The organism is Streptomyces sp. 7R007 (assembly GCF_054850255.1).
The window spans coordinates 112,540-167,450 of the sequence record NZ_JBTWMV010000004.1 but is presented as its reverse complement, the minus strand read 5'-3'; the positions used below and the strand labels follow the sequence as shown (position 1 = coordinate 167,450).

Sequence of the window (54,911 nt, the reverse complement as noted above, 5' to 3'; positions counted from 1 at the left end):
AGCTGGAGGAGGACACCCCGAAGCGGGTGGAACTCGACGGCACGCCCGTCTCGGTCGTGCAGACCGAGGGCGAGGTCTTCGCGATCCACGACATCTGCTCGCACGCGAACGTCTCGCTCTCCGAGGGCGAGGTGGAGGACTGCCAGATCGAGTGCTGGCTGCACGGCTCCAGCTTCGACCTGCGCACCGGCAAGCCGTCCGGCCTCCCCGCGACGCGCCCCGTCCCCGTATACCCCGTAAAGATCGAAGGGGACGACGTGCTCGTCTCCGTCACCCAGGAGTCCTGAGGCTACCCATGGCAACGCTTGAAATCCGAGACCTGCGCGTCACCGTCGAGGCCGACAACGCCACGAAGGAGATCCTCAAGGGCGTCGACCTGACCGTGAAGCAGGGCGAGACGCACGCCATCATGGGCCCCAACGGCTCCGGCAAGTCGACCCTCGCCTACTCCCTCGCGGGCCACCCCAAGTACACGATCACCGGCGGCACGGTCACCCTCGACGGCGAGGACGTCCTGGAGATGTCCGTCGACGAGCGCGCCCGCGCCGGCCTGTTCCTGGCGATGCAGTACCCGGTCGAGGTCCCCGGCGTCTCGGTCTCCAACTTCCTGCGCACCTCGGCCACCGCCATCCGCGGCGAGGCCCCCAAGCTGCGCACCTGGGTGAAGGAGGTCAAGGAGGCCATGGAGCGCCTCCACATGGACCCCTCCTTCGCCGAGCGCAACGTCAACGAGGGCTTCTCCGGCGGTGAGAAGAAGCGCCACGAGATCCTCCAGCTCGAACTGCTCAAGCCGAAGATCGCCATCCTCGACGAGACCGACTCCGGGCTCGACGTCGACGCCCTGCGCGTCGTCTCCGAGGGCGTCAACCGCGTCCGCGAGTCCGGCGAGGTCGGCACCCTGCTGATCACGCACTACACGCGCATCCTGCGCTACATCAAGCCCGACCACGTCCACGTCTTCGCGGGCGGCCGCATCGTGGAGTCCGGCGGCGCCGAGCTCGCCGACAAGCTGGAGAACGAGGGCTACGAGGCTTACACGAAGGGCGGCGCATCCGAGTGACACAGTTGCCGGGCCTCCTCGACACCGAGGCGATCCGCAAGGACTTCCCGATCCTGGACCGCCTGGTCCATGACGACCGGAAGCTCGTCTACCTGGACAACGCGGCGACCTCGCAGAAGCCGCGCCAGGTGCTGGACGCCCTCGGCGAGTACTACGAGCGCTACAACGCCAACGTCCACCGCGGTGTGCATGTGCTCGCCGAGGAGGCCACGGCGCTGTACGAGGGCGCGCGTGACAAGGTCGCCGAGTTCGTCAACGCGCCCTCGCGCGACGAGGTGATCTTCACCAAGAACGCCTCCGAGTCGCTCAACCTCGTGGCCAACATGCTCGGCTGGGCCGACGAGCCCTACCGGGTGGACGCCGAGACCGAGATCGTCATCACGGAGATGGAGCACCACTCCAACATCGTGCCGTGGCAGCTGCTCGCGCAGCGCACGGGCGCGAAGCTGAAGTGGTTCGGGCTGACCGACGACGGCCGCCTCGACCTGTCCGACATCGACGAGGTCATCACCGAGAAGACGAAGATCGTCTCCTTCGTGCTGGTCTCCAACATCCTGGGCACGGTCAACCCGGTCGAGACGATCATCCGGCGCGCCCAGGAGGTCGGCGCCCTCGTCTGCATCGACGCCTCCCAGGCCGCCCCGCACATGCCGCTGGACGTGCAGGCCCTCCAGGCCGACTTCGTGGCCTTCACCGGCCACAAGATGTGCGGCCCGACCGGCATCGGCGTCCTGTGGGGCCGCCAGGAGCTGCTGGAGGACCTGCCGCCGTTCCTGGGCGGCGGCGAGATGATCGAGACCGTGTCGATGCACTCGTCGACGTACGCGCCGGCGCCGCACAAGTTCGAGGCGGGCACCCCGCCGATCGCGCAGGCCGTCGGTCTGGGCGCGGCGATCGACTACCTCAACTCGATCGGCATGGACAAGATCCTCGCCCACGAGCACGCGCTGACCGACTACGCGGTCCGGCGGCTGGCGGAGGTCCCCGACCTGAAGATCATCGGCCCGACGACGGCCGAGGACCGGGGCGCGGCGATCTCCTTCACGCTCGGCGACATCCACCCCCACGACGTGGGCCAGGTCCTCGACGAGCAGGGCATCGCGGTCCGGGTCGGCCACCACTGCGCCCGCCCCGTCTGCCTGCGCTACGGAATTCCTGCGACCACGCGAGCGTCGTTCTATCTGTACTCCACGCCGGCGGAGATCGACGCGTTGGTCGACGGCCTGGAGCACGTTCGGAACTTCTTCGGCTGAAGGGCGTGAGCTGAGACCGTGAAGCTGGACTCGATGTACCAGGAAGTCATCCTGGACCACTACAAGAACCCGCACGGGCGTGGTCTCCGGGACGGCGACGCCGAGGTACACCACGTGAACCCGACGTGCGGCGACGAGATCACCCTCCGCGTGAAGTACGACGGCACGACGATCGAGGACGTGTCGTACGAGGGCCAGGGCTGCTCGATCAGCCAGGCCAGCGCCTCCGTCCTCAACGAGCTGCTGGTCGGCAAGGATCTGTCGGAAGCGCAGAAGGTCCAGGAGACCTTCCTGGAGCTGATGCAGTCCAAGGGCCGGATCGAGCCGGACGACGCGATGGAGGAGGTGCTGGAGGACGCGGTCGCGTTCGCCGGTGTCTCCAAGTACCCGGCGCGGGTGAAGTGCGCCCTCCTGAGCTGGATGGCGTGGAAGGACGCGACGGCCCAGGCACTGGGTGGCGCCGACGCCGAAAGGAAGACGGCATGACCGACACCGTGGAGATGAAGCCGGCCTCGGAGGAGGAGCTCCGCGAGGCCCTGATGGACGTCGTCGACCCCGAGCTGGGCATCGACGTCGTCAACCTCGGCCTGATCTACGGCATCCACATCGACGACTCGAACGTGGCGACCGTGGACATGACCCTGACCTCGGCGGCCTGCCCGCTCACGGACGTCATCGAGGACCAGGCCAAGTCCGCCACCGACGGCCTGGTCAGCGAGCTGCGCATCAACTGGGTGTGGATGCCGCCGTGGGGCCCCGACAAGATCACGGACGACGGCCGCGAACAGCTGCGCGCACTGGGCTTCAACGTCTGACGGACCGCGTACGGAAGCGGCGGCACCCCGAGGAGTGCCGCCGCTTCGTGCTGTCAGGCCGGCCCGTCGACCAGACGGAACGCCGAGTCCTGGCGGTAGAGGTCGCTGTTCTGGTACGGGTCCAGCTTCAGCTGGAAGTTCTGGTGGCGGAGGTAGCGGCCGGGGTAGTTGACCGACTCCAGCATGATCGCGCCCGGGACGGAGGAGGCGCGGGGGCAGAACGTGGCGTCCTGTCCGAAGAGGGCCGAGCCGTCGTTCCGTTCGTCGCGCAGCAGGAAGTCGCGGTGGCGCAGGTACGTCCCGTCATGGGTCGCGAAGGAGTAACACGAGGCGTCGGCCAGGCCCTTGACCAGCTTGAAGGTGGAGTCCTCGCGCGCCTGCGAGCCGCCGACCGGGTCGAGCTTGACGTAGTCGCCGCTGACGTGCCAGTAGCGGTCCGGGTAGTTCACCGAGCGCACCGACTTCCAAGTGGTCGCCGGCCGGGACGAACCCGGCTTGGCGGACGAGGACTTGGCGGGGGTCGCGGCCGGTGCGGAGGCCGAGCCCTGGGGGTGGGGTTCGGTCGGCGTGGGGTGGGCGGAGGGCTTCGCCGCTTGGCTCCGGTGCGCGGCCGCCGTGGTCCGGGACGGCGTGGCGAACGAGATCAGCCCCGGCACGGTCGCCTCCGGCGAGGCCGGCGGCGCACTCGACGACCTGTCAACCGGCCTGTCGTTCACGGCGATCGTCGTCACGCAGGCGACGACGGTGGCCACGGCGAGGAACCCCGCCAGCCAGAGCCGCCGTGTACCCGGTGCCCGGGAGGAGTCCGGCGACCAGCCGTTCTCCCACGGTTGGTCCGCAGAGGGCCGGGACTTGTTATCTGGCATGCGCTGTTCGTTCCTTCAGCGGCGCAGCACGGCGACCCACGGCCGCGGCGGCGATGACCCGGGTGTGTGAACGGTGGAACACTAGTGGAGTCCGTGGCGGTGGAGCAGCCGTTTCAGCGAGCGGTTTCCATATCGTGTTCTCAGCGCGGGCCCAGCCGCGTCTCATGTGCTCCCGGCAGCGTGGCGCCGTGGCCACTACTGCACCGACCTCCGTACGACCCCTGTTCGTCCTGGGCTGCCCCCGCTCCGGCACCACCCTGCTGCAGCTGATGCTGCACGCCCACCCGCGCATCGCCCTGCCGCCCGAGACCCGCTTCGTGCTGCCCGCCTACGAGAGACGGCTGAGCTTCGGCGACCTCAGGGACGCCGGCAACCGGGCCCGGCTGGCCCGGTGGATCACCGGCCGCAAGGAGACCCGCTTCCACGAACTGGGGCTGGACGCCGGCCGGGTCGCCGAGCGGATCGCGGACGGCCCGCCGACGCTGGGCTCGGCGCTGGGGATCACGCTCAAGTCGTACGCCGACAGCCACGGCAAGGTGCGCTGGGGCGACAAACGGCCGGCGTACGCCCTGCATGTCGAGGAGATCCTGCGGCTGTTCCCCACCGCGCAGTTCGTGCACCTTGTCCGCGACGGCCGGGACTGCGTCGCCTCGCTGCTCGGCATGCCCTGGTGGCACCGCGGCTTCCACGAGGCCGTCGCCACCTGGGCGCAGGTCATGGACGTCACCCGCCGCTACGCCCGCGCACTCGGCTCCGGCACCTGGCACGAACTGCGCTACGAGGACCTCCTCGCCGACCCTGAGCCGCGCCTGCGCGAGCTGTGCGCCTACCTCGGCGAGGAGTACGCCGCCGAGATGACCGAGCCGTACCGCCTGGCCCCCGCCGCGGTGCCCGCCCGCAAGACCTGGCACCGCCGCACCCACGGCGCGCTGGACGCCTCCCGGGCGGGCAGCTGGCAGCAGCGGCTGACGCCGGATCAGATACGGCTGTGCGAGGCGGTGTTGGGGGACCGGCTGGCCGGCCACGGCTACGAGCTCTCCGGCGCCGTCCGCCCCGACCCCGCCGAACTCCTGCGCTACCGCCGCGTGTCGGCCCTGCGCCGCGCCGCCCACACCAAGCGCCGGCTGGCGGACCGGTGGACACGGGTGCGCGAGCCGGGGCCGGTGGCGGCGCACCCGGTCGTCGCCGCGGCGGCCGGGGCGTGATCCCGCGCGGTCGTGCACGGGGTTGTGTACGGTCGTACACACCATGCGTACACTCGTACACATGGGATACCTCTTGCTCGGCGCGGCCATCGCCGCCGAGGTGGGCGCCACGACCGCCATGAAGTACAGCGACGGCTTCAGCAGGCTGGTGCCCTCGCTGCTGACCGTGCTCGGCTACGTCGTCTCCTTCGTGCTGCTCGCCCAGACGCTGAAGAGCGTCCAGGTCGGCACGGCCTACGCCATCTGGTCCGGCGTCGGCACCGCGGCCATCGCCACCATCGGCATGCTCTTCCTCGGTGAGGGGATGACGGTCGCCAAGGCCGCGGGGATGGCGCTGATCATCATCGGTGTGGTCGTGCTCAATCTGGGGGGCGCGCACTGATGCCCCGGCGCTACGACCCCGACCGGCGCCAACGGATCATCGACGCGGCGATCCGGGTGGTGGCGCGCAACGGCCTGGCCGGGCTCAGCCACCGCTCGGTCGCCGCCGAGGCCGATGTGCCGCTCGGCTCGACGACGTACCACTTCACGACCCTCGACGAGCTGATGGTCGCCGCGCTGCGGCAGGCCAGCGAGGGTTTCGCCAAGGTGCTCGCCTCCCGGGGCCGCTTGGCCGGTCCGTGCCCGGACCTCGCCGCCGAACTCGCCGGCTGCATCGGCGAGTGGCTCGCGGGCGACCCGACGGGCGTGGAGCTGGAGTACGAGCTCTACCTGGCCGCCCTGCGCCGACCCGCCCTGCGGCCCGTGGCGGCCGAGTGGGCCGACGACGTCGCCGCGCTGATCGCCCGGCACACCGACCCGGTGACGGCACGGGCGCTGGTCGCGCTGCTGGACGGGATCTGTCTTCAGGTGCTGCTGACCGGGGTGCCGTACGACGAGGAGTACGCGCGGGAGATGCTGGCGCGGGTGCTGGCCGGTGCCGCCACGGCGCACGGCGGGTGACGGCTACGACGCCAGGCGGGTGACGGCGTCGAGGGCCGCCTCGACGCTCGCCGTGATGTCCGTGACCGGGTACTGCACGTCCCGCACCACCCGCTCCCGGTCCACGACGAGGGTCAGCCGCTTGAGCCGGCTCGTGCCCGCCGCGCGGAACGTCGGCAGGCGCAGCGCGGCGATCAGCGACAGGCCGGCGTCGGACAGGAGGCGGAAGCCGAGCCGCTCCTTGTCCGCGAACGCCCGCTGCTCGTCCGGGCGTTGGGTGGAGACGCCGTGCACCGTGGCGCCCGCCGCGGTGAAGCCGGCCAGGCGGTCGCGGTAGGTGCAGGACTCCAGGGTGCAGCCCGGCGTGCCGGGGATCTCCGACCAGCCCGGGGGGTACGCCTCGGCGCGGGCGTAGGCCCCGGGGAAGCAGTACAGCACGGTGTACGGCGTGTCCGGGGCGACGGGGTCACGCAACTCCCCGCTCTGGTCCACGAGTTGCAGCTCCGGGACCCGCGTGCCGAGCAGGTCGTGCACGCGCCGGGCCTCCGCGGACGCCTCCGGCGCCGTGGCCGTCGTGCCCCCGTCGCCCAGCACCCAGGCGTCGCCCCAGTCCTGGAGGGCGACCAGGACGGGCAGCAGGGCGCGGCCACGGGGGGTGAGCCGGTACTCGTACCGCGTCGGGCGCTCCTGGTACGGCACCCGGGTGACCACGTCGGCCTCCACGAGCAGGCGCAGGCGTTCGGTCAACACCTTGCGGGACACGCCGAGTTCGCGTTGCAGGTCGTCGAAGCGGTGCACTCCGCGGGCGGTGTCGCGCACGATCAGCAGGGTCCACCAGTCGCCGACGACGTCCAGGGCCTGTGCGATGGCGCAGGAGGAGTCCTCCAGGCTGGTGCGTCGGGCCATCGCCGTCTCCTTTCCCGCCGTGCTCGCCGCCGGTCCCGTTGACCCGAGGCTGTCATGCGTCCATAGTAAGTTCCCAAAAGGAACTCACAGGGTGCCGGGCGGATCCGGTCCAGGGTTGGGGGGAGACGCATGCGGGCGCTGCGGGAGGTGCCGCGGACGGTCTGGCTGCTGGCGTGCGGCACGTTCGTGAACATGGTCGTGAGCGTGAGCTTCGCCTACACCTTCCTCTACCTGACCGGGCCCCGCGGGCTGGCCACCGGCGCGGCGGGGCTGCTCAGCGGGATCGCGGGGGTCGGGCTGGTCGCCGGGAACTTCACGGGGGGCTGGTTCGGGGACCGGTTCGGGCACCGGCGGGTGCTGCTGGCGGCGGCCGGGGTGTCCGGGCTGGTGCTGGCGGCCGTCCCGGTGCTGCCGACGGGGGCGCTGTTCGTCGCGCTGCCCCTGTCGCAGTACGCCTCGGGGGTGCAGCGGGCCGCCAACTCCGCGCTGGTCGCGGTGATCGTCCCCGAGGGGGCGCGGCGGCAGGCGTTCGCGGTGATGCGGTCGGCGTCCAACGGGGGGTTCACGGTGGGGCCGGTGCTCGGGGCGTTCGTGGCCACGCGGTTCTCCTACGACTGGCTGTACGTGGCGGAGGGGCTGGGCAGCGTCGGGCTGGTGTGCTGGACGGCCCGGGTGGTGCCGGCGCGGGGTGCGGCGCGGCGGAGCGCTGGGCGGGGGGACGGCGGGGCGCGGCGGGTGTGGCCGGAGCTGCGGGCCCGGCCGGGGGTGCTCGTGCTGCTGCCGGCGATCGTCGTCATCGACGTCGTCTACCGGCAGCAGTACTCCACCTTCCCGGTGTTCCTCGCGGACCACGGGATGGACGCGCGGGTGTACGGGGCGCTGCTCGCGGTCAACGGCGGTGTGCTGCTGTGCCTGGAGCTGCCGCTGGCCGTGCTGCTGCGGCGGCGCTCGCCGCTGCGGATGGTGGGGGCCGGGCTGGTGCTGGTCGCGGCGGGCTACGGGGTGCTGCTCCTCGGGGCGGGGATCGGGGCGGCGGTGGTGATGATGGCGCTGCTGACCGTGGGGGAGGCGCTGTACAAGACGACGGCCACGGCGTACGTCGCCGACCAGGCGCCAAAGGGGGCGCAGGGGCGGTTCCAGTCGCTGTACGCCGGGGCTTCGATCAGCGGGATGGTCCTGGCGGCGCCGCTGGGCGGGGCCGTGTACGAGGCCGCGCCGGCGGTGTTGTGGCCGTTGTGCGTGGGGCTGGGGCTGGCGGCCGGGGGTGCGGTGCTGGGCGTCTCCCGCCCCCGCGGCCACTCCCGGTCCCCGGCGCCGGCCGCGAAGGGGCCCTGCCCGCAAACGCCGGACGGGCGGGAGAACGGGAGGCCCACCGGGGAGGTGGTCGCGTGAGACGACGCCGTCCTTCCCAGCCCGTCCCGCTCGCCACCTGAGACACCGCCCCCGCTGGTTAGCCTCCGCAGGCCCTGGATGGTTAGGTTGCCCTCATGAGCGACACGACTGCACCCAGCACCACCGGGGCGGTGGCCGCCGGCCTCGCCACGATCGCCTCCGACGGGACCGTTCTCGACACGTGGTTCCCCGCGCCCGAGCTGGCCGCCGAGCCCGGGCCGTCCGGCACCGAGCGGCTGTCGGCCGAGCGGGCCGTGGAACTGCTCGGCGAGGGCGCCGTGCAGGCGGTCGGGCCGGACGCGCGCCGGGTCGTCGAGGTGGTCGCGGTCCGTACGGTCATCGCGTCGCTGGACGAGAAGCCGATCGACGCGCACGACGTGTACCTGCGCCTCCACCTGCTCTCGCACCGGCTGGTCCGGCCGCACGGCCAGAGCCTCGACGGCATGTTCGGCTTCCTCGCCAACGTCGCCTGGACCTCCCTCGGCCCCGTCGCCGTCGACGACGTCGAGAAGGTGCGGCTCAACGCGCGCGCCGAGGGCCTGCACCTCCAGGTGACGTCCATCGACAAGTTCCCGCGCATGACGGACTACGTGGCGCCCAAGGGCGTGCGGATCGCCGACGCCGACCGGGTGCGGCTGGGCGCGCACCTCGCCGAGGGCACGACCGTCATGCACGAGGGCTTCGTCAACTTCAACGCCGGCACGCTCGGCACGTCGATGGTCGAGGGCCGCATCTCGGCGGGGGTCGTGGTCGGCGACGGTTCCGACATCGGCGGCGGCGCCTCCACCATGGGCACGCTGTCCGGCGGCGGCAACGTCATCATCTCCATCGGCGAGCGCTGCCTCATCGGCGCCGAGGCCGGCGTCGGCATCGCCCTGGGCGACGAGTGCGTGGTCGAGGCGGGGCTGTACATCACGGCCGGCACCCGCGTCACCATGCCCGACGGCCAGATCGTCAAGGCCCGCGAGCTGTCCGGCGCCTCCAACATCCTCTTCCGCCGCAACTCGGTCACCGGCACGGTGGAGGCCCGCCCGAACAACGCGGTCTGGGGCGGCCTGAACGAGATCCTGCACAGCCACAACTGACGGCTCCCACCGGGTCCTTGCGGCGCCGGGCGCCCTTCCGCCGAGCGACGGGAGGGCGCCTCGTCGCGTCTCGTCCGTCATGGCTGGGGCAGCGTCGCGGCGAAGCGCGCCAGGGCCGCGAAGTCGCCCTGCCGCAGGCCCAGTCGTGGGCTCACCTGGTGCAGGAGCGCCGGGGCGGGGTGGTGGGCGGTCACGTACTCCTCGTCCGCCGCGGTCTGTTCGTCGTCCACCCACGCGAACGGGCGCCCCCGCGCGTACGCCACGATCGCCTCCGTCTTCCAGTGCACCCCGTCGGGGCGGACCGCGAACAGGCCGGCGCCGAAGTCGACGTACGGCAGCTCGGGCAGGCCGACGACGGGGGCGATCCAGCGGTTGGCGGCGTCCATCCACGTGGTCGCCCAGCACAGTTCGTAGTCGAGGGCGAGCAGGGCCGGGCCGTGGGACGGGTTGAGCCAGACGCGCAGGGGGCGGGTCACGCCGACAACGTACGGCAAGCGGCGGGGCGGCGCCGGTCAGGCGGTGGTCGTGAGGGCCTCGTACGCCGCCAGCAGGCCCGTCACTGTTTCGGGGGCGGCGGGCAGCAGGGGGGCGCGGACCGGGCCCGCGGGCAGGCCCAGTGCGTTGAGGAGGGCCTTGACCGTGACCGTGCCGGGCAGGCCGGCGCACATCACCAGCTCGACGAGGCGGGTGGCGCGCTGCTGGCGGCGGGCCGCCTCCGCCGTGTCCCCCGCGTCGAACGCGTCCAGGACGGCGCGGAGCGGGGTGGGGACGACGTTCGCGACCGTGCTGACGTAGCCCGCGCCGCCGACCGCGTAGAGGGCGAGGTTGTGCTCGTCGCAGCCGGCGTAGTACGCCAACTCCGTCTGGGCGAGCACCTTCTGGGCGGCCAGGAAGTCGTAGGAGCAGTCCTTGACCGCGACGATGCGCGGGTGCTCGGCGAGGCGGATCATGGTGTCGGGCTCGATGCGGGTGCCGGTGCGACCGGGGATGTCGTAGAGCGCGACCGGCAGTCCGGACGCGTCCGCGATCTCACGGAAGTGCGCCTCCAGCGCCTCCTGCGGCGGCTTGCTGTAGTACGGGCTGACCACCAACAGGCCGTCCGCGCCCGCCTTTTCGGCCTCCTGGGCGAGTTCGACGGTGTGCCGGGTGTCGAAGGTGCCCACGCCCGCGACGATCGACGCCCGCGCACCCACCGCCTCCCGCACCGCCGTGACGAGCGCCGCCTTCTCGGCGTCCGTCGTGGTCGGCGACTCACCCGTCGTGCCGCTCAGCACCAGTCCGTCGCACCCTCGCGACACCAGATGGTCGGCGAGCCGCTGAGCGCCGTCGAGATCGAGCGCGCCCTCCTCGGTGAAGGGGGTGACCATCGCGCACAGGGCCTTGCCGAAGGGGGCGGCGGTGGATGCGGAGGCGGTGGCTGTCGTCATGGGAGTAGTCTCGGCGGAACGATCGTGTAGCTCCACTTAATTTCTCTACGAGGTATCCGTAAGGGATGCTGAAGAGTTATCTCCCTGGCCCTGTGTCCAAAACGGTCCTTCATGGGTCACCATGGTCAAGACGGTCACCGGCAACGGTCATGGGAGGCGTCATGAAACTCGGCAGGGCACTGGCCACGGGGGTCGCGGAGGAGCGGCCGCAGACGCAGACGGACGACCTGGAACTTCCCGAAGACGTCTTTGAGGAGTCTGAGGAGATCGCGGAAGCGGCCGTCCCCGAAGAGGTCCCGGCGACGCGATGAGACTGCGGCTTCCGGAGGAACGCCCGACGGAGCCGCCGACCGGATACAAGATCGCCCACCCGGTGCTGTCCCAGGACGGCACCCGGGCCGGGTTCACCGGTGTGTCGCTGGGCGGCGCGCTGCCGTACGGAGTGGTGGCCGACGCGTCCTGCGTCTACGGCCTGCGCCACCGCGTACCGCACCGCCGCTGCGACTGCGGCTTCCACTGCGTGCACGACCGCGCGGCGGCCGAGGCGCTGCTGTGCACGGCCGAGCACCGGACGGCCCTCCTGCTCGAGGTCTCCGTGCTCGGGCGTTACATCCGCTTCGAGCGCGGCTTCCGCTGTGCCCGCCAGCGGGTGCGCACCGCCACCGCCGGCCCCTGCGCCTGCGGCGCGGTCGCCGCCGCGCTGGCCGACGCCGGCTGGGGCCGGCCCGGCTGGCGTGCGCTGGCGCCCTCGTGCGCGGGCTGTGTGCGCGGGCGTACGTCGGTGTCGCTCACCGCCTTCGCCCGGCTGGCCGGGGACGGCCTGAGGGTGCTGGCGGCCACCGGTCCCGGCCTGCCCGGGGAGCTCCCGCAGGGCGAGCTGGGCGTGCCCGAACTCACCGCCGAGGCAGCCCTGTTGCAGGCCCGCCTCGACTGGTTCCAGACCCAGCTGGCCCGGCTGGGCGAGCGCGGGCAGGGGTAGTCGGAGCCGGTCAGGGTACCCGGCTGGTCGTCAAGGAGGACGAGAGGAGGCGGACACCGTGACCGGGACCACGCGGAGCCGGCCCGTGGCCGACGAGCACCACTCGGTGGGCGAGCTGGTCGGCCAGGCCACCGAACAGCTCTCCCGACTCGTACGACAGGAAGTGGCCCTCGCCAAGGAGGAGCTCGCCGCCAAGGGCCGGCGTGCCGGCCGCGGCGGCGGACTGCTCGGCGCGGCGGGAGCGTTCGCCTACGCCGGTCTGCTCGCCCTGGCCGGCACGGCGATCGCCGCCCTCTCGCTGACGCTGTCCGTCTGGGCCGCGGCGCTGATCGTGACGGCGGTGCTGTTCGTGATCGCCGGGGTGCTGGGCGCCGCCGGCCGGTCCCAGCTGCGCCGGGCCACACCCCCCACGCCCGAGGAGGCCCTCGGCAGCGTACGGGCCGACGTCGAGGAGATCAGGGAAAGGGCACACCGATGACGGAGAAGTCGGCGGGGCGCACCGGCGTCAAGGGCCCCGAGGAGCTGCGGCGCCAGATCGAACGGACGCGCAGCGAACTCGGGGACACGGTCGAGGAGTTGGCAGGAAAGATGGATGTGAAGGGCCGCGCGCGGGCCCGGGCGGCGGATCTGCGGGACAAGGCGGGCGCGATGACCGTGCAGCTGCGCAGCACCGCGGCGCAGGCGGGCCACACGGTGCAGGAACGGGCCGCACACGCCGGTCACACGGTGCAGGAGCGGGCCGCGAAGGCCGGCCACACGGTGCAGGAGCGGGCCACGAAGGCCGGGCACACCGCCCAGAGCCGGGCGCTGGGGACGGGGCACGCCCTCGAACGCAGGGCGGAACACGGCATGCCCTGGCCCGCCCGCCCGGTCGTCCAGGCGGCGGTACGGCATCCCCGCCCGGCACTGGTCATCGGCGCGACGCTGGCGGCGGTGGTCGTGGTGGCGTGGAGGTATCCCAAGAGGTAAGGGCTGCGGAAGGCCCGAAGGCAAGGGCCGCTCTGTAGGGCGGCTGTAGGGCAGCGAGACGCCGGACCAGCCGGAGTGACCGGTGGTCCGGCGTCTTGGTGCGGTTCCGGCGTCCTGGTGCGGTCAGGGTGCGCTCAGGCGCTCCCCGCCGGTCCCGCCCGGTCCGCCGCCCGCCTGCCCAGGGCCGCCCGCCACTTCGGCGGCCACTTCCGCGTGTCCCGGGGCTCCACGTACGGCTCGTCCCCCGGCCCGAGCCCCTCGCAGGTGACCGCCCGCTCGCGCACCAGCTCCGCGTCGAACTCCAGCCCCAGCAGAATCGCCAGGTTGGACAGCCACAGCCACACCAGGAACACGATCGCGCCCGACAGCGTCCCGTACGTCTTGTTGTACGACCCGAAGTTGGCCGCGTACACCGCGAACCCCCCGGACGCCGCCAGCCAGATCAGCGTGGCCAGGAAGCTGCCGGGGCTGATCCAACGGAACCCGCGGCCACGGACGTTGGGCGCCGCCCAGTACAGCAGCCCGATCATCACCATCACCAGGAGCAGCAGCACCGGCCACTTCGCCACGCCCCACACCGTGATCGCCACGTGCCCCAGCCCGATGGCGGTGCCCGCCCGTTCGGCGAGCGGCCCGGTGAACACGACGATGACCGCGCTCGCCGCCAGCAGCACCATCAGCGCCACCGTCAGCGCCAGCCTCAGCGGCGTCAGCTTCCACACCGGCCGCCCCTCCGGCAGGTCGTACACCGCGTTGGACGTGCGGATGAAGGCGGCCACGTACCCGGACGCCGACCACAGCGCGGCCAGCAGTCCCACCACGGCCAGCACGCTCCCCGTACCGCCGGTGTCGCTCAGCTGCGTCACGGCGTCCCGCAGGATGTCGCGGGCGGGCCCGGGCGTCAGGTCGCCGATGTTGTCGAGGATCTTGTCCGTGGCGCGTCGCCCCACCACGCCCAGCAGCGACACCAGCACCAGCAGCGCGGGAAACAGCGACAGCACGCCGTAGTACGTCAACGCCGCCGCGCGGTCGGCGAGTTCGTCGTCCAGCAGTTCCTTCGCCGTCCGCCGTATCACCGCCCGCCAGGATCGCGCGGGCAATCGGGTGGGACTCGCCTTCTCCTCCATGACCAGCGGGTCTCCCGAACGGACCGCGCGAATCGCGAACTTGACCTGAATCTTGGTTGAGGTTGAAGGCTGGTCGTACGGACACCGGCCCAAGTCGCCGGTGGACGACGACAGATGATCACCGACGAGCAGACGATCACGGGAGACACGTATGACCCGCCGAACGCCCGCCCACCCCGACCTGACCCGTCCCGACGCCGCCGCCCCCTTCTTCAGCACCTGGCGCGTCGGCACCCCCGAACGGCAGCGGCAGACCGTCGAGGCGATCGCGCGCACCTGGGAGCGCCGACCCTGGCCCGCCCCCGGTCTGCTCGGCTACCACGTCTACACCGGCCACGACGGCTCCACCCTGCTCCACCACTCGCAGTGGACGAGCGAGCAGGCCTACGAAGCCTTCGTGAAGACGCACCGGCAGGAGCGGGTCGACGAGATCGACACCGCCGTGCCCGGCATCGAGCGGCTCGGCCTCGGTCGGTACCGGCGCCACCGCAGCCGGCAGCGGGCCGCCGGGGACGGGCGCGTCCCGGGCCTGATCGTGGTCGTGCGGATCGACTTCGAGCCGGACGCCGCCGACCGCCGTACCGCCTGGGCCGACGAGGTGCTGGCCGCCCTCGACACCGACCCGGAGGCCCGGCCCGGCCTGATCTCCGCCCACTTCCACCTGAGCACCGACGGCACCCACGTCCTCAACTACGCCGAATGGGAGAGCGCCCGCTCCTACGACGACGTCCTGGCCGCCCCCGGAGAGGGGATCGGCACGCCCACCAAGCGGTGGGAGCGGGTGCGCACGTACCCCGGCGTGAAGGGCTTCGCGCCGAGCCGGTACGAGCACGCGCTCGGTCTGGTGCCGGACTGAGGAAGCCTCCCGGACCGAATACTCGAATCGTCTGGACAAAAAAAGTTTTCGGTGAGACGGTGGACGCATGCTGGACGTGACCGTGATCGAGGACCCCGAGGCCGCCGCCGTCTCCCTGGACCCCATCCGGGCCAGGCTGCTCGCCGAGCTGGCCGCCGGACCCGCCTCGGCGGCGATGCTCGCCGGCCAGGTGGGGCTGCCGCGGCAGAAGGTGAACTACCACCTCAAGGCACTGGAGCGGCACGGCCTGGTCGAGCTGGCCGGCGAGCGCCGCAAGGGCAACGTCACCGAGCGGCTGATGCGGGCGACGGCGGCGTCGTACGTCATCTCGCCGCTCGCGCTGGCCTCCGTGCAGCCGGACCCGGACCGCTTCCGCGACCAGCTGTCGGCCCGCTGGCTCCTCGCCCTCGGCGCCCGCCTGGTGCGTGACGTCGGCTCGCTGATCACCGGCGCGGCCAAGGCCCGCAAGGGACTGGCCACGTACGCGCTGGACGGCGAGGTCCGCTTCGCCTCGGCCGCCGAACGGGCCGCGTTCGTCCAGGAGTTGACGGCCGGAGTCAGCGCGCTGATCCGCAAGTACGACGCCCCGGACGCCGAGGGCGGCCGTGACCACCGGATCGTCGTGGCCGTCCACCCCACGCTGAAGCAGACCGAGTCGACACAGACCGAGTCGACACAGAGCCAGTTGACGCAGACCGAGTCGGAGTAGTCAGGAGCCCGCCATGTCCAAGGAATTCGAGATCGCCCGCCAGTTCGAGGTCGACGCCACCCCGGAGCAGGTGTGGGAGGCGATCACCACCGGAACCGGCGGATATCTGTGGCCGATGGAGCCGCCGGAGCCCAGGGCCGGCGGCAAGGGGCCCTTCGGGTCCACGGTCACCGCCTGGGACCCGCCGCACCGCTACACCAACCGCGTCGAGGACGTCGAGGGCATCTCCCAACAGACCCTCAACCAGCTCGACTACACGATCGAGCCCCGCGACGAGGGGCGGCGCGCCTGGGTGCGCTACGTGCACAGCGGCATCTTCGTCGACGACTGGGACAACCAGTACGACGGCGCCGCCAAGCACACCGACTTCTATCTGCACACCCTGCGCGAGTACCTGGTCCACTTCGCGCCCCGCCCGGCCGCCTTCGCCACCTTCGACGGCCCCGAGGCGTCGAAGGCCGCCGACGCCCTCGCCGTCGTCGGACGGGCGCTCGGGGTCGGCGAGGACGTGGCCGCCGGCACGCGGCTGACGGTCACCGGGCCCGACGCGTTCGAGGCCGTGGTCGACTACCGCGACCCGTACTTCATCGGGCTGCGCACCGACCGGGGCCTCACCCGTGTCTTCGGGCGCAACCACTGGGGGCACCCGGTCGGCATCTCCCTGCACGACTTCGCGCCGGACGCCGACATCAAGGAGTGCGAGAGCGCCTGGCAGGGCTGGCTGAACGGCGTGTTCAACCAGCCCTGACCCGGCGGGCGTTACGGGTGGAAGCGCAGCACCTGCGGGTCGTGGTCGCTGATCTGGTCGCTGAACTCCGAGTTGATGTGCACGCTGTCGTAATCGACGTCGCAGCCGCGCCGGATCGCCGGGCTGATCAGGATCTGGTCCAGGACCTGCTCGTTGCCCTGGTAGTCGTAGGTGTAACGCTCGTTCCTGGGCAGCGACTTGATCGCCGACCACAGCTCGCCGTCGCCCTCAAGGATCTTCGCGGTGCCGGAGAACTCGAAGTCGTTCATGTCGCCGAGGGCGACGACGTCCGCGTTCTTCTGCACGTCGAGGATGTCCTTGACGAAGGCGTTGACCGCCGTCGCCTGGGCGTGCCGCTGCGTCTCCGAGCTGCGCGTCGGGGGCTGGTACTGCGAGGTCAGCCCCTGGTCGCCGCCCTTGGAGACCAGGTGGTTGGCGATCACGAAGACCGTGCGGCCCCGGAAGACGAACTCGCCGACCAGCGGCTTGCGGCTGGAGTTCCAGGCCGCGTTGGCCGGGTCGATGCGGCCGGGGGAGACCGTCAGGGCCGCCTTGCCGTGCTCCCTGGTGACGCCGACCGCGGTGGTGGAGTCGCCGCCCGCGCGGTCGGTGAAGGAGACCCGCTCCGGGTTGAACAGGAACACCTGGCGGATGTTGCCGCCCGGCTCGCCGCCGTCCTGGTCGTTGACCGGGTTGATCGAGCGCCAGTCGTAGCGGGGACCGCCCGCGGCGACGATCGCGTCGATCAGCTTGTTCACCGTGACGTCTGCGTCGACGACCCCGTCGTCCGTGGCGCCGTCGTTGTCCTGGATCTCCTCCAGGGACACGATGTCGGGCGACTGCAGGTTGTTCACGATCGCGGAGGCGTGCGCGGCGAAGGTGCCGTCGGACGGGTCGAGGTTCTCGACGTTGTACGTCGCGACCGCCAGCTCGCCGTTCCTCTGCTTCTGGGTCGTCTCGCGCTGCAGACCGCCGCTCTGGAGCGTGCCCAGCCGGTTGGCGACGAGGGTGTAGCCGCCGTACTGGTTGTAGTCCATCGGGCCGGTGGTGGTGCCGGTGAGGGAGTCGCCGACGTTCGCCACCGGGAAGTCGGCGGTCGCGCCCAGCGACTGGATCTGCAGCCGGCCGGTGTTCTGTGCGTCGTAGGAGCCGTAGACCGAGCCGCCGCGGCGGCTGGCGTGCTCGTGCGGCTTCACCGTGACCCACAGCTCGTAGTACGGGTCGGAGGCCGTCACCACGCGGACGTCGGCGACCTGGACGTTCATGCCCTCCAGGGACTCGTAGTAGTCCAGGGCGTACGTCGACGGCTGGAGCGTCAGGCCGTTGACCGAGCCGCCGGCGGCGGTGTCGCCGGCCGGGGTGTAGGCGTCCGGCACCGACTTCGCGTCGATCACGACCGGGGCCGGGACCGCGTTGCCGGTGGAGACGGTGGTGATCGTCGGCTTGCTGATCTCGGTCAGCGACTGGTTGCCGGTCGAGGCGCCGCCGGGCACGTACTCCGAGACCGTGCCGGAGACGGTCACCGAGTCGCCGACGGCCACCTTCGGGGTGGAGCTGGTGAAGACGAAGACGCCTTCGCTGGTGGCCGGGTTGTCGTCCGGGGTCGGATCCTGGATCCAGAAACCTCTGGACGACCCGTAGGTGCGCACGCCGGTGACGATGCCGGGCACGTCCGTGACCTTCTGGCCGGCGTACGGGGATATGCGGGTGGTCCCCTGGATGTCGTGGATGCGCACCGCGGCGGCGTGCGCGGGCGAGGTCAGGACGACGGCGGAGGCCGCGGAACAGACGGCGGCGACGGTGAGCGCGGCGAGACGCGCGGACTTCTTGCTCGGCAACGGGATCCCTCCGGGGACGTGCGTGGGCGCCGGGACGAGGGTGGTGCGTGGTCGGGCGGCGGCCGCGACCGGTGGGGCGGTGGCGACGCGCGTAGAAAGTACGGTGAACAGATGTCCAGCGGATTTCTACGCGCGTCAATCTCCTGCCTGGCCAGGCCGGTTGTCAAGGTTTCGGCCATGTACGGCACCTGACGGAGAGATGAACCGGGCGGCATGGGGCCAAATCCGTCTAGGCTTCGGCTTGAGTCGTACGTCGTCCAGGTGGTCGTACGACCGTCGAGGCGCCGTAGGAGAACCAGCCGATGTCAGACCCCTCCCCCCTGCCGCCGGTACGGCTGCACCCCGAAGCGGAGCTGGCGCGGGACGCCCTGTCCACGCCGCTGCTCTCCCGGGCCGCGCGGCTGGCCCGCTGGGCCGGGCCGGACACGCGTGTCGATGCCGGGGGCGGGCTCGTCGACGAGCAGTTGCCCGCGGCCGCCGAGGCCCTCGGGCTGAGCGGGGACGACGCGGCGGCCTGCGCGAGCGAGGCCTGGCGGGTGGCCGTGGACACCGGTCTGGTCGAGGTCGTCGACGAGGAGGAGGGCACCGTCGCGGCCGGCGCGGAGCTCGCCGTGCTGACCGGCGGTTCGCCCGCCGACGTGCTCGGGGTGTGGCTCGGGGCGCTGGAGACGGTCGTCGCCGACGCCAGCGTGCCCGACCTGGACGACCTGGTCGAGGCGATGGGCGAGGGCGGCGAGGTCGACCTCTCCGGCCTGGACTGGGACCCGCGGGCGGAGGCCGAGTTCCTCGACGGGGTGCTCGGCAACCTGTACCTGCTGACGGTGAGCGAGGACGGGCCCGGGGAGGCGGCGGTGCCGCTGCCGGCGCTGGCCGCGTCGGTGATCGTGCCCTCCGACATGGGCGAGCCCACCAACGACGTCCTGGAACAGGTCTCGGACGCCATGATGCGGCTCGACGACCAGTTCCGGATGCTGGAGCCGGTGGGGCTCGTGGCGTACCAGCCGGTGGACGAGGCGCTGATGGCCGACGCCGACGAGGAGCCCGCGGCACCCGGCGACGACCTCGACGTCTCCCGGTACGGCATGGTGCGGCTGACGCCGCTCGGCCTGTACGGGCTGCGGGCGCGGCTGCTGGAGGCCGGGTTCCAGGCGCCGGCCGTCGGCGACCTCGCGGACAAGGGGGCCGACGCGCTGCTCGACGGGACGGCGGGTTTCGGTCAGTCGGCGGCGCGGGCGGAGACCGAGCAGTGGCTGGCCCGCCGCGAACCGCTCGCCGCAGCACGGGAGTTGCTCGCGGCGGCCCGCGGTACGGACACGGGGGCGCCGCTGCGCAGACTGCGCTGCCAGCAGGCGCTGTCCCTGGTCGGCACGCAGGCCGAACCGGCGCTGCGCGAGGTCCTGGACGACCCCGAACTCGGCGGACTGGCCCGCGTCTGGCTGACCGAGCACGGCGCGGCGGACGTGCCGGCGCCCTCGGAGTCGATGATCTTCTGGCTGACCATCGACACGGTCGCCGCCCAGCTGGCGGCGGAGGGCAACTCCGAGGAACTGCGGTCCCTGGTCCAGGGTCTGGCGGCCCAGCACGGCGGCTTCTTCGCGGCGGCCTGGCGGGTGGACCACCCGGCGACGGCGGACGTCCTGGAGGCGATGGGCCGCCTCCACCCGGACAAGAGGATCGCCAAGGAAGCCCGCAAGGCGGCGTTCAAGGCCCGCTCCCAGCAAGGGAGTTGACTCCCGGCGCGTGCAGGGGCCCGCTGCCGGGGCCGCAGAGCGGGGCCCTGCGCGGCGGACCGATGCGGCTTCGTTCGTTCCTGGCGCCGGTTCGTCCGGCCCATTACCTGGGCGAGAGGGTCTTTTCCCGCCCGTGGTGGGTCGCGTACGGATTCATGGAAGTGGGTGCCGAGTGGTCGCCCGGCGTTCAACCCCCGTTCAGACGTGGGCGGGACGGTGGCGCCGACCCGAGGTCCGCCACCCTCCACGGCACACCCACCGTCACAGGAGACACCATGTCGCTCACCCGCAGGGACTTCGCCAGAAAATCCGCGATCACCGGTGCCGGGGTCGCGCTGGCGGGCAGCGTCGGCGCCCTCGCCACCGCGCCGAACGCCCTTGCGTCCACGGACACCGAGAGCGCCGGGGAGTCGGCGGACGCCCACGGCGGTGTCGGATACGGACCGCTGCTCCCCGACCCGGACGGCATCCTCGCCCTCCCCGCCGGCTTCAAGTACCGGATCATCACCTACAGCGGCAGGACCAGGCTGGAGTCGGGCGAGTTCACGCCGTCCAACCACGACGGCACGTCCACCTTCGACGGCCCCCGCGGCGCGACCCTCCTGGTCAACAACCACGAGCTCAAGGGCCCGCGGTCGAACTGGAAGTACCCCGTGCCGCTCACCGAGGGCCTGGTCTACGACCCCGCCGCCTCCGGCGGCTGCACGGTCGTCGAGGTGCGCCGCGACCACGTCGCCGAGTGGGTCGGCATCGCCGGCACCTCCACCAACTGCGCCGGCGGCAACACCCCGTGGGGCACCTGGCTGACCTGCGAGGAGACCGAGGACAAGGCCGGCCAGAACGGCATGACCAAGGACCACGGCTACGTCTTCGAGGTCGACCCCGCCGACCGCCGGGCCAACCGCGACCCCAAGCCCGTCAAGGCGCTGGGCCGTTACGCCCACGAGGCCGTCGTCGTCGACCCCAAGCGCGGCCACCTCTACCTCACCGAGGACGCCTCCGGCCCCAACGGCCTGCTGTACCGCTGGACCCCGCCGGAGGGCTTCCACCACGGCCGCGGCAGGCTGCGCACGCTCGCCGACGACGCCGGCACGCTCCAGGCCTTCAAGTGCTTCGACTCCGGCGGCAAGTTCGTCGACGACCTCTCCCGCGCCACGAAGATCGGCACGGTCTACGGCGTCGACTGGGTGGACGTCCCCGACCGGGACGCCAAGTCGGTCTCCGTGCGCAAGCAGTTCACCGACGGCCAGGTCACCCGCGCCCGCAAGCTGGAGGGCATGTGGTGGGGCGACGGCGGCGCGTACATCGTCTCCTCGTACGCCCGTGAGGAGAGCCCCGTCCAGCACGACGGCTCGGTCTGGTTCTACGACCCCAAGCGCCGCACCCTCACCCTCAAGGTCCGCATCGGCGTCAACCCCGACCCGTCCGCCGAGGGCAACTTCGACGGCCCCGACAACATCACCGTCTCCCCCTACGGCGGCCTCGTCATCGCCGAGGACGGCGAGGGCCTGCAGCACCTGTTCGGCGCCACCGACAGCGGCCGCACCTACCCGATCGCCCGCAACGAGCTGAACATCGGCACCGAAGAGGAGCCGGAGTACAGCGAGTTCACCGGCGTCACCTTCTCGCCCGACGGCAGCACCCTGTTCGCCAACATCCAGGAGCCGGGCATCATGCTGGCGATCACCGGGCCGTGGAAGCGGCAGAAGCGGTGAATCCCGGTAAGGGGAACGGCATGTAATTGACTCGCTCCACCCGAGCTGTGCCTCCTACAGTGAGATCACAACGCAGCGCACCTCCCGGTGCGAAGGCAGCGGCTACTTCTCTTCCAAAGAATCCGATGCCGCCGTCGACTTGATCTCGGGAGGCGCAGCTCATGGCGGATGCCCGGTGTGCGGGTTCGCATCCTGTCGCCGACTCCTGAACTCGGGCATCCGCCTTTTTGCTGTGCCTCCTTCCGAAACAGCCGCGAATTCGGGGGGAATTCACCATGGCACGCTTCAATCGGAAGACCGCCAGGACACCGCCCACGTCCTGGGTCACGTCCACGGGCCGAGTGCTGCGGACGTACGAGGGCGGCCGGGGACGGCAGCGGGACGCGCGCTCGGAGCTCTTCCTGCTCGCGGTCGCCGACTTCGTCTCCCAGCGCACCTTCTACGAGACCGGCGCCGACCGTGACGACCGCTTCGCCGCCCTCGTGCGGCGGCTCGCCGTCGAGGACCCGGCGTGGACGGCCGGCCTGCTCGGCTGGCTGCGCGGCGAGGGAAACCTCCGTACCGCCGCCGTCGTCGGCGTCGCCGAGTACGTCAGGGCACGCCTCGACGCCGGCGCCACCGACGGCCCCGCCAACCGCCAGGTCGTCGCCTCCGTCCTGCGGCGCCCGGACGAGCCCGGCGAACTGCTCGCCTACTGGACGGCGACCTACGGCCGCACCGTCCCCAAGCCGGTCAAGCGCGGGATCGCCGACGCCGTACGCCGCCTCTACAGCGCCACGGCGCTGCTGAAGTACGACACCGCCTCCAAGGGCTACCGCTTCGGCGACGTCCTCAACCTGGTGCACGCCTGCCCCGACCCGGCCAAGCCGTGGCAGGGCGAGCTGTTCCGGTACGCCCTCGACCGGCGCCACCACCCGGACACGGCCGTGCCGCCCGCGGCGGACGGCGTCCTGACCGCGCACCGCGAGCTGATGGCGCTGCCCGTCGAGCAGCGGCGCGCGGTGGTGACGTCGGACGGCGGTGCCGAGCGGCTCGCGGCGGCCGGGATGACGTGGGAGGCGCTGGCCGGATGGCTCCAGGGACCGATGGACCGGGCGGCGTGGGAGGCGGTCATCCCGTCGATGGGGGCGATGGCACTGGTTCGGAACCTGAGGAACTTCGACCAGGCCGGCGTCTGCGACGAGGTGGCGGCCCGGGTGGCCGCGCGGATCAGCGACCCCGCCGAGGTCGCCCGCTCGCGGCAGTTCCCCTTCCGCTACCTCGCCGCCTACCGGCACGCGCCGTCGCTGCGCTGGGCGTTCCCGCTGGAGCAGGCGCTCGGCCATTCGCTGGCCAACGTGCCCGCGCTGCCCGGCCGCACGCTGATCCTGGTCGACCGCTCCGGCTCGATGTGGGCGCCGCTGTCGGACCGCTCGGAGCTCAACCGGGCCGACGCGGCGGCGGTCTTCGGCACGGCGCTCGCGCTGCGGGCGGCCCGCGCGGACCTCGTCGAGTTCGGCACCACGAGCCGGCGTCTGGCCTTCCGCAAGGGCGAGTCGGCGCTGAAGATACTCGACCGCTTCGGCGACCTGGGCGGCACCGACACCACCAGCGCGGTCCGCGCGCACTACCGGGGGCAGGACCGGGTGCTGATCGTCACCGACGAGCAGTACGCGTACAGCCGCCACGGTGACCCGACTGAGCAGGTTCCGGCGGACGTGCCGGTCTACACCTGGAACCTCGCCGGCTACCGCGCGGGCCACGGCCCGTCGGGCGGCGGGCACCGGCACACCTTCGGGGGCCTGAGCGACGCGGCCTTCCGGATGGTCCCGCTGCTGGAGTCGGCACAGAGCGCTGACTGGCCCTGGGCGGCCTGAGCCGCCGCATGCGTGGCCCGCACGTTCACGGGGGTGCGGGCCACACCCTTGTCCGCGTCCGCACTGACATCTAACATTTCAGTCGTGGAGGCCATACGACCCGTTCACCGCACCCTGCTCCGCGACCGCGCCTACGTGTCCATCCGGGACGCCATCGTGGCCGGGGAGCTGGAGCCCGGGGCGGTGGTGCGGGACGCCGAGCTCGCCGAGCGGCTCGGGCTGTCCCGGGCGCCCGTGCGGGAGGCCTTCGCGCGGCTGGTCGACGAGGGGCTGCTGGAGAGCAAGCCGCAGAGCTACACGCGGGTCACCCCGCTCGTCACCGCCGACGTGCGCGACGCCGCCGCCGTGGTCGGCGCCATGCACGAACTGGTCACCCGGGTCGCCGTGCCCCGGCTGCTCACCGCGGACGTCCAGGCGATGCGCGCGGCCAACGAGCGGTTCGCCGCCGCCGTGGCCGGCGGTGACGTGGACGAGGCCGTCCGCGCCGACGACGACCTGCACGACGTCCTCGTCCGGGTCGCCGGCAACCGCGCGGCCGCAGCCACCATCGCCCGCTACACCCCGCTCATCCGCCGGCTGGAGCGCCGCCGCTTCGGCGAGGGCGGCACCTGCCGCTCGGCCGGACTGCACGAGCGGCTGATCGAGGCCTGCGGCGCCGGCGACACGGACAGGGCCGTCCACGTCACCGCGCGGATCTGGCGCAGCCTCGCCGCCCTCGCCGACGGCGACGCAACCGAAGGCGGCGCAACCGACGGTGGCTGATGCCGGCGACCGTTCCCGAACACGGGAGGACCCATGTCCCTTTCCTCGTACGACCGTTACCCCCTCCTCTTCGGCCCCTCGCCCGTGCACCCCCTGGAACGCCTCACCGCCCACCTCGGCGGCGCCTCCCTGTGGGCCAAGCGGGAGGACTGCAACTCCGGTGTCGCGTACGGCGGGAACAAGACCCGCAAGCTGGAGTACCTGGTCGCCGACGCGCTCGCCCAGGGCTGTGACACCCTCGTGTCGATCGGTGGAGTGCAGTCCAACCACACCCGCCAGGTCGCGGCCGTCGCCGCCCGCGCCGGGCTGAAGTGCGTGCTGGTCCAGGAGAGTTGGGTCGACTGGCCGGACTCCGTGTACGACAGGGTCGGCAACATCCTGATCAGCCGGCTCGCCGGGGCCGACGTACGGCTGGTGAAGGCCGGGTTCGGGATCGGGTTCAAGGAGAGCTGGGAGCAGGCCCTGCGGGAGGTCGAGGAGCGGGGCGGGAAGCCGTACGCCATTCCCGCCGGCGCCTCCGACCACCCCCTCGGCGGCCTCGGCTTCGCCGGGTGGGCCTACGAAGTCGCCGAGCAGGAGCAGGAGTTGGGGGTCTTCTTCGACACCGTGGTGGTGTGCTCGGTGACCGGGTCGACCCAGGCGGGCATGGTCGCCGGGTTCGCCGCCCTGGCAGAGGCCGGCGGACGGCCGCGCCGGGTGCTCGGCGTCGACGCCTCGGCGAAACCGGCCGCCACCCGTGGGCAGATCGCCCGGATCGCCCACCACACCGGGCGACTCATCGGCGTCAGGAGGGAGCTGACCGAGGCGGACGTGGAGCTGGACGAGCGGTACCACGCGGGCACGTACGGCATCCCGGACGAGACCACACTGGCGGCGATGCGTCTGGCCGCGCGCACCGAGGGCATGGTCACCGATCCCGTGTACGAGGGGAAGTCGATGGCCGGGATGATCGATCTGGTCCGGCGCGGTGAGATCGGCGAGGACTCCACCGTCCTCTACGCGCACCTCGGCGGTCAGCCGGCCCTGAACGCCTACAGCGCCCTGTTCTGACGCCCGCTCACGCGGCGACCGCCTTCGGCCGGGTGCCGGTGATGACGAGCCCCGCCACCAGCAGCGCGGCCAGGGCGATCAGCGCGCCGACGCCGAAGGCGCGGGCCGAGCCCTCGACGAGGACGTGGGACGGCGATCCGGCCGCGTGCCGGGTCGCCGTGCCGTAGACGGTGACCAGGACGGCGAGCCCGAGGGTGCCGCCGAGCCACTGGAGGGTCTGCAGCAGACCGGAGGCGGCGCCCGCCTCCCGCGGCTCGATGCCGGCCAGGATCGTCGCGTTCAGCGGCATCAGGGTCAGACCGATGCCGACGCCGATCAGCAGCAGCGGTCCGAGCAGGCCGGCCGCGTAGCCGTCGTCGGCTTCCAGGCGCCACAGCCAGCCGGAGGCGCCGACCAGGATGGTCAGCCCGGTGAGCATCAGTGGCTTGGCGCCGAGGCGGGCCAGCAGCCGGGGCGCCAGACGCACGGTCGTGAACATCACCACCGTCATCGGCAGGAAGGCGAACCCGGCGCGCAACGGGCTGTAGCCCAGGACGCGTTGGCTGATGAGGGTGAGGAAGTAGAAGGCGCCGAACATGCCGGCCGGCACCAGCATGACGCTGGCGTAGCCGCCGGCCCGGTTGCGGTGGGCCAGCAGCCGCAGCGGCAGGATCGGCTGGTCGGCGCGGGTCTCGACCAGCACGAACGCCGTCAGCAGCGCCGTCGCCGTACTGAAGCCCAGCAGTGCCTGGGTGTCGCTCCAGCCCTGCTCCGAGACGCGGATGAAGGCGTAGACGAGCGCGCTCATGCCGGCCGTGCCGGTCAGCGCGCCCGCCGCGTCGAACCGGCCCGCGTGGCGCGGGGTCTCGGTGACGAAGCGGGGCAGGGCGAAGGCGACGCCGATGCCGATCGGCACGTTGATCAGCAGCGACCAGCGCCAGGACGCCCAGGAGGTGAGCATCCCGCCGAGGACCAGCCCGATGGAGGCGCCGATGCCGGCCATGGAGGCGTAGACGCCGAGGGCGTGGTGGCGGCGGGGGCCGTCGGGGAAGTTGGTGGTGATCAGGGCGAGGGTGCTGGGGGCGGTGAGCGCGGCGCCGACTCCTTGCAGGGCGCGGGCGAGGAGCAGCCAGGCGCTGTCGCCGGCCAGGCCGCCGAGCAGGGAGGATCCGGCGAACAGGAGCACGCCGACGGTCAGGGTGCGGCGGCGGCCGATGATGTCCCCGACCCGGCCGCCGAGCAGCAGCAGGCCGCCGAAGGCGAGGGTGTAGGCGTTGAGAACCCAGGACAGGCCGGTGGGGCTGAAACCGAGATCCTGTTGGATGTCGGGGAGCGCGACGTTGACGACGGTGGAGTCGACGCCGACCATCAGGTAGGCGGTGACGATGACGAACAGGACGGCGCCGAGCCTGGCAGGGTGCGGTGGCGTGGCGGGTGGAGCGGAGGCGGTGGACGGCAGGGACGGGGTGGACATCGGGTTCTCCCGGTCTCGTGTCCCCGCAAGACAAGGAAGCGGGCAGCGCGGACTGCCCGCACGGATAAGCGGGGACTGTCTCCGTTTAACTCTCGCTAAAATACGGAGAGAGTCCCCGGTTCGCAAGGAGTATCTGGATGACGCAGGTCAGGCCCATGCGCGCGGACGCTCGGCGCAACTACGAGCGGTTGCTGAAGGCGGCGGCGCAGGCCTTCGCCGAGCATGGGGAGAACGCGTCGCTCGACGACATCGCCAAGCGGGCGGGGGTCGGCTCCGGCACGCTGTACCGGCACTTCCCGACCCGGCAGGCGCTGCTGGAGGCGGCGTACGTGGACACGATCGAGGCGCTCGGGTCGCGGGCCGACGAGCTGGCCGAGGAACTGCCGCCGGGCGAGGCGCTGCTGGAGTGGCTGCACGAGGTGTGTCTCGGCACGATCCAGGTGCGGGGTCTGAAGGCCCTGCTGGGCTCGGCCGTGACGGACGGGAGCAACGCGGCGGTGACCGCCTGCGGCACCCACATGAAGAAGGCGGCGGAGCGGCTGGTGGTCGCGGCCCAGCGGGAGGGGACCCTGCGCGCGGACGTCCAGCCGATCGATGTGCTGCGGCTGGCGCACGGGGTGTCCCACGCCTCGGAGCTGGCGAACGGGCAGGGACGGGAGATCAGGCGGTATCTGGAGCTGCTGACGCACGGGTTGCGGCCCGCCGACGCCAGGTGAGCGCCGGGCGCCTCCGCTGCCGGAGGCGCCCGCCGTCGGCCCTCTACAACGCTTCGGCGCCCGGCTTCACCATGTTCCGCACCGTGCGGGCCTTCACGAACGAGCCCAGCGCCGTCATGTCCCACTCGCCGGAGAACTGGCGGATCAGCTTGGCCATCATCACGCCCGTCTGCGCTTCGGCGTTGGTGAGGTCGAAGCGGACCAGCTCCTCGCCGGTGGCGGCGTCCAGGAGCCGGCAGTAGGCCTTGGCCACCTCGGTGAACTTCTGGCCGGAGAAGGAGTTCACCGTGAAGACCAGGCCCGTGACCTCCTGCGGGAGCCGGCCGAGGTCGACGACGATCACCTCGTCGTCCCCGCCGCCCTCGCCGGTGAGGTTGTCGCCGGAGTGCTTGATCGCGCCGTTCAGGATCGACAGCTTGCCGAAGTAGCAGCTGTCGATGTGGTTGCGCTGCGGCCCGTACGCGATGACCGACGCGTCCAGGTCGATGTCCCGGCCGCGGAACGCCGGCTCCCAGCCCAGACCCATCTTGACCTGGGAGAGCAGCGGGCGGCCGCCCTTGACGAGGGAGACGGTCTGGTTCTTCTGGAGGCTGACGCGGCCCTTGTCGAGGTTGATCTTCCCGGCGCCGGGGGCGGGGGCCGCGGGCGCGGGCGGTGCGGGCGGGGGAGGCGGAGCCATGGTGGACAGGGGCGGCGCCGGCGGTGCGGCCGGGGGCTGGGCGGCCGGCCGCGGCGGGGCCGCCGGGGCCGGCTCCTCCACCGTCACGCCGAAGTCGGTGGCGATGCCCGCCAGTCCGTTGGCGTACCCCTGTCCGACCGCCCGTGCCTTCCAGGCGCCGCCCCGCAGGTAGATCTCCACGACCACCAGCGCCGTCTCGGTGCCGAGCTGCGGGGGCGTGAACGTGGCCAGGACGCTGTTGTCGTCCGCGTTGCGGATCGTGGCCGTCGGTTCGATGCCCTGGAAGGTCTGGCCGGCCGCGTCCGGGCTGGCGGTGACGACCACCTTCTCGATGCCCGGCGGGAGCGCGGCCGTGTCGACGGTGATCGCGTCGGGTGCCGTACCCCCGCCCGAGCGGTACGTCACGCCCGGTCCCGCCGGCTGGTTGTAGAAGATGAAGTCGTCGTCGGAGCGCACCTTGCCGTCGCCGGTGAGCAGCAGGCCCGAGACGTCCAGCCGCACCGGGGCGGCCACGTCCACCGTCACGCGGGCGGTGGTCAGCGGGATGTTCGAGCCGGGGGTCATAGCTGTCATACCCGTTGAACGACCGGGCCCGCTTTACCGTTCCCTTACCAAGCGATCAATTGCGCCGCCCGGTCTACGGCACCACCACGATCTTGCGGCCGACCCCCGCCGCGAACTGGTCCAGCGCCTGCGGGTACCGCTCCAGCGGGACGCGGTCGCTGATGAAGACCTCCGGATCCAGCACCCCGTTCGCGAACAGCTCGGCCGCCCGCTCGAAGCTGTGCAGCACCGCCATGGAACCGGTGATGGTGATCTCCTGGTTGTAGATGCGGTACGGGTCGATCGTCACGCGGGTCGCGTAGTCCGCCACCCCGAACTGCAGGAACGTGCCCGCCTTCGCCACCCGGTCCAGGCCGTCCTGGATCGCCGCCGCGTTGCCCGTCGCGTCGATCACGACGTCCCAGCCCTGCGGGCGCTCCAGCTCGTCCGCGCTCGCCGCCGACGCCGAGACGCCGAGCCGGCGGGCGGTCTCCAGGCGGGCCGGGTTCAGGTCCACCACGTCCACGCTCGCCGCGCCCGTGCGCTTGGCCAGCTCCAGCATCATCAGGCCCATCGTCCCGGAGCCGTAGATCAGGACGTGTGCGCCCAGGCGCGACTGGAGGACGTCGTAGCCGCGCACGGCGCACGACAGGGGCTCCACCAGGGCGGCGTCCTCGGTGCGCACGTGCTCGGGCAGCTTCACGCAGTTCGCCACCGGGGCGAGCGCGAACCGGGCCGCGCCGCCGGCCGTCGTCACGCCGATCGCCGCCCACCGCTCGCACATGTTGTTGTGGCCGATACGGCAGTACCGGCACTCGTGGCAGTACAGCGAGGGATCGACCGCCACCCGGTCGCCGATCGCGACCTCGGTGACCTGGGTGCCGACCCCGACCACCTCGCCCGCGAACTCGTGCCCGGGGACGATGGGCAGCTTGGGCGCGAACTCGCCCTGGAGGATGTGCAGGTCGGTGCCGCACAGGCCGCAGGCGGCGACCTCGACGACGACCTCGCGCGGCCCTGGCGTCGGGTCCGGGACCTCGGTGACGACGGCGCGGCCCACGGACTCGATGACGGCGGCCTTCATTTCACGGCTCCCAACGACAGGCCCTGGACCAGTTTGTCCTGGGCGGCGAACCCCGCGGCGAGCACCGGCAGGGAGATGACGAGCGACGCGGCGCACACCTTCGCCAGGAACAGTCCCTGGCTGGTGATGAAGCCGGTCAGGAAGACCGGGGCGGTCTCGGCCACGACCCCGGTCAGGACACGGGCGAACAGCAGCTCGTTCCAGCTGAAGATGAAGCAGATCAGGGCCGTCGCCGCGATGCCGGGCAGCGCGATCGGGGCGACCACGCGCGCGAGGATGGTCGGCAGCCGCGCGCCGTCGATCTGCGCCGCCTCGATGACGGCGACCGGCACCTCGGCGAGGAAGGACTGCATCATCCACACCGCGATCGGCAGGTTCATGGCGGTGTAGAGCAGGACCAGCAGCCAGATGTTGTCCAGCATGCCGGCGTTCTTGGCGAACAGGTAGATCGGCAGCAGGCCCGCCACCGCCGGCATCATCTTGGTGGACAGGAAGAAGAACAGCACGTCGGTCCACTTCTTCACCGGCCGGACGGACAGCGCGTACGCCGCCGGGAGGGCCAGCAGCAGCACGCACAGCGTCGACGCCACGGACGCCACCGTGGAGTTGACCAGCGCCGGCCAGGGGCTCGCGCCGCCGCCGGTGCCGAAGAACTCGCGGTAGCCGTCCAGGGTGAGGGACGCGCCGAAGGAGGGCGGGTTGGTGGCCGCGTCGGACTCGGAGTGGAAGGACGTCAGCGCCATCCAGGCGATGGGCAGGAAGAACACGATCCCCACCAGCCAGGCCAGCAGGCCGAGGCCGACTCCCTTGCGGCGCGGGCGGGTTCGTACGGCGATGGTGCTCATGCGCGGGACACCTCCTCGCGGAACAGGGACGACACCACGCGCAGCGCGAAGGTGGCGATGACGATCGAGCCGATGACCACCAGGACGCCCGCGGCCGAGGCGAGGCCGTTCTCGTGGGCCTGGTAGAAGCTCTGGTAGACGGTGTAGGGAAGGTTGGCGGTGCCCAGACCGCCGGAGGTGATCGTGAAGACCGCGTCGAAGTTCTGCACGATGTAGATCGAGCCCAGCAGGGCGCCGAGTTCCAGGTACCGGCGCAGGTGCGGGAGCGTCAGATGGCGGAAGATCTGCCAGTCGCTCGCGCCGTCCACGCGGGCCGCCTCGATCTGCTGGTGGTCGCGGCTCTGCAGGCCCGCCAGCAGGATCAGCATCATGAAGGGCGTCCACTGCCACACCAGCGCGGCCTCGACCGCGAGCAGCGGGGTGTCGGAGATCCAGTCGGGCTGTGGTCCGCCCACATAGTGCAACAACCCGTTGAGCAAGCCGTATTCGGGGTTGTAGAGCACATGCTTCCACAGCAGCGCGGCGGCCACCGGCACAACGAGGAAGGGCGCGATCAGCAGGGTGCGCACCACGCCCCGGCCGCGGAAGCGCCGGTCGAGCAGCAGCGCCAGCAGCAGGCCCAGGACCAGGCTGGCCAGCACCACCGCCACCGTCAGCAGCACGGTCGTCCACACCGAGTGGCGCAGGTCCGGGTCGGTGAGGACCTCGTGGTAGTTGTCCAGGCCGGTGAAGTGCCGGGCCTTGGGGTAGAGGGCGTTCCAGTCGAAGAACGAGATCACCAGGGTGGCCACGAACGGCAGCTGGGTCACCACGATCATGAACACCAGGGCCGGCAGCAGCGGGGCCCGGGTCGCCCAGGCGCGCAGACGGGCGGAGGGGACGTTCCTGGCTGGTACGGGCGTTGCGGCTATGGGTGCCGTTGTCGTCGCGGTCATCGTCCCTCGTACTCCTTGGAGATCTTCTCGGCGAGCGCCTGTGACTTCCTCAGGGCCGACTCGACGGACTGGCGTCCGGCGATGGCCGCGCTGATCTCCTGGGAGACCTTGGTGCCGAGATCGGTGAACTCGGGGATGCCGACGAACTGGATGCCGGGCGCGGGGCGCGGCTGCACCCCCGGGTCGTTGGGCCGGGCGTCCTCGATGGCCTCCTTGGTCATCTCCTGGAACGCGGCGGCCTCCTTGACGTAGGCGGCGTTGGTGTACGTCGACGCGCGCTTGCCGGCGGGGACGTTGGACCAGCCGTCGGTGTCGCCGACCAGTTGCTCGTACTGCTTGCCGGAGGCCCAGGAGATGAACTTCCAGGCCTTGTCGGGGTTGCGGGACGCCTTCTGGATGCCCCAGGCCCAGGTGTAGAGCCAGCCGGAGGATTCGGTCTTCTCGACGGGGGCGGGGGCGTAGCCGAGCTTGCCCTTGACCGGGGAGCCCTTGGCCTCCAGGGAGCCGGCCGCGGAGGTGGCGTCGTACCACATGGCGATCTTGCCCTGGGTCATGTTGTTCAGGCACTCGGCGAAGCCGGACTGGGCGGCGCCGGACTCGCCGTGCGCGCGGACCAGGCCGACGTAGAACTTCGTCGCCTTCTCGAAGGCGGGGGAGTCGAGCCGGGCCTTCCAGTCCTTGGTGAACCAGGTGCCGCCGAAGGTGTTGACCACGGTGGTCAGCGGGGCCATCAGCTCGCCCCAGCCGGGCAGGCCGCGCAGGCAGATGCCCTTCATGCCGGGCTCGGCGCCGTCCACCTTGGCGGCCAGGTCGGCCACCTGGGTCCAGGTGGGGTGCGCGGGCATGGTCAGGCCCTTCTTCTCGAACACGTCCTTGCGGTACATCAGGAAGGACGACTCGCCGTAGAAGGGCTGGCCGTAGAGCTTGCCGTCGTCGGCGGTGAGCGACTGCCGCATCGGCTTGAGGACGTCCTGTTCGTCGTACGCCGGGTCCTTGGCGACGTAGGAGTCCATCTCGTGCAGCCAGCCGTTCTTGGCGTAGATGGGGATCTCGTAGTTGGAGAGCGTCGCCACGTCGTACTGGCCGGCCTGGTTGGCGAAGTCCTGGCTGATCTTGTCGCGGACGTCGTTCTCGGGCAGCACGGTGAAGTTGACCTTGATGCCGGTCTCTTTGGTGAAGTGGGCCTTGGTCAGCTTCTGCAGCTCCACCATCTGCGGGTTGTTGACCATCAGGACGTTGACGGAGTCGCCGCCGGAGCCGGCCCCGCCCGCCCCGACCCAGCAGCCGGAGAGCAGCGGGGCGAGCAGCGTCCCTGCGGCGGCCAGGGCGAGCGTGGCTCGCGGCGGCCGTCGTCGGCTCTGGGTTCGCATGAATCGCTCCTGGACGTATGGAGAGGTGACATAAGGGGAGATAAGGGGCGCGCGACGGCGTACGTGTGCCCCGGGGGAGTGGGTTTGCTTTTCGAACGGATGGGTCTGCTGTTCGGATGTCCCGGGTCAGACGCGCACGACCTGGGGGCCCAGCAGCGCGTACCGATGGGCCTCCGCCGACGGCAGCAGCGTGCTCGTCACGATCGTCTCCAGTGCGCCGATCTCGGCGAACCGGCAGAAGCTGACCGCGCCGAACTTGGTGTGCACACCGGCGAACACCGTGCGCCGCGCGGCCCGGATCGCCTGCGCCTTGACCTCGCTGACGGCCGGGTCGGGGGTGGTCAGACCGTGGCCGCGCGAGATGCCGTTGGCGCCGATGTAGGCGAGGTCGAGGACGAAACCGGCCAGCATCCTGGTCGTCCAGTGGTCGACGGTGGCCAGGGTGCCGGAGCGGACCCGGCCGCCGAGCAGCAGGACGGTCGTGTTCGGCGCCTCGGCGAGGGCGCCCGCGACCGGCAGGGAGGCGGTGACCACGGTCAGCGGCCGGTCCTTGGGCAGCGCCTCGGCGATGAGCTGGGGGGTGAAGCCCTCGTCGACGAAGACCGTCTCGGCGTCCCCGAGCAGCTCGGCCGCGGCGGCCGCGATCCGGCGCTTCTCGGGTACGTGACTGGTGGCGCGGAAGGCGAGCGTCGTCTCGAAGCCGGCGCTCTCCACCGGGTAGGCGCCGCCGTGGGTGCGGCGGACCAGCCCGTGGTCCTCCAGGGCGCGCAGATCCCGTCGTACGGTCTCCTTCGCCACGCCCAGGTCGGCGGCGAGCTCGGTGACGTCCACGGAGCCCTTGGCGCGCGCCGCTTTCACGATGTGCCGCTGGCGGTCTTCCGCCGTGCCGGTCATGTGGTCACCCGCCTTCCCTGTGCGCTGCCCGTTCGGGCCCTCGGAGGAAGTTCTACAGCGGGTGGGTGGCGGTGACCAGGTCTGTTGCGGAGGCGATCGTGTCCGCGTGTGCCCGTTCGGGCGGCCGTCGCCCACGGACTCGGCAGGTGTCGGTGGCGGGCGGGCGCGGGTTCGTCGTGGCTGGTCGCGAGGTTCCGCGCGCCCCTGGGGGTGGCGCCGGCGCGCCGGCGCCCACGTCGCGCCCATGCCCGAATGGGCGGCGCGGCGGCCCGTTCCGTGCCCGCTCGCCGTCGGAACCGGCCGTTCAGTACGGCCAGATCGGCGGGTCGCTGACGAAGGCGCCGCCCAGGTAGTCGTGCGCGACGTTGCCCGGTTCCAGCTCGCCCTGCTCGGCGATCAGCTTCTCCGCGTACGGCTCGGAGTCGTCCTGCGGCTCGTAGCCGAGCGCCCGCGCGGTCGACAGGTCCCACCACAGCCGGGTGTTGGCGGAGGAGCCGTAGACCACCGTGTGCCCGACGTTCTCGGCGGTCAGGGCCGCGTGGAAGAGGCGGGCGCCGTCGGCCGGGCTCATCCACACCGACAGCATCCGCACGCTGGTCGGCTCCGGGAAGCAGGAGCCGATGCGCACCGACACCGTCTCCATGCCGTACTTGTCCCAGTACAGTTGCGCGAGGTCCTCGCCGAAGGACTTGGACAGGCCGTAGAAGGTGTCCGGGCGGCGCGGGGTGTCGACCGGGATCAGCGCGCTCGGATCGAGAGGTGCGTCGCCCCGGGGGCGCGGGGTGAAGCCGACCGCGTGGTTGGAGGAGGCGAAGACGATCCGGCCGACGCCCTCCTCGCGGGCGGCCTCGTACACGTTGTAGGTGCCCTCGATGTTCGCCTTGAGGATCTTCTCGAAGGGGGCTTCCAGGGAGATGCCCGCGAGGTGGATGATCGCGTCGACGCCCCGTACGGCCTCGCGCAGCGCCTGCCGGTCGGAGAGGTCGGCGGTGATCGCGTCCGGGTCGCCCTCGATGGGGCGCACGTCGAGGAGGCGCAGCTCGTAGCCGAAGGCCGGGAGCAGGTTCTGCATCAGGGTGCCGACACCGCCGGCGGCGCCGGTGAGCAGAACGGTGCGGGGGGCTGGCATCCTCGCTTCTCCTTCGGTCGGCGAATCGCGTGTATGCACGATATTCACATCCGTGGACACGCTAGGGATCCGGGACGGACCCGTCAAGTGTCCCATGCGGGGCGGGAATCTGCTGGTCTGAGGCGGGTTTGTGCGCTTGACCGGCCATTGCGGGGCACTTTAGCGTGGTGCCGTTCAAGAATGTAGACGCGGATCATAGACATGTAACCGGGAGAGCCCGTGACGCCTGCCCCTCTCGCTGCTCGACTCAGCATCCCCCGCGGGCCGCTGTTCTTCCCCGTCACCGCCTTCGGCCAGGACGGCGCGATCGACCTCGACGCCTACCGCACCCATGTGCGCCGCGGGGTCGAGGCAGGTGCCGCCGCGGTCTTCGCCTGCTGCGGCACCGGCGAGTTCCACGCGCTCACCCCCGAGGAGTTCGAGACGTGCGTACGGGCGGCCGTCGAGGAGACGGCGGGCCGGGTGCCGGTCGTCGCCGGCGCCGGGTACGGCACCGCGCTGGCCGTGCGGTACGCGCGCCTCGCGGCCGCGGCCGGCGCGGACGGGCTGCTGGCCATGCCGCCGTACCTGGTGGTCGCCGGGCAGGAGGGGCTGCTGCGGCACTACCGCGAGGTCGCCGCCGCGACCGCGCTGCCCGTCGTCGTCTACCAGCGCGACAACGCCGTCTTCACCCCGGACACGGTCGTCGAACTGGCCCGCACCGAAGGGATCGTCGGCTTCAAGGACGGCCTCGGCGACCTCGACCTCATGCAGCGCATCGTCAGCGCCGTCCGCACCGAGGCGACGGGCGACTTCCTCTACTTCAACGGCCTGCCCACCGCCGAGCAGACCCAGCTCGCCTACCGCGCCATCGGCGTCCCGCTCTACTCCTCCGCCGTCTTCTGCTTCGCCCCCGAGATCGCCCTCGCCTTCCACCGCGCGCTCGTCTCCGGCGACGACGGCACCGCGCACCGCCTGCTCGACGGCTTCTACCGGCCGTTCGTCGAACTGCGCGCCCAGGGCCGCGGTTACGCCGTCTCGCTGGTCAAGGCGGGCGTACGGCTGCGCGGGCTGGACGTGGGGGAGGTCCGCCCCCCGCTGCACGAACCGACCGAGGACCATGTCAAGCAGCTCGGTCAGCTGATCGACCGCGGGTACGCGCTGCTGGAGGACGGCAAGTGAAGACATCGGCTTTCGTCTATCCCTGGGACGTCAACGGCGACCCCGAGGCCGCGGACCGCGTCGCCGCGCTCGGCGTGGCGCAGGTGACGCTGGCGTCCGCCTACCACTCCACGCGCGCGCTCACGCCCCGCCACCCCCGCCACCGCATCGTCACCGCCGAGCACGCGGCCGTGCTGTACCCGGCCGGCGACCGCTGGCGCGGACGTCCGCTGCGCCCCTACCCGGCCGGCGACTGGGCTCCCGGCGACGCCTTCGGAGAGGCCGCCGAGGCGCTCGCGGGCGCCGGTCTCGAGGTGCACACCTGGGTCGTCCTCGCCCACAACTCCCGCCTCGGCGCCGAGCACCCGGACACCTCCGTCGTCAACGCCTACGGCGACCGCTACCCGTGGGCCCCCTGCATCGCCCAGCCCGCCACGCGCGCGTACCTCGTCGAACTCGCCGCCGAGGCGGCCGTACGGCCGGGCGCGCGCGGCACCGAACTGGAGTCCCTCGGCTGGTACGGCCTGCAGCACCTGCACGCCCACGACAAGACCGGCGGGGTCGGCCTCGGCGACGCCGGCCACTACCTGATGGCGCTGTGCTTCTGCCCGGCCTGCCGGGAGGGGTACGGCGAACAGGGCCTGGACGCCGACGCGTTGGCGGCCGCCGTACGCGAGGCGCTGGAGCCGCTGTGGCGGGGGGCGCCCGACGAAGGGGGCTGGGCCGGGGTGGAGAAGCTGCTCGGGCAGGAGCGGGCGGCGGCCACGCGCGCGTGGCGGGACGACACCGCCCGCACCCTCCAGGAGACGGCGGTCCGCGCGGTGCGCGAGGCGGCCCCCGAGGGCTTCCAGGTGCTGCTGCACGCCGACCCGGTGACCTACCACGTCGGCGCCAACGCGGGCGTGGACCCCGGGCACATCCTGTCCGTCGCCGACGGCGTGGTCGTCCCGTGCACGGGCGGTCCGGGCCTGCTGACGCCCTTCGCCGAGCAGCGGCGGCAGGGCGCCGTCATCGCCGCCAACCTCACGGTCGTGTCGGGGATGGGCGGCAGCCCGGGCACGCTGGCGGCGGACGCGGCGGCGGCCCGGGAGCGGGGGGCCACGGAACTGCGGCTGTATCACGCCGGGTTGGCGTCGGACGGGGACCTCGCGGCGGTGCGGGAGGCCCTCGCCGGGCTCCGCGCCACGGCGCCCGCGGTCACCAGCAGCGCCACGCCGAGCGCGGCCGACACCAGCCGGTAGTCGGCCACCTCGACCAGCAGCGCCCCGGCGGCCAGCCCCAGCACGTTCGGCGTGAACATCAGGGTGTTGGCCGTGGCGGCCGTACGGCCCAGCAGCGCGCCCGGAGTCTCCCGCTGCACGGCCGTCATCGCGGCGATCAGCACACAGGGCAGCCCCACACCGCTCGCCGCGGCGCAGGCCAGCGCCACCGCGTCGGCCGGCACCGCCCGCCCCGCCACCGCGCACGCCGTCAGGACGATCCCCGCCGCCGCGAACCGGCGCTCGCCCAGCAGCCGCAGGGCCGGGCCGGAGACCACGCCGACCGCCACGGAGCCGGCGCCCTGGACGGCGTACAGCACACCGGCGTAGGCGGGGGAGCGTCCGAGGCCGTCGACGACGGCGTAGAGCAGCGCGCCCGCCAGGCCCGCGCAGAGCATCGTGGCGCCGCCCGCCAGGACCAGCGGCCGCAGCCGGGCGTGCGCCCACACCACGCGCGCGCCCTCGGCCGTCCGCGCCCACCAGCCGCCCGCGGCCGGCACCGGCTCGTCCTCGCGTACCCGCATGAGGACGCACAGCCCGGCCGCGAGGACGAAGGTGGCCGCGTCCAGCAGGGCGACGCTCGGGCCGCCGTACGCCGCGTACAGACCCGCACCCGCGAGCGGTGCCGTCAGCTTCATGCCCTCGTTGGCCGTCATGCGCAGTCCGTTGAAGTCGCCCAGCAGCGACCGGTCGACGGCGGTGGCGACCAGGGCGGCCTCGGCCGCGTCCGCGACGACGCCGGTGGCGCCGTACACGAACAGGACCGTGTAGAGGAGCCACACCCGGCCGGCCGAGTCGACCGTGAGCAGGACGGGCAGGAGCGCGGCCGGCAGGAGGTTGCCGCCGATCAGCAGGGGTCTGCGGCGGACCCGGTCGGCGAGCGTGCCCAGCAGCGGGCCCGCGAGCGTCGGCGCCCACATGGCGAGCAGGCACAGCGCGGCCAGCCCGTCCGAGCCCGTCAGCTCCTTGACCCATACGCCGGATGCCAGCCACAGCGCGGAGGTACCGAAACCGGAGACCACGATCCCGGCCAGGCAGAGCCCCGCGTTGCGGTCCCGCAGGACCCGCACCACCGTCCACGTCGATGTCGTCATGCCCGGCCATCGTGGCTCTAAGGCCCCCGGCCGCAGATCGGGCAGGTGCCTTAGAAACGGCGAGCCGGAGGGCCGAGGCAGGCCGCGAGCCCGGCGCGTCCCCGAGGCGGTGACGCCGGTCGAGGAGGATGCGGCCTGACGGTGCGATGAGTTTCGGGGGCCGCGCCGGTCCACCCCTCAGACCCGACTGTGAGGAGCGCGCATGACCGACACGACCCTGGACTTCGGAGCACAGACCCGCGTCATCGCGCGGCTCGCGGAGGGGGTGCGCGACGAGCAGCTCGCGGACGCGACGCCGTGCCCCGGCTGCGCCGTGCGCAGCATGCTGGGCCACCTGCTCGGCCTGTCCGTCGCCTTCCGCGACGCCGCACGCAAGGACCTGGGCGCCACCACCGCCACCGCCCCGGACGCCGCCGCGTGCGACCTCCCCCCGGGCTGGCGCACCGAGCTGCCGAAGGCCCTCGACGAGCTCGCCGACGCCTGGCGCGACCCGGCCGCCTGGACCGGCACGACCCGGGCCGGCGGCCTGGACCTGCCCGGCGCGGTCGCCGGCGCCGTCGACGAACTGGTGATCCACGGCTGGGACCTGGCCCGCGCCACCGGACAGCCGTACACACCGGACCCGGCCGCGCTGCGGACGTCGTACGACTTCCTGTACGCGGCGGCGAACGACCCGAGCCGGGGCGGCGGGATCTTCGGACCCGTCGTGCCCGTTCCCGACGGCGCGCCGCTGCTCGACCGGGCGGTGGGCCTGAGCGGGCGTGATCCGGGCTGGACGCCGTAGCCGGCGGTACGCGGAAGCCGTAGCCGCGGGTAAACCGGAAGCGGGCCGAGGGCGCGGTCCGTACCCTCCCCACCATGCCCCTCAGCCTCACCGTCCTCGGCACCGCCTCCCCGCATCCGGGGCCGGACCGCCCCTGCTCGGGCCACCTGCTGCGCGGCGGCGGCGCCGAGGTGTGGATCGACGCGGGGCCCGGCACCTTCGCCGAGTTGCAACGGCACACGGACCCCAGCCGCCTCACCGCGATCTGGATCTCCCATCTGCACGCCGACCACACCGCCGACCTGCTCGCCGCCGTCTACGCCTTCGCCCACGGCGGCCTCACCCCGCCCGCCCCGATCCCGGTCTACGCGCCGGCCGGCTGCGCCCACCGGCTGGCGGGGTTCCTCGGCCGGCCGGACGTCCGGTTCCTGGACGGCGTCCTCGCCTTCCACCCCCTGTACGACGGCCACACCGTGCGGCACTGGAACCTCCGGCTCACCGCGCGCGCCGTCGTCCACGACGTCGAGGCGTACGGGCTGCGCGCCGAGTGCCAGGGCAGCGTGCTCGCCTACTCCGGGGACAGCGGGCCGTGCGACGCGCTCGCCGAACTCGCCACCGGCGCCGACCTGTTCCTGTGCGAGGCCGACGCCGACCGGCATCGCGAAGGCGAACAACGCGTCCACCTCACCCCGGAGGACGCCGGCGCCTGCGCGTCCGGCGCGCGCGAACTCCTCCTGACCCACGTCGGACCCGCCCTCACCCGGGACGCGGCGGTGAAGCGCGCCGCCGCCGTCTTCCGCGGACGGACGTCCGCCGCGCGGGAGGGCGACACCCGCACCTTCTGACAAGCGCTTTCCCCGGCAATCCCGATTTCCTCTGCCGGAAGCATTGACGAAACATGCGCCCCCTCCTACCTTCAACGCGTCGTACTTCGTACGTCATATATGAGACGCGATACGCGAGATCAGATACCCGAGATCTGACACGTGACTTCCGAGAGGCGCGCATGACCTCTGTGCCCACGCCGATCCCCTCCCGCACGCAGTACGTGCTGGAGGAGATCAAACGCCGCATCCTCACCGGGCGGTTCACGCCGGGTCAGGCCCTGGTGGAGACCGAACTCGCCGCCCGGTTCGGGGTGTCCAAGACCCCGGTGCGCGAGGCGCTCAAGACCCTGGCCGGGACCGGGCTCGTCGTGATGAGCCAGTACAAGGGCGTCACGGTGCGCATGGTGGACGCGGACATGGCGCGCGAGGTCTACGACGTACGGCTGCTGCTGGAGCCCGAGGCGCTGCGCAGGGCGGTGCGGCGCGGCGCCTCCCTGGACGCCGCCAAGGACGCCCTGACCCGGGCCGACGCCGCCACCGACACCGCCGAACGGTCCCTCGCCAACCGGGAGTTCCACCGCGCCCTGTACCTGCCCTGCGGCAACCCGCTGCTCGGCCGGATGCTCGACGAGGTCCGCGACCAGGCCGCCCTCGTCTCCGCCGTGGCCTGGGCGGCCTCCCCCTCCTGGGACCGGGAGGCCGACGAGCACCGCGAGATCCTGCGACTCGCCCTGGAAGGAGACGCCGACGGCGCCGCGCGCGCCCTCCACTCCCACATCGCGTCGTTCGTGCGGCGCGCGTTCCCCGAGGCGACACAAGAGGAAGGCCAGGAATGAGCAGCGTGACGTTCGAGACCGGTCGGGCGGCGCTGGCCGACGTGGTGGCGATCCCGGTGACCCCGTTCGCCGAGGACGGCTCCGTCGACCAGGACGCCTACCGGGCCCTGCTGCGTCGGCTGCTGGAGGGCGGGGTGCGGATCCTCACCCCGAACGGCAACACAGGGGAGTTCTACGCCCTCACCCCCGACGAGCGGCGCCTGGTCACCGAGATGACCGTCGACGAGGCCGGCGACCGCGCCGCGATCCTGGTCGGCGTCGGCCACGACGTGCCCACCGCCGTGGCCTCCGCCCGGCACGCCCGCGACCTCGGCGCCCAGATGGTCATGGTCCACCAGCCCGTCCACCCGTACGTCTCGCAGGCCGGCTGGGTCGACTACCACCGCGCCATCGCCGAGGCCGTCCCCGAACTCGGCGTCGTGCCCTACATCCGCAACGCCCAGCTCTCCGGCGCCCGCCTCGCCCAGCTCGCCGACGCCTGCCCGAACGTCATCGGCGTCAAGTACGCCGTCCCGGACGCCAACAAGTTCGCCGCCTTCGCCCGGGACGCGGGCCTGGACCGCTTCGTGTGGATCGCCGGGCTCGCCGAGCCCTACGCCCCCTCCTACTTCTCCGCGGGCGCCACCGGTTTCACCTCCGGCCTGGTGAACGTCGCCCCGTCCGTCTCGCTGAACATGATCGAAGCGCTGCGGTCCGGCGACTACCCGGCCGCGATGAAGGTCTGGGAGCAGATCCGCCGCTTCGAGGAACTGCGCGCCGCGAACGGCTCCGCGAACAACGTCACCGTCGTCAAGGAGGCCCTCGCCTCCCTCGGCCTGTGCCGCCGCGACGTGCGCCCGCCGAGCCGGACGCTGCCGGAGGACCAGCGCGCCGAGGTCGCCGCGATCGCCGCGGGGTGGTCGATATGACCGGCAGAGCGCGCCTGAGCCCGGAGGAACTGCGCAGCCACCAGTGGTACGGCACCGAGGGCCAGTTGCGCACCTGGTCGCACAACGCCCGGATGCGCCAGCTCGGTTACGAGGCCGAGGAGTACCGCGGCCGCCCGGTGATCGCCGTCCTCAACACCTGGTCCGACATCAACCCCTGCCACGTCCATCTGCGCGAACGCGCCGAGGCGGTCAAGCGGGGCGTGTGGCAGGCGGGCGGCTTCCCGCTCGAGTTCCCGGTCGCCACGCTCTCGGAGACCTACCAGAAGCCGACCCCCATGCTCTACCGCAACCTGCTCGCGATGGAGACGGAGGAGCTGCTGCGCTCCTACCCGATCGACGCGGCGGTGCTGCTCGGCGGCTGCGACAAGTCGACGCCGGCGCTGCTCATGGGCGCGACCTCGGCCGACGTGCCCGCGCTCTTCGTGCCCGCCGGTCCGATGCTGCCCGGGCACTGGCGCGGGGAGACCCTCGGCTCCGGCACCGACATGTGGAAGTACTGGGACGAGCACCGCGCGGGCAACCTGACCGACTGCGAACTGCGTGAACTCCAGGGCGGGTTGGCGCGTTCGCCCGGTCACTGCATGACCATGGGAACGGCCTCCACGATGACCGCGGCCGCCGAAGCCCTCGGCATGACCCTGCCGGGCGCCTCCTCGATCCCGGCCGTCGACTCGGGTCACGAGCGGATGGCCGCCGCCTCCGGACGCCGGGCCGTGGAGCTCGCCTGGACCGCGCTGAGGCCCTCGGAGATCCTCACCCGCGAGGCCTTCGAGGACGCCGTCACCACGGTGCTCGGGCTCGGCGGCTCCACCAACGCCGTCATCCACCTCATCGCCATGGCCGGCCGGGCGGGCGTCGAGCTCACCCTCGACGACTTCGACCGCATCGCGCGCACCGTGCCGGTGCTGGCCAACGTACGGCCCGGCGGACGGACGTACCTCATGGAGGACTTCCACTTCGCCGGCGGCCTGCCCGCGTTCCTCTCCCGGATCACCGACCTGCTCCACCTCGGCCGGCCCACCGTCAACGGCACGCTGGGCGAGCAGATCGCGGGCGCCGTCGTCCACAACGACGACGTCATCCGCACCCGCGAGAACCCGGTCGCGGGCGAGGGCGGGGTGGCCGTACTGCGCGGCAACCTCTGCCCCGACGGCGCCGTCATCAAGCACATCGCCGCCGAGCCGCACCTGCTCAAGCACACCGGTCCCGCGGTCGTCTTCGACGACTACAAGACCATGCAACGCACCATCGACGACCCCGGGTCGGACATCACCGCCGACAGCGTGCTGGTGCTGCGCAACGCCGGACCCAAGGGCGGCCCCGGCATGCCCGAGTACGGCATGCTGCCGATCCCGGACCACCTGCTCCGACAGGGCGTGCGCGACATGGTCCGGATCTCCGACGCCCGCATGAGCGGCACGAGTTACGGCGCCTGCGTGCTGCACGTCGCGCCCGAGTCGTACGTCGGCGGGCCGCTCGCGCTGGTCCGCAGCGGTGACTCGATCACCCTGGACGTCGAGGCGCGCACGCTCCAGCTCAACGTGGACGACGAGGAGTTGGAGCGCCGGCGGGCGGAGTGGACGCCGCCGCCCACCCGCTACGAGCGCGGCTACGGCGCGCTCTACAACGAGCAGATCACCCAGGCCGACACCGGCTGCGACTTCGAGTTCCTCGCCCGGCCGGGGAAGGCGCCGGACCCTTACGCCGGTTGAGCTCCTTTCCCATGCCCGGTAAGCAAGCGCTTCCTGTACCGAACGGAGAACAGTCATGGCCCAAGCCGCAGCCGTGGCGAAACCGCCCGCGCCACCCCGGCGGCGCCGTGCCTCCGCCACGCCCCGCAGGCTCCCGTACCTGCTGATCGCGCCGGCGGCCCTGCTGATGCTGGGCTTCATCGCCTATCCCGTCCTCAGCGTCTTCTACTACAGCCTGCAGAACTACAACCCGACCAAGCCGTGGCGGAACGGCTACGCGGGCTTCGACAACTTCGTCCAGATCTTCACCAAGGACACCCAGTTCTGGGACACGCTGACCTTCAGCGCCAAATGGGTCGTCGTCGAGGTCGGGTTGCAGCTGCTCTTCGGTCTCGCGCTCGCGCTGATCGTCAACCAGACCTTCGTGGGACGGGCGTTGGGACGCGCCCTGGTCTTCTCCCCGTGGGCCGTCTCCGGCGTGCTGACCTCCGCGATCTGGGTGCTGCTCTACAACTCCCAGACGGGCGTCACCCGTTACCTCGCCGACATGGGCATCGGCTCCTACGGCACCAGCTGGCTCTCCGACACCTCCACCGTCTTCCCGGCGGCGATCGTCGCCGACCTGTGGAGAGGCGTCCCCTTCTTCGCGATCCTCATCCTCGCCGACCTCCAGTCCGTCTCCAAGGACCTGTACGAGGCCGCCGAGGTCGACGGCGCCAGCCGTCTCAAGCAGTTCTGGCACATCACCCTGCCGCACCTGAAGGACGCCATCGTCCTGTCGACGCTGCTGCGCGCGGTGTGGGAGTTCAACAACGTCGACCTGCTCTACACCCTGACCGGCGGCGGACCGGCCGGCGAGACGACCACCCTCCCGCTGTACATCGCCAACACCAGCGTGGACGCCCACAACTTCGGCTACGCCTCCGCCCTGACCACGGTGGCGTTCGTGATCCTGCTCTTCTGCTCGATCGTCTATCTGCGGCTGAGCAAGTTCGGAGGCGACGAGAAGTGATCACCGAGATCGCGCCCGCACCGGAGCGCGTGCAGGCCCAGCCCGCCCGGCCGCGCGGAAAGCGCCGCGCCTGGGACGAGGTCCCCCGCTGGCACATCTACCTCCCTCTCTCGATCTACCTGCTCTTCACGTTGATCCCCTTCTACTGGATCCTGCTCTTCGCCGTGCGCCCGGCGGGCTCGACCTCGCTCGTGCCCTGGCCGATGACCTTCGACCACTTCGAGAAGGTCTGGAACGAGCGGGCGTTCGGCACCTACTTCCAGAACAGCGTCCTCGTCGGCGTCGCCACCCTGGTGATGACGACCCTGGTCGCGCTGGCCGGCGGCTACGCCCTCGCCCGGTTCGACTTCCGGATCAAGAAGGTGTTCATGCTGGCACTGCTGTGCACGCAGTTCGTGCCGGGCGCGCTGCTGCTGGTGCCGCTCTTCGAGATCTTCGCCAACCTGCGGATGATCAACTCCCTCGGCAGCGTCGTCATCGCCGAGACGGTCTTCCAGCTGCCGCTGTCGATGATCCTGATCAGCGGCTTCATCCGGAACGTGCCCTACTCCCTGGAGGAGGCCGCCTGGGTCGACGGCTGCAACCGCTTCACCGCCTTCCGCATCGTCGTCCTGCCGCTGCTGCGGCCCGGGTTGATCGCCGTCGGCTCCTTCGCCTTCGTGCACGCCTGGAACCACTTCCTGTTCGCCCTGATGTTCCTGTCCGACCAGAGCAAGCAGACCATCCCGGTCGGCCTCAACACCCTGATGAGCGCGGACAGCGTCGACCTCGGCGCGCTCGCCGCGGGCGGCATCATCGCGGCCGTCCCCGTCGTGATCGTCTTCGCGTTCATCCAGAAGTGGCTGATCACCGGGTTCAGCGCGGGGGCGGTGAAGGGATGAGAGCCCGTCACCTCCTCGCCGTGACCGCCTTGTCGGGCGTGCCCTGCGTCCCCGCGCCCGCCGACGCCCGAGCCGCCGACGCCGGCTGGACGCCTACCCTGCGCGGAAAGATCGACAGCGCGGCGGTGGTCGACCGGCAGGTGGCGCGCGGCGCGGGCGCGGGGAGGACCCCATGAGCACCGTGGACATCGTCCTGGCGGGCGCGCGCGGCCACGGCCGCTGGCACCTCGACAACATCCGCCGGCTCCAGGACAAGGGCATCGTCCGCCTGGCGGGCATCTGCGAGCTGACCCCGCTCGGCGCCGCCGAGATCCCCGACGGACTCGGCACCCCCGAGCAGTCCGCCGACTTCGGCGCCCTCCTCGACTCCACCGGCGCCCGGATCGCGGTGATCTGCACGCCGATCCCCACGCACACCGACCTCGCGCTGACCGCCGCCGGCAAGGGCGTGCACCTGCTGCTGGAGAAGCCGCCCGCGCCGTCGTACGCCGAGTTCCACCGGATGGCCGACGGGGTCGCCGCGGCCGGCGTCGCCTGCCAGATCGGGTTCCAGTCGCTCGGCTCGCACGCCGTGCCGGCGATCCGCGAGATGATCGCCGAGGGCGCCGTCGGCGAGGTCGTCGGCGTCGGCGGAGCCGGTGCCTGGGCGCGGGCGGAGTCGTACTACCGGCGGGCGCCCTGGGCCGGGAAGCGGCGGCTGAACGGCGTCGACGTGGTCGACGGCGCGCTGACCAACCCGCTCGCCCACGCCGTCGCCACCGGCCTCGCGCTCAACGGCTCCCCGTACGCCGAGGACGTCACCGACGTCGAGCTGGAGCTGCTGCGCGCCAACGACATCGAGTCCGACGACACCTCCTGCGTCCGCGTCTCCACCGCGCAGGGCCGCCAGGTCACCGTCGCCGCGACCCTGTGCGCCGAGCGCCCCGGCGAGCCGTACGTCCTCATCCACGGCACCAGCGGCCGGATCACCTTCTGGTACAAGCAGGACCGCGTCCTGCTCCAGCGGGCCGACCACGGGCCGGAGGAGTACGAGTACGGCCGCACCGACCTGCTGGAGAACCTGGTCGACCACCTCACCGACGGCGACGACCTGCTGGTCACCCCGGATGCGACGGGCGCCTTCATGAAGGTCGTCGAAGCCATCCGGCTGGCCCCCGACCCGGCCCCGCTGCCGCCCGGGGCCTGGCACCCGGTCCCCGCCGAGGACCGCCGGGTCGTGGACGGCATCGACGGGCTGGTCGCGGCCTGCGCCGACACCCTCGCCCTCTACTCCGAGCTGGGCGCCACCTGGGCCCCACCGAAAGAGGTGAGCACCTGATGACGACCGACGACTCGCCGGTCCTGCGTGTCGCGGGCCGCCCGGTCGGCCGCTACGTCACCCGGCCCGACCTCCCGGCCCGGCTCTCGCCGCGCCCCTATCTGCACCCCGTCACCACCCTGGCCGGCACGGCGGTCACCGAGCTCAGCCCCGCCGACCACACCCACCACCTCGGCGTCGGTGTCGCCGTTCCCGACGTCGAGGGGCACAACTTCTGGGGCGGCCGGACCTACGTCCGCGGCCAGGGCCCCACCGAACTGGACAACCACGGCGCGCAGCGCCACCTGTCCTTCCAGCTGCGCGACCCCGACGGCTTCGTGGAGGAACTGCGCTGGGTGGCCTCGGGGGCCGAGCTGCTGCGCGAGCGCCGCACGGTCGCCGCCACCGAACTCGCCGACGCCGCCTGGTCGTTGGACTTCACCTTCTCCCTCACCAACGTGACCCCGGGCCTGCTCTCCCTCGGCAGCCCGGCCACCAACGGGCGCCCGGGCGCCGCGTACGGCGGCTTCTTCTGGCGCGCGCGCAAGGAGCCCGACGCCCCCGACGTCTTCACCCCCGACGGCGAGGGGGAGCCGGAGGTGCACGGCCACCGCGCCGACTGGCTCGCCCTCGCGGGATCCGCCTGGACCCTCGTGTTCGCCGGCGCCACGGACGCCACCCGCCGCGACCCGTGGTTCGTCCGCACCGCCGAATACCCGGGCGTGGGCTCGTCGTTGGCCCACGACGAGCGGCTCCCGATCGAGCCGGGCGAGACGGTCGTACGCCGCGTCGTCACCGTCGTCGCCGACGGGCGGCTGGGCCGGGACGAGGCGGCGGCGCTGGTCCGCAAGGCGGTGAGCCGGTGACGACGTACACCAACCCCGTCCTGAACGCCGACTGGTCCGACCCGGACGTCCTGCGCGTCGGCGACGACTTCTACCTCACCGCCTCCAGCTTCGGCCGCGCCCCGGGCCTGCCCCTGCTGCACTCCCGCGACCTGGTCAACTGGACGCTGGTCGGCCATGCCCTCGAACGCCTGGAGCCGGAAGCGGAGTTCAGGGTGCCGCGGCACGACTGCGGGGTGTGGGCACCGGCGCTGAGGTACCACGACGACCGCTTCTGGATCTTCTGGGGCGACCCCGACCAGGGCATCTTCCAGGTCAACGCCCCTGCGGTGCGCGGGCCTTGGACGCGTCCGCACCTGGTCAAGGCCGGCAAGGGCCTCATCGACCCCTGCCCTCTGTGGGACGAGGAGACGGGCGACGCCTACCTGGTGCACGCCTGGGCCAAGTCCCGTTCGGGGGTGAAGAACCGCCTCACCGGCCACCGGATGCGCCGCGACGGCACCGAAGTCCTCGACGAGGGCAAGCTGATCGTCGACGGGGACCGGATACCGGGCTGGTTCACCCTGGAGGGCCCCAAGCTCTACAAGCACGACGGCTGGTTCTGGATCCTGGCCCCGGCGGGCGGGGTGGAGACCGGCTGGCAGGGCGCCTTCCGCTCGCGCGGCTTCTTCGGGCCGTACGAGGAGAGGATCGTCCTGGAGCAGAAGGACACCGACGTCAACGGGCCCCATCAGGGCGGCTGGGTGCGCACCCCGGCCGGCGAGGACTGGTTCCTGCACTTCCAGCAGCGGGGCGCGTACGGCCGGGTCGTCCACCTCCAGCCGATGCGCTGGGGGAGCGACGGCTGGCCGGTGATCGGCGACGAGGGCGCCCCCGTCGCCGTGCACGAGGCGCCCGCCCTGCCGCCGCAGCCGCCCGCCGCGCCCGCCACCGACGACGACTTCCCCGGCGGGCGCTTCGGCCGCCAGTGGAGCTGGACCGCCAACCCACGGGACGGCTGGGCCACCCAGCACTCCGGCGACGGCCTGCGGCTGACCTGCGTCCGTTCGGAGGACGTCGGTGACCTGCGGAAACTCCCGAACATCCTCACCCAGCGGCTGCCGGGCACCCCGTCGGCCGCCGAGGTGGAGCTGACCCTGCACAGCGAGGAGCCGGGGGCCCGGGCGGGGCTCGCGGTGCTCGGGGACGCCTTCGGCTGGATCGGGCTCCAGCGGGGGAGTGACGGGGCGGTGCACGTGGTGCACCGGTTCGCCGAGGCCGTCGCGGTGGGGGCCCCTCCCGCGCCTTTCGGGCAGTGGGGGAAGGAACGGGATGCCGATCATCCGCGGCTCGCGTCCGAGGGACGCGTGCGGCTGCGGATCGAGATCGGGGCGGGAGCGCGCTGCCGGTTCTTCTACGACACCGGTGCGGGCCCGCGTCCGTCCGGGCCCGTCTTCGCCGCCACCCCCTGGCGCTGGGTCGGCGCCCTGCTGGGGCTGTTCGGGGCCGCGCCCGACGGAACGGGACACGCCGGCGCGGCAACCTTCACGCGCTTCAGGATCGACTCCTTGTAACCCACCCCCCTCGTAGGCCTGTTGGGAGCCGCAATGACGCACCTCCATAGCAAGCGCTTGCCGAGACCGGTGTCGAGACCGGGTCCGGGCCGGGTCCTGGCCGCCGTGATCGGCCTGGTGGCCGCGCTCTGCCTCGGCGCCGTCGGCCAGGCCGGGGCCGCGAGTCCGGCGGGCGCCGCGGTCACCGCGGACCGCCCGCGGCTGAGCGACGACGAGGCGCGGGACCTCACCGTCGCCGACTACCTCAAGGGCAACGACGACTGGGCCCCCCACGGCCGGCACTGACCCCCACACCCTCACATCTCCGTTGGAACCAGAAGAAGAGAGCCGACCAATGAAGAGCAGCATCCGCAGAAGCAGGCGCGCCGCCCTCGCCGTGACCCTGGGCTCCGTGCTCGCCCTGACCGCCACCGCGTGCGGCGACGACGGCAGCGGCAGCGCGGGGGACAAGGGCAACGAGGGTTCCGGCAAGGGGGAGATCACCTTCTGGGACAACAACGGCGGTGTCCGGACCGACATCTGGAAGGAGATCATCTCCGACTTCGAGAAGAAGTACCCGGACATCAAGGTCAAGTACGTCGGCATCCCCGCCGCGAGCGCCCAGTCCAAGTACGACACCGCCATCCAGGGCGGCGGCCTGCCCGACGTCGGCGGTGTCGGCACCGCGATGCTCGCCGAGGTCGCCGTGCAGGGCGCGCTGGAGCCGCTGGACAGCCGGCTGGCGAAGAGCTCGCTGAGCGGCAAGCTCAGCGAGAACCTGCTGGCGAGCAGCAAGGCCGCCGGCGGCGGCGACCAGCTGTACCAGATCCCGACCTCCTCCAACAACGGCACGCTGTGGTACCGCACCGACCTGTTCCAGAAGGCGGGGCTGGAGGCGCCGACGACATGGGACAGGTTCTACACGGCCGCCGACAAGCTCACGAACAAGAGCAAGAACGAGTTCGGGTTCACCATTCGCGGCGGTGAGGGCTCCATCGCGCCGGCGCTGGACGCGGCGTACAGCCAGAGCGGGATCACCTCGTTCTGGAACGGGGACAAGACGACGGTCAACGACCCGAAGAACGTCGCCGCGCTGGAGAAGTACGTCGCCCTGTACAAGAAGGACACCCCGTCCGCCGACGTCAACAACGACTTCACCAAGATGGTCGCCCAGTGGGACAGCGGCACCATCGGCATGCTGAGCCACAACCTCGGCTCCTACCAGGACCACTTGAAGGCGCTGGGCGCGGACAAGTTCCGCGGTCTGCCCAACCCGACGCAGGCCGACGGCACGCGCGTGCAGGTCTCCAACCCGGTCGACGGGCTGAGCCTGTTCAAGTCCAGCAAGAACAAGGCGGCCGCCTGGAAGTTCATCGAGTTCGCCGTCTCGCACGAGGAGAACTCGAAGTTCAACGAGTCGGCGGGGCAGATTCCCGCCAACACGGAGGCGGCGCAGGACGCGTGGATCCAGAAGGCCGAGCCGGCGAAGCTGGCGGCCGAGGCGCTCAACGGCAACGGCACGAAGATCGTGCAGCTGCCGTACTACCTGCCGGACTGGAACACCATCTCCAAGGCCGACAACGAGCCGAACTTCCAGAAGGTGCTGCTCGGGAAGATGAGCGTGAAGGACTTCCTGGACACGTTGGCCGATCAGCTGAACAAGGCGCAGGCGGACTGGAAGAAGAACCACTGATTCGCGCGGTTCCGGTCGTGGGGGACTGCCGGGCGGTCCGTGGCCGGTCGCGCAGTTCCCCGCGCCCCTCAGCCTGGAAAGGTGAACGATCTTGTCGCTGACCCGTAGACAGGTCACCGCTGCCGCGGTGGGTGTCGTCCCGCTCGTCGGGCGTTCCCCCCGGGAAAAGCAGCGCACGCTCCACATCGCCGGTGATTCCACCGCCGCCCGGAAATACGCCGACGCGGCCCCCGAGACCGGGTGGGGAATGGCGCTCCCCTTCTTCCTGCGCGAAGCAGTCGCCGTCTCCAACCAGGCGGTGAACGGCCGGAGTTCGAAGAGTTTCGTGGACGAGGGACGGCTCGACGCGATACTCGCCGTGATACGGCCGCACGATCTGCTCGTCGTCCAGTTCGCGCACAACGACGAGAAGAGCGAGGACCCCACCCGGTACACCGAGCCCTGGACGACGTACCAGGACTATCTGCGGCTCTACATCGAGGGCGCCCGCGCCCACGGTGCCCGGCCGGTGCTCGCCACCCCCGTCGAGCGGCGGCGCTTCGACGCGGACGGCAACGCCGTGCCGACCCACGGCGACTATCCGGCGGCGATGCGGGCCCTGGCCCGGGAGGAGCGCGTGGCGCTGCTCGACATCGAGGCGCTGTCGCTGGCGCTGTGGCAGTCGCTCGGGGCCGAGGCGACCAAGACGTACTTCAACTGGACGGACACCGAGCAGGACAACACGCACTTCAACCCGCCGGGGGCCATCGCCGTGGCCCGGCTCGTGGCGCAGGAGCTGCTGCGCACCCGGGTGCTGGCCCGGCACGACGTCATCCGGCTGCACGAGGACATTCCCACCTCGTGGATCACCTGGCCACCCGCAAGCTGAGGAGACCCGTACAGTGCGCACACAGAAATGTCATGGACGTGTCATAGCAACGGTCGTGGGCTGCACCGCCCTCGTCCTGGCGGTCACCGGGACCGCCCAGGCCGCCCACCGGCCCTCCGCGGACCGGCAGGTACTGCCCGCGAACGACGGCTGGGCCGCCGCCGGCACCGGCACGACCGGCGGCTCGGCCGCCGACGCCGCGCACGTCTACACCGTCACCGACTGGGACGGCTTCAAGGCCGCCCTGGCGGCCGGCGGCACCGCACCGAAGATCATCAGGGTGAAGGGCACCATCGACGCGGACGGACCGGGCTGCGACGCGTTCGCGGTGGCCGGGTACGACTTCGACACCTACCTGAAGACCTACGACCCCGCCGTCTGGGGCCGTGACAAGAACCTGGACGCCGAGCCCGACGACAGCCCCGAGGGCCTGCGCCGCGCCTCCCAGGACAACCAGGACGAGTACATCAAGGCGTACGTCCCCGCCAACACCACGATCATCGGCGTCGGCAAGAACGCCGGCTTCCGCGGCGCCAGCCTCCAGATCAAGGCCGTCGACAACGTCATCGTCCGCAACCTGGCCTTCGAGAGCCCCCTCGACTGCTTCCCGCAGTGGGACCCGACCGACACCGCCGACGGCAACTGGAACTCCGAGTACGACAGCGTCGACATCTACGGCGCCACGCACGTCTGGATGGACCACGACACCTTCACCGACGGCGACCACCCGGACAGCACGCTGCCCTCCTACTACGGCCGCATCTACCAGCAGCACGACGGCGAGATGGACATCGTCAAGGGCGCCGACTACGTCACCGCCTCCTGGAACGTCTTCGAGAACCACGACAAGACGATCCTCATCGGCAACAGCGACAGCGCCTCGACGGCCGCCGTCGACCGCGGGCATTTGAAGGTGACCTTCCACCACAACCTGTTCTCCAACCTGGTGGAGCGCGCGCCGCGGGTCCGGTTCGGACAGGTCGACTCCTACAACAACCACTTCGTCGCCGGGGACGGCTACGGCTACAGCTACGGCATCGGCATGGAGTCCCAACTCGTCGCCGAGCACAACGCGTTCACGCTGCCCGACGGCGTCTCGGCCGGCTCGATCCTGAAGAAGTGGAAGGAAGCGCCGCTCACCGCCGACGACAACTACGTCAACGGCGAGCCGACCGACCTCATCGCCGTCCACAACGCCGAAGTGCCCACCGAGATCCTCCAGTCGGGCGCCGGCTGGACGCCCGCCCTGCGCACCAGGGTCGACCCCGCCACGGCGGTCCCCGGGATCGTCGACCACCGCGCCGGCGCCGGCCGCCTGGGCTGACGCCCCCGCACGGCCGGGGTTCCCCACGCCCCGGCCGCCCCTCTCCTGAGCCGCACTGCGAAGGAACACCCGTATGCCCTCGCCTCACCTCCCCCTGTCCAGAAGAGGTCTCCTCGCCGCGAGCGCCGGGACGCTCGCCGCCCTGGGCCTCGCCTCCGCCCCCGCCCGCGCCGCCGACCGCGCGCGCCCCTTCGGCCGGTACGGTTCCCCGGACCGCCGCCGCACCCCGCAGACCCTGTACGTCGACCCGCTCGGCCGCGGCGACTTCACCACCGTCCAGGCCGCGGTGACCGCCGCCGCCGGCACCGGCTGGACGCTGGTCCTCGCCCCCGGCACCTACCGGGAGACGGTCCTGTCGGACGCCACCCGCACCGAGGCCACCTGGATCGGCGCCTCGGAGGACCCCCGGGACGTCGTGATCGTCTACGACCACGCCAACGGCACCCCCAAACCCGGCGGCGGCACCTACGGCACCACCGGCTCCGCCACCACCACCGTGCAGGGCGACGGCTTCACCGCCCGCTGGATCACCTTCGCCAACGACTGGCTGCGCGCCGACCACCCCGACATCACCGGCACCCAGGCGGTGGCCATCAAGGTGCAGGGCGACCGCAGCGCCTTCACGCACTGCCGCTTCCTCGGCCACCAGGACACCCTGTACGCCGACTCGACGGCGCTCGGCACGTTCGCCCGCCAGTACTTCGCGCACTGCTACGTCGAGGGCGACGTCGACTTCGTCTTCGGGCGGGCGACCGCGGTCTACGAGCACTGCCACTTCCGCACCCTGAACCGCACCGACCTGGCCGCCGCCCCCTACGGCTTCGTCTTCGCGCCCTCCACGGCCGCCGCCAACCCGCACGGCTACCTGGTGACCAGGTGCCGGGTGAGCAGCGAGGCCCCCGACGGCTGTTACAAGCTGGCCCGCCCCTGGGTCCCCGGCTCCGACCCCACCGCCCGCCCCATGCTCACGGTCCGCGAGACCTGGCTCGGCCCCGGCATCGACGCCGTCGCCCCCTACGCCAACATGTCGGACACCTACCCCTGGCAGAACCAGCGGTTCGCCGAGTACCGCGACACCGGACCGGGCGCCGTCGTCACCGTCCCCGAGAACCGGCCGCAACTGAGCGACGCGGAGGCCGAGTCGGCGACCCGCGAGGTCCACCTCGGCGACTGGACCCCCTGGAAGGAGTGCTGACCGTGCTGTCCCGACGCGCACTCCTGGCCGCCGGCGGCCTGCTCGCCCTGTCGGCCACCCCGGCCCGCGCCCTCGACCGCCGTGTCCTGCACGTGCGCCCCGGCGACTCCGTCCAGGCGGCCGTGGACGCGGTGGACGGGCCCGGCCGGACGATCGTCGTGCACCCGGGGACGTACCGCGAGGTCGTCAACGTCCCCGCCTCGGCAGCCGAGTTGACGATCCGCGGTGCCGTCCGCGATCCGCGGGCCGCCGTCATCGTCTACGACCACGCCAACGGCACGAAGAAACCCGACGGCACCACCTACGGCACGGCCGGCTCGGCCACCTTCACCTCCGCGGCGCCGGGTCTCACCGTCCGCGACCTGACCCTCGCCAACGACTGGCTGCGCGCCGATCATCCGGACATCACCGGCACGCAGGCGGTGGCCGCGTACACCTACGGCGACCGCACGCACTTCGACAACGTCCGGCTGCTGGCCCACCAGGACACCCTCTTCGTCGACACGACCGCGCTCGACGCCTTCGACCGGCAGTACTTCCACCGCTGCCACATCGAGGGCGACGTCGACTTCGTCTTCGGGCGGGCGCGGGCGGTCTTCGACGCCTGCCGCTTCCACACCCTCCAGCGGGACGTCGACTTCACCCCCAAGGGCATGGTCTTCGCCCCCTCCACCGCCCGTGCCAACCCCTACGGCATCCTCGCCGTCCGCTCCCGGATCACCTCCGCCGCCGAGGACGCGGCGTACAAGCTGGCCCGGCCCTGGGTGCCGTCGTACGAGACGACCGCCTGGCCCTCGGTCGTCGTCCG

General features: G+C 72.0%; 56 protein-coding genes and 2 pseudogenes (2 of these 58 only partly in view). 43 read left to right on the top strand and 15 right to left on the bottom strand.

Going from position 1 to position 54,911, the window contains the following annotated elements:
• The 5 genes in view from ACYF6T_RS07525 to ACYF6T_RS07505 are tightly spaced (at most 18 nt apart) and all read left to right on the top strand, a layout consistent with a single transcriptional unit that may run on beyond the window.
• Positions 1 to 287: the 3' portion of a bifunctional 3-phenylpropionate/cinnamic acid dioxygenase ferredoxin subunit gene (locus ACYF6T_RS07525; RefSeq protein ID WP_461694470.1), read on the top strand. Its footprint begins 34 nt before the window's first position; only the last 287 of its 321 coding nucleotides appear in the window; its start codon lies beyond the left edge, outside the window; it ends in the stop codon at positions 285 to 287.
• Between the two features lie 8 nt (positions 288 to 295).
• Positions 296 to 1,060 (top strand): Fe-S cluster assembly ATPase SufC, encoded by a 765-nt coding sequence (gene sufC / locus ACYF6T_RS07520; RefSeq protein ID WP_461694468.1) that lies wholly within the window; start codon positions 296 to 298, stop codon positions 1,058 to 1,060.
• The gene (locus ACYF6T_RS07515; protein WP_461694466.1) at positions 1,057 to 2,313 is read left to right on the top strand and encodes a cysteine desulfurase; all 1,257 of its coding nucleotides are present in this window, start codon (positions 1,057 to 1,059) and stop codon (positions 2,311 to 2,313) included. The genes sufC and ACYF6T_RS07515 overlap by 4 nt, the downstream gene beginning before the upstream one ends.
• 18 nt (positions 2,314 to 2,331) lie before the next feature.
• Positions 2,332 to 2,799: a Fe-S cluster assembly sulfur transfer protein SufU gene (gene sufU / locus ACYF6T_RS07510; RefSeq protein WP_461694464.1), complete on the top strand. Its 468-nt coding sequence runs from the start codon at positions 2,332 to 2,334 to the stop codon at positions 2,797 to 2,799.
• The gene (locus ACYF6T_RS07505) at positions 2,796 to 3,128 is read left to right on the top strand and encodes a metal-sulfur cluster assembly factor (RefSeq protein ID WP_461694462.1); all 333 of its coding nucleotides are present in this window, start codon (positions 2,796 to 2,798) and stop codon (positions 3,126 to 3,128) included. Before sufU ends, ACYF6T_RS07505 begins: the two co-directional genes overlap by 4 nt.
• A 53-nt stretch (positions 3,129 to 3,181) precedes the next feature.
• Here ACYF6T_RS07505 and ACYF6T_RS07500 read toward each other — a convergent pair whose 3' ends face one another.
• Positions 3,182 to 3,784 (bottom strand): AbfB domain-containing protein, encoded by a 603-nt coding sequence (locus ACYF6T_RS07500; RefSeq protein ID WP_461694460.1) that lies wholly within the window; start codon positions 3,782 to 3,784, stop codon positions 3,182 to 3,184.
• Between ACYF6T_RS07500 and ACYF6T_RS07495 the strand changes: the two genes are divergently transcribed.
• The 4 genes from ACYF6T_RS07495 to ACYF6T_RS07480 all read left to right on the top strand — a co-directional run bounded on the left by ACYF6T_RS07495 (position 3,759) and on the right by ACYF6T_RS07480 (position 6,141).
• Entirely contained in the window at positions 3,759 to 4,064 is a 306-nt protein-coding gene (locus ACYF6T_RS07495) for a hypothetical protein (RefSeq protein ID WP_461694458.1), read from the top strand. The genes ACYF6T_RS07500 and ACYF6T_RS07495 overlap by 26 nt on opposite strands.
• A 118-nt stretch (positions 4,065 to 4,182) precedes the next feature.
• On the top strand, positions 4,183 to 5,199 hold the full coding sequence (locus tag ACYF6T_RS07490; RefSeq protein ID WP_461694456.1) for a sulfotransferase family protein: 1,017 nt from the start codon (positions 4,183 to 4,185) through the stop codon (positions 5,197 to 5,199).
• A gap of 61 nt (positions 5,200 to 5,260) precedes the next feature.
• A complete protein-coding gene (locus tag ACYF6T_RS07485; RefSeq protein ID WP_461694454.1) occupies positions 5,261 to 5,581 on the top strand; it encodes a DMT family transporter in 321 nt (106 codons plus the stop codon).
• On the top strand, positions 5,581 to 6,141 hold the full coding sequence (locus tag ACYF6T_RS07480; protein ID WP_461694452.1) for a TetR/AcrR family transcriptional regulator: 561 nt from the start codon (positions 5,581 to 5,583) through the stop codon (positions 6,139 to 6,141). Before ACYF6T_RS07485 ends, ACYF6T_RS07480 begins: the two co-directional genes overlap by 1 nt.
• Positions 6,142 to 6,144: 3 nt before the next feature.
• Here the strand turns inward: ACYF6T_RS07480 and ACYF6T_RS07475 are convergent, their stop codons facing one another.
• Entirely contained in the window at positions 6,145 to 7,026 is an 882-nt protein-coding gene (locus tag ACYF6T_RS07475) for a winged helix-turn-helix transcriptional regulator (protein ID WP_461694450.1), read from the bottom strand.
• A 129-nt stretch (positions 7,027 to 7,155) separates the two neighbouring features.
• Here ACYF6T_RS07475 and ACYF6T_RS07470 point away from each other — a divergent pair, with 129 nt between their 5' ends.
• The gene (locus ACYF6T_RS07470) at positions 7,156 to 8,418 is read left to right on the top strand and encodes an MFS transporter (RefSeq protein WP_461694448.1); all 1,263 of its coding nucleotides are present in this window, start codon (positions 7,156 to 7,158) and stop codon (positions 8,416 to 8,418) included.
• 95 nt (positions 8,419 to 8,513) lie between these two features.
• The gene (gene dapD / locus ACYF6T_RS07465; RefSeq protein ID WP_461694446.1) at positions 8,514 to 9,503 is read left to right on the top strand and encodes a 2,3,4,5-tetrahydropyridine-2,6-dicarboxylate N-succinyltransferase; all 990 of its coding nucleotides are present in this window, start codon (positions 8,514 to 8,516) and stop codon (positions 9,501 to 9,503) included.
• A gap of 77 nt (positions 9,504 to 9,580) precedes the next feature.
• Here the strand turns inward: dapD and ACYF6T_RS07460 are convergent.
• Both ACYF6T_RS07460 and dapA read right to left on the bottom strand, forming a co-directional pair.
• Positions 9,581 to 9,973 (bottom strand): annotated as a pseudogene (locus ACYF6T_RS07460) (hypothetical protein); the annotation flags it as partial.
• 42 nt (positions 9,974 to 10,015) lie between these two features.
• The gene (gene dapA, locus ACYF6T_RS07455) at positions 10,016 to 10,930 is read right to left on the bottom strand and encodes a 4-hydroxy-tetrahydrodipicolinate synthase (protein ID WP_461694444.1); all 915 of its coding nucleotides are present in this window, start codon (positions 10,928 to 10,930) and stop codon (positions 10,016 to 10,018) included.
• Between the two features lie 161 nt (positions 10,931 to 11,091).
• Between dapA and ACYF6T_RS07450 the strand changes: the two genes are divergently transcribed.
• The 4 genes from ACYF6T_RS07450 to ACYF6T_RS07435 are packed head-to-tail and all read left to right on the top strand — an operon-like array spanning position 11,092 to position 12,878.
• Entirely contained in the window at positions 11,092 to 11,241 is a 150-nt protein-coding gene (locus tag ACYF6T_RS07450; RefSeq protein ID WP_461694442.1) for a hypothetical protein, read from the top strand.
• On the top strand, positions 11,238 to 11,909 hold the full coding sequence (locus ACYF6T_RS07445; protein WP_461694440.1) for a hypothetical protein: 672 nt from the start codon (positions 11,238 to 11,240) through the stop codon (positions 11,907 to 11,909). Before ACYF6T_RS07450 ends, ACYF6T_RS07445 begins: the two co-directional genes overlap by 4 nt.
• A gap of 58 nt (positions 11,910 to 11,967) precedes the next feature.
• On the top strand, positions 11,968 to 12,387 hold the full coding sequence (locus ACYF6T_RS07440) for a phage holin family protein (protein WP_461694438.1): 420 nt from the start codon (positions 11,968 to 11,970) through the stop codon (positions 12,385 to 12,387).
• A complete protein-coding gene (locus ACYF6T_RS07435; RefSeq protein WP_461694436.1) occupies positions 12,384 to 12,878 on the top strand; it encodes a DUF3618 domain-containing protein in 495 nt (164 codons plus the stop codon). The genes ACYF6T_RS07440 and ACYF6T_RS07435 overlap by 4 nt, the downstream gene beginning before the upstream one ends.
• A 134-nt stretch (positions 12,879 to 13,012) precedes the next feature.
• Here ACYF6T_RS07435 and ACYF6T_RS07430 read toward each other — a convergent pair whose 3' ends face one another.
• Positions 13,013 to 14,005, bottom strand: a complete 993-nt coding sequence (locus ACYF6T_RS07430; protein WP_461694434.1) for a YihY/virulence factor BrkB family protein — start codon at positions 14,003 to 14,005, stop codon at positions 13,013 to 13,015.
• Positions 14,006 to 14,156: 151 nt separating this feature from the next.
• On the opposite strand from ACYF6T_RS07430, the gene ACYF6T_RS07425 reads away from it, so the two are divergent.
• From ACYF6T_RS07425 to ACYF6T_RS07415, 3 genes are all read left to right on the top strand, one after another.
• The gene (locus ACYF6T_RS07425; RefSeq protein WP_461694432.1) at positions 14,157 to 14,861 is read left to right on the top strand and encodes an antibiotic biosynthesis monooxygenase; all 705 of its coding nucleotides are present in this window, start codon (positions 14,157 to 14,159) and stop codon (positions 14,859 to 14,861) included.
• A 67-nt stretch (positions 14,862 to 14,928) separates the two neighbouring features.
• Complete coding sequence (locus ACYF6T_RS07420) at positions 14,929 to 15,570, top strand: ArsR/SmtB family transcription factor (RefSeq protein ID WP_461694430.1); 642 nt, start codon at positions 14,929 to 14,931, stop codon at positions 15,568 to 15,570.
• Positions 15,571 to 15,583: 13 nt separating this feature from the next.
• Positions 15,584 to 16,318 carry an SRPBCC family protein gene (locus ACYF6T_RS07415; RefSeq protein WP_461694428.1) on the top strand — a complete coding sequence of 245 codons (735 nt, stop codon included), beginning with the start codon at positions 15,584 to 15,586 and terminating at the stop codon, positions 16,316 to 16,318.
• Positions 16,319 to 16,329: 11 nt separating this feature from the next.
• Here ACYF6T_RS07415 and ACYF6T_RS07410 read toward each other — a convergent pair whose 3' ends face one another.
• Positions 16,330 to 18,156 carry an endonuclease/exonuclease/phosphatase family protein gene (locus ACYF6T_RS07410; protein WP_461694426.1) on the bottom strand — a complete coding sequence of 609 codons (1,827 nt, stop codon included), beginning with the start codon at positions 18,154 to 18,156 and terminating at the stop codon, positions 16,330 to 16,332.
• 302 nt (positions 18,157 to 18,458) lie between these two features.
• Here ACYF6T_RS07410 and ACYF6T_RS07405 point away from each other — a divergent pair, with 302 nt between their 5' ends.
• The 5 genes from ACYF6T_RS07405 to ACYF6T_RS07385 all read left to right on the top strand — a co-directional run bounded on the left by ACYF6T_RS07405 (position 18,459) and on the right by ACYF6T_RS07385 (position 25,269).
• Positions 18,459 to 19,886, top strand: a complete 1,428-nt coding sequence (locus ACYF6T_RS07405; protein ID WP_461694424.1) for a hypothetical protein — start codon at positions 18,459 to 18,461, stop codon at positions 19,884 to 19,886.
• Positions 19,887 to 20,161: 275 nt separating this feature from the next.
• Positions 20,162 to 21,601: an alkaline phosphatase PhoX gene (locus tag ACYF6T_RS07400; RefSeq protein WP_461694422.1), complete on the top strand. Its 1,440-nt coding sequence runs from the start codon at positions 20,162 to 20,164 to the stop codon at positions 21,599 to 21,601.
• 275 nt (positions 21,602 to 21,876) lie between these two features.
• Positions 21,877 to 23,457 (top strand): TROVE domain-containing protein, encoded by a 1,581-nt coding sequence (locus ACYF6T_RS07395; protein ID WP_461694420.1) that lies wholly within the window; start codon positions 21,877 to 21,879, stop codon positions 23,455 to 23,457.
• Positions 23,458 to 23,541: 84 nt separating this feature from the next.
• Complete coding sequence (locus ACYF6T_RS07390) at positions 23,542 to 24,219, top strand: GntR family transcriptional regulator (protein ID WP_461694418.1); 678 nt, start codon at positions 23,542 to 23,544, stop codon at positions 24,217 to 24,219.
• A 33-nt stretch (positions 24,220 to 24,252) separates the two neighbouring features.
• Positions 24,253 to 25,269: a 1-aminocyclopropane-1-carboxylate deaminase gene (locus ACYF6T_RS07385; RefSeq protein WP_461694416.1), complete on the top strand. Its 1,017-nt coding sequence runs from the start codon at positions 24,253 to 24,255 to the stop codon at positions 25,267 to 25,269.
• A gap of 7 nt (positions 25,270 to 25,276) precedes the next feature.
• Here the strand turns inward: ACYF6T_RS07385 and ACYF6T_RS07380 are convergent, their stop codons facing one another.
• Positions 25,277 to 26,722 (bottom strand): MFS transporter, encoded by a 1,446-nt coding sequence (locus ACYF6T_RS07380; protein ID WP_461694414.1) that lies wholly within the window; start codon positions 26,720 to 26,722, stop codon positions 25,277 to 25,279.
• Positions 26,723 to 26,859: 137 nt separating this feature from the next.
• On the opposite strand from ACYF6T_RS07380, the gene ACYF6T_RS07375 reads away from it, so the two are divergent.
• Positions 26,860 to 27,438 (top strand): TetR/AcrR family transcriptional regulator, encoded by a 579-nt coding sequence (locus tag ACYF6T_RS07375; protein ID WP_461694412.1) that lies wholly within the window; start codon positions 26,860 to 26,862, stop codon positions 27,436 to 27,438.
• 43 nt (positions 27,439 to 27,481) lie between these two features.
• On the opposite strand, the gene ACYF6T_RS07370 is transcribed toward ACYF6T_RS07375, so the two are convergent.
• The 7 genes from ACYF6T_RS07370 to ACYF6T_RS07340 all read right to left on the bottom strand — a co-directional run bounded on the left by ACYF6T_RS07370 (position 27,482) and on the right by ACYF6T_RS07340 (position 34,917).
• Complete coding sequence (locus ACYF6T_RS07370; protein ID WP_461694769.1) at positions 27,482 to 28,681, bottom strand: TerD family protein; 1,200 nt, start codon at positions 28,679 to 28,681, stop codon at positions 27,482 to 27,484.
• 73 nt (positions 28,682 to 28,754) lie between these two features.
• Entirely contained in the window at positions 28,755 to 29,744 is a 990-nt protein-coding gene (locus tag ACYF6T_RS07365; RefSeq protein ID WP_461694410.1) for a zinc-dependent alcohol dehydrogenase family protein, read from the bottom strand.
• On the bottom strand, positions 29,741 to 30,589 hold the full coding sequence (locus ACYF6T_RS07360; RefSeq protein WP_461694408.1) for a carbohydrate ABC transporter permease: 849 nt from the start codon (positions 30,587 to 30,589) through the stop codon (positions 29,741 to 29,743). The genes ACYF6T_RS07365 and ACYF6T_RS07360 overlap by 4 nt, the downstream gene beginning before the upstream one ends.
• Complete coding sequence (locus tag ACYF6T_RS07355; protein WP_461694406.1) at positions 30,586 to 31,524, bottom strand: carbohydrate ABC transporter permease; 939 nt, start codon at positions 31,522 to 31,524, stop codon at positions 30,586 to 30,588. Before ACYF6T_RS07355 ends, ACYF6T_RS07360 begins: the two co-directional genes overlap by 4 nt.
• Complete coding sequence (locus tag ACYF6T_RS07350) at positions 31,521 to 32,894, bottom strand: ABC transporter substrate-binding protein (protein WP_461694404.1); 1,374 nt, start codon at positions 32,892 to 32,894, stop codon at positions 31,521 to 31,523. Before ACYF6T_RS07350 ends, ACYF6T_RS07355 begins: the two co-directional genes overlap by 4 nt.
• 126 nt (positions 32,895 to 33,020) lie before the next feature.
• Positions 33,021 to 33,788: a DeoR/GlpR family DNA-binding transcription regulator gene (locus tag ACYF6T_RS07345; RefSeq protein ID WP_461694402.1), complete on the bottom strand. Its 768-nt coding sequence runs from the start codon at positions 33,786 to 33,788 to the stop codon at positions 33,021 to 33,023.
• Positions 33,789 to 34,092: 304 nt separating this feature from the next.
• Entirely contained in the window at positions 34,093 to 34,917 is an 825-nt protein-coding gene (locus tag ACYF6T_RS07340; RefSeq protein WP_461694400.1) for an NAD-dependent epimerase/dehydratase family protein, read from the bottom strand.
• A gap of 219 nt (positions 34,918 to 35,136) precedes the next feature.
• On the opposite strand from ACYF6T_RS07340, the gene ACYF6T_RS07335 reads away from it, so the two are divergent.
• Complete coding sequence (locus ACYF6T_RS07335; protein WP_461694398.1) at positions 35,137 to 36,078, top strand: 5-dehydro-4-deoxyglucarate dehydratase; 942 nt, start codon at positions 35,137 to 35,139, stop codon at positions 36,076 to 36,078.
• Entirely contained in the window at positions 36,075 to 37,298 is a 1,224-nt protein-coding gene (locus ACYF6T_RS07330; RefSeq protein ID WP_461694396.1) for a hypothetical protein, read from the top strand. The genes ACYF6T_RS07335 and ACYF6T_RS07330 overlap by 4 nt, the downstream gene beginning before the upstream one ends.
• Positions 37,299 to 37,417: 119 nt before the next feature.
• Here ACYF6T_RS07330 and ACYF6T_RS07325 read toward each other — a convergent pair.
• Positions 37,418 to 38,410 (bottom strand): annotated as a pseudogene (locus tag ACYF6T_RS07325) (MFS transporter); the annotation flags it as partial.
• 202 nt (positions 38,411 to 38,612) lie between these two features.
• Here ACYF6T_RS07325 and ACYF6T_RS07320 point away from each other — a divergent pair.
• The 17 genes from ACYF6T_RS07320 to ACYF6T_RS07240 all read left to right on the top strand — a co-directional run.
• A complete protein-coding gene (locus ACYF6T_RS07320) occupies positions 38,613 to 39,194 on the top strand; it encodes a TIGR03086 family metal-binding protein (RefSeq protein WP_461694394.1) in 582 nt (193 codons plus the stop codon).
• Between the two features lie 74 nt (positions 39,195 to 39,268).
• A complete protein-coding gene (locus ACYF6T_RS07315; RefSeq protein WP_461694392.1) occupies positions 39,269 to 40,018 on the top strand; it encodes an MBL fold metallo-hydrolase in 750 nt (249 codons plus the stop codon).
• Positions 40,019 to 40,179: 161 nt separating this feature from the next.
• Positions 40,180 to 40,836, top strand: a complete 657-nt coding sequence (locus tag ACYF6T_RS07310; RefSeq protein ID WP_461694390.1) for a GntR family transcriptional regulator — start codon at positions 40,180 to 40,182, stop codon at positions 40,834 to 40,836.
• Complete coding sequence (locus ACYF6T_RS07305) at positions 40,833 to 41,744, top strand: dihydrodipicolinate synthase family protein (RefSeq protein ID WP_461694388.1); 912 nt, start codon at positions 40,833 to 40,835, stop codon at positions 41,742 to 41,744. Before ACYF6T_RS07310 ends, ACYF6T_RS07305 begins: the two co-directional genes overlap by 4 nt.
• Entirely contained in the window at positions 41,741 to 43,477 is a 1,737-nt protein-coding gene (gene araD / locus ACYF6T_RS07300) for an L-arabinonate dehydratase (protein WP_461694386.1), read from the top strand. The genes ACYF6T_RS07305 and araD overlap by 4 nt, the downstream gene beginning before the upstream one ends.
• 55 nt (positions 43,478 to 43,532) lie before the next feature.
• Positions 43,533 to 44,468 carry a carbohydrate ABC transporter permease gene (locus ACYF6T_RS07295; protein ID WP_461694385.1) on the top strand — a complete coding sequence of 312 codons (936 nt, stop codon included), beginning with the start codon at positions 43,533 to 43,535 and terminating at the stop codon, positions 44,466 to 44,468.
• Entirely contained in the window at positions 44,465 to 45,349 is an 885-nt protein-coding gene (locus ACYF6T_RS07290) for a carbohydrate ABC transporter permease (protein WP_461694384.1), read from the top strand. Before ACYF6T_RS07295 ends, ACYF6T_RS07290 begins: the two co-directional genes overlap by 4 nt.
• Complete coding sequence (locus ACYF6T_RS07285) at positions 45,346 to 45,525, top strand: hypothetical protein (RefSeq protein ID WP_461694382.1); 180 nt, start codon at positions 45,346 to 45,348, stop codon at positions 45,523 to 45,525. Before ACYF6T_RS07290 ends, ACYF6T_RS07285 begins: the two co-directional genes overlap by 4 nt.
• On the top strand, positions 45,522 to 46,667 hold the full coding sequence (locus ACYF6T_RS07280; RefSeq protein ID WP_461694380.1) for a Gfo/Idh/MocA family protein: 1,146 nt from the start codon (positions 45,522 to 45,524) through the stop codon (positions 46,665 to 46,667). Before ACYF6T_RS07285 ends, ACYF6T_RS07280 begins: the two co-directional genes overlap by 4 nt.
• Positions 46,667 to 47,512, top strand: a complete 846-nt coding sequence (locus ACYF6T_RS07275; protein WP_461694378.1) for a DUF6807 domain-containing protein — start codon at positions 46,667 to 46,669, stop codon at positions 47,510 to 47,512. The genes ACYF6T_RS07280 and ACYF6T_RS07275 overlap by 1 nt, the downstream gene beginning before the upstream one ends.
• The gene (locus tag ACYF6T_RS07270; protein ID WP_461694376.1) at positions 47,509 to 49,044 is read left to right on the top strand and encodes a glycoside hydrolase family 43 protein; all 1,536 of its coding nucleotides are present in this window, start codon (positions 47,509 to 47,511) and stop codon (positions 49,042 to 49,044) included. Before ACYF6T_RS07275 ends, ACYF6T_RS07270 begins: the two co-directional genes overlap by 4 nt.
• Before the next feature lie 69 nt (positions 49,045 to 49,113).
• Positions 49,114 to 49,329, top strand: coding sequence for a hypothetical protein (locus ACYF6T_RS07265; protein ID WP_461694374.1), 216 nt, complete (start codon positions 49,114 to 49,116; stop codon positions 49,327 to 49,329).
• Positions 49,330 to 49,378: 49 nt separating this feature from the next.
• Positions 49,379 to 50,716, top strand: a complete 1,338-nt coding sequence (locus ACYF6T_RS07260) for an ABC transporter substrate-binding protein (protein ID WP_461694372.1) — start codon at positions 49,379 to 49,381, stop codon at positions 50,714 to 50,716.
• Between the two features lie 91 nt (positions 50,717 to 50,807).
• Positions 50,808 to 51,584: a rhamnogalacturonan acetylesterase gene (locus ACYF6T_RS07255; protein ID WP_461694370.1), complete on the top strand. Its 777-nt coding sequence runs from the start codon at positions 50,808 to 50,810 to the stop codon at positions 51,582 to 51,584.
• Between the two features lie 13 nt (positions 51,585 to 51,597).
• Complete coding sequence (locus tag ACYF6T_RS07250; protein ID WP_461694368.1) at positions 51,598 to 52,908, top strand: pectate lyase family protein; 1,311 nt, start codon at positions 51,598 to 51,600, stop codon at positions 52,906 to 52,908.
• 73 nt (positions 52,909 to 52,981) lie between these two features.
• Positions 52,982 to 54,103 carry a pectinesterase family protein gene (locus ACYF6T_RS07245; RefSeq protein WP_461694366.1) on the top strand — a complete coding sequence of 374 codons (1,122 nt, stop codon included), beginning with the start codon at positions 52,982 to 52,984 and terminating at the stop codon, positions 54,101 to 54,103.
• 5 nt (positions 54,104 to 54,108) lie between these two features.
• Positions 54,109 to 54,911, top strand: partial view of a pectinesterase family protein gene (locus ACYF6T_RS07240; RefSeq protein WP_461694767.1) — the 5' portion only. 220 nt of this gene lie beyond the right edge of the window; 803 of the gene's 1,023 nt are visible here — the first part of the coding sequence; the start codon lies at positions 54,109 to 54,111; its stop codon lies off the right edge, out of view.

What these genes read in the sequence shown, in the direction of transcription:
- sufC (WP_461694468.1), top strand. Translation starts at nt 296, where the DNA reads ATGGCAACGCTTGAAATCCGAGACCTGCGCGTCACCGTCGAGGCCGAC.
- ACYF6T_RS07505 (WP_461694462.1), top strand. Translation starts at nt 2,796, where the DNA reads ATGACCGACACCGTGGAGATGAAGCCGGCCTCGGAGGAGGAGCTCCGC.
- ACYF6T_RS07485 (WP_461694454.1), top strand. Translation starts at nt 5,261, where the DNA reads ATGGGATACCTCTTGCTCGGCGCGGCCATCGCCGCCGAGGTGGGCGCC.
- ACYF6T_RS07480 (WP_461694452.1), top strand. Translation starts at nt 5,581, where the DNA reads ATGCCCCGGCGCTACGACCCCGACCGGCGCCAACGGATCATCGACGCG.
- ACYF6T_RS07475 (WP_461694450.1), bottom strand. Translation starts at nt 7,026, where the DNA reads ATGGCCCGACGCACCAGCCTGGAGGACTCCTCCTGCGCCATCGCACAG.
- ACYF6T_RS07470 (WP_461694448.1), top strand. Translation starts at nt 7,156, where the DNA reads ATGCGGGCGCTGCGGGAGGTGCCGCGGACGGTCTGGCTGCTGGCGTGC.
- dapD (WP_461694446.1), top strand. Translation starts at nt 8,514, where the DNA reads ATGAGCGACACGACTGCACCCAGCACCACCGGGGCGGTGGCCGCCGGC.
- dapA (WP_461694444.1), bottom strand. Translation starts at nt 10,930, where the DNA reads ATGACGACAGCCACCGCCTCCGCATCCACCGCCGCCCCCTTCGGCAAG.
- ACYF6T_RS07450 (WP_461694442.1), top strand. Translation starts at nt 11,092, where the DNA reads ATGAAACTCGGCAGGGCACTGGCCACGGGGGTCGCGGAGGAGCGGCCG.
- ACYF6T_RS07445 (WP_461694440.1), top strand. Translation starts at nt 11,238, where the DNA reads ATGAGACTGCGGCTTCCGGAGGAACGCCCGACGGAGCCGCCGACCGGA.
- ACYF6T_RS07435 (WP_461694436.1), top strand. Translation starts at nt 12,384, where the DNA reads ATGACGGAGAAGTCGGCGGGGCGCACCGGCGTCAAGGGCCCCGAGGAG.
- ACYF6T_RS07430 (WP_461694434.1), bottom strand. Translation starts at nt 14,005, where the DNA reads ATGGAGGAGAAGGCGAGTCCCACCCGATTGCCCGCGCGATCCTGGCGG.
- ACYF6T_RS07425 (WP_461694432.1), top strand. Translation starts at nt 14,157, where the DNA reads ATGACCCGCCGAACGCCCGCCCACCCCGACCTGACCCGTCCCGACGCC.
- ACYF6T_RS07420 (WP_461694430.1), top strand. Translation starts at nt 14,929, where the DNA reads ATGCTGGACGTGACCGTGATCGAGGACCCCGAGGCCGCCGCCGTCTCC.
- ACYF6T_RS07415 (WP_461694428.1), top strand. Translation starts at nt 15,584, where the DNA reads ATGTCCAAGGAATTCGAGATCGCCCGCCAGTTCGAGGTCGACGCCACC.
- ACYF6T_RS07405 (WP_461694424.1), top strand. Translation starts at nt 18,459, where the DNA reads ATGTCAGACCCCTCCCCCCTGCCGCCGGTACGGCTGCACCCCGAAGCG.
- ACYF6T_RS07400 (WP_461694422.1), top strand. Translation starts at nt 20,162, where the DNA reads ATGTCGCTCACCCGCAGGGACTTCGCCAGAAAATCCGCGATCACCGGT.
- ACYF6T_RS07395 (WP_461694420.1), top strand. Translation starts at nt 21,877, where the DNA reads ATGGCACGCTTCAATCGGAAGACCGCCAGGACACCGCCCACGTCCTGG.
- ACYF6T_RS07385 (WP_461694416.1), top strand. Translation starts at nt 24,253, where the DNA reads ATGTCCCTTTCCTCGTACGACCGTTACCCCCTCCTCTTCGGCCCCTCG.
- ACYF6T_RS07380 (WP_461694414.1), bottom strand. Translation starts at nt 26,722, where the DNA reads ATGTCCACCCCGTCCCTGCCGTCCACCGCCTCCGCTCCACCCGCCACG.
- ACYF6T_RS07375 (WP_461694412.1), top strand. Translation starts at nt 26,860, where the DNA reads ATGACGCAGGTCAGGCCCATGCGCGCGGACGCTCGGCGCAACTACGAG.
- ACYF6T_RS07370 (WP_461694769.1), bottom strand. Translation starts at nt 28,681, where the DNA reads ATGACCCCCGGCTCGAACATCCCGCTGACCACCGCCCGCGTGACGGTG.
- ACYF6T_RS07365 (WP_461694410.1), bottom strand. Translation starts at nt 29,744, where the DNA reads ATGAAGGCCGCCGTCATCGAGTCCGTGGGCCGCGCCGTCGTCACCGAG.
- ACYF6T_RS07360 (WP_461694408.1), bottom strand. Translation starts at nt 30,589, where the DNA reads ATGAGCACCATCGCCGTACGAACCCGCCCGCGCCGCAAGGGAGTCGGC.
- ACYF6T_RS07355 (WP_461694406.1), bottom strand. Translation starts at nt 31,524, where the DNA reads ATGACCGCGACGACAACGGCACCCATAGCCGCAACGCCCGTACCAGCC.
- ACYF6T_RS07350 (WP_461694404.1), bottom strand. Translation starts at nt 32,894, where the DNA reads ATGCGAACCCAGAGCCGACGACGGCCGCCGCGAGCCACGCTCGCCCTG.
- ACYF6T_RS07345 (WP_461694402.1), bottom strand. Translation starts at nt 33,788, where the DNA reads ATGACCGGCACGGCGGAAGACCGCCAGCGGCACATCGTGAAAGCGGCG.
- ACYF6T_RS07340 (WP_461694400.1), bottom strand. Translation starts at nt 34,917, where the DNA reads ATGCCAGCCCCCCGCACCGTTCTGCTCACCGGCGCCGCCGGCGGTGTC.
- ACYF6T_RS07320 (WP_461694394.1), top strand. Translation starts at nt 38,613, where the DNA reads ATGACCGACACGACCCTGGACTTCGGAGCACAGACCCGCGTCATCGCG.
- ACYF6T_RS07315 (WP_461694392.1), top strand. Translation starts at nt 39,269, where the DNA reads ATGCCCCTCAGCCTCACCGTCCTCGGCACCGCCTCCCCGCATCCGGGG.
- ACYF6T_RS07310 (WP_461694390.1), top strand. Translation starts at nt 40,180, where the DNA reads ATGACCTCTGTGCCCACGCCGATCCCCTCCCGCACGCAGTACGTGCTG.
- ACYF6T_RS07305 (WP_461694388.1), top strand. Translation starts at nt 40,833, where the DNA reads ATGAGCAGCGTGACGTTCGAGACCGGTCGGGCGGCGCTGGCCGACGTG.
- araD (WP_461694386.1), top strand. Translation starts at nt 41,741, where the DNA reads ATGACCGGCAGAGCGCGCCTGAGCCCGGAGGAACTGCGCAGCCACCAG.
- ACYF6T_RS07295 (WP_461694385.1), top strand. Translation starts at nt 43,533, where the DNA reads ATGGCCCAAGCCGCAGCCGTGGCGAAACCGCCCGCGCCACCCCGGCGG.
- ACYF6T_RS07285 (WP_461694382.1), top strand. Translation starts at nt 45,346, where the DNA reads ATGAGAGCCCGTCACCTCCTCGCCGTGACCGCCTTGTCGGGCGTGCCC.
- ACYF6T_RS07280 (WP_461694380.1), top strand. Translation starts at nt 45,522, where the DNA reads ATGAGCACCGTGGACATCGTCCTGGCGGGCGCGCGCGGCCACGGCCGC.
- ACYF6T_RS07275 (WP_461694378.1), top strand. Translation starts at nt 46,667, where the DNA reads ATGACGACCGACGACTCGCCGGTCCTGCGTGTCGCGGGCCGCCCGGTC.
- ACYF6T_RS07260 (WP_461694372.1), top strand. Translation starts at nt 49,379, where the DNA reads ATGAAGAGCAGCATCCGCAGAAGCAGGCGCGCCGCCCTCGCCGTGACC.
- ACYF6T_RS07245 (WP_461694366.1), top strand. Translation starts at nt 52,982, where the DNA reads ATGCCCTCGCCTCACCTCCCCCTGTCCAGAAGAGGTCTCCTCGCCGCG.